This window comes from Bradyrhizobium sp. Leo114 (assembly GCF_055229415.2).
The window spans coordinates 1-48681 of sequence record NZ_JBUYEN020000049.1; the positions used below are offsets into that span (position 1 = coordinate 1).

The 48681-nt window shown below is 62.8% G+C and carries 51 protein-coding genes; 30 read left to right on the forward strand and 21 right to left on the reverse strand.

Translation table 11 applies throughout. From position 1 onward, the window contains the following. Positions 1-266: 266 nt before the first annotated feature. Complete coding sequence (locus ACZIRK_RS36855; protein ID WP_028166088.1) at positions 267-1619, reverse strand: malonyl-CoA decarboxylase; 1353 nt, start codon at positions 1617-1619, stop codon at positions 267-269. A gap of 106 nt (positions 1620-1725) precedes the next feature. Beyond that, positions 1726-2526 (reverse strand): AraC family transcriptional regulator, encoded by an 801-nt coding sequence (locus ACZIRK_RS36860; RefSeq protein ID WP_474419181.1) that lies wholly within the window; start codon positions 2524-2526, stop codon positions 1726-1728. Between the two features lie 122 nt (positions 2527-2648). Here ACZIRK_RS36860 and ACZIRK_RS36865 point away from each other — a divergent pair, with 122 nt between their 5' ends. The 6 genes from ACZIRK_RS36865 (at position 2649) to ACZIRK_RS36890 (ending at position 10009) form a co-directional block, all read left to right on the forward strand. After that, positions 2649-3827: an MFS transporter gene (locus ACZIRK_RS36865; RefSeq protein ID WP_474419182.1), complete on the forward strand. Its 1179-nt coding sequence runs from the start codon at positions 2649-2651 to the stop codon at positions 3825-3827. Positions 3828-4026: 199 nt separating this feature from the next. Continuing rightward, on the forward strand, positions 4027-5589 hold the full coding sequence (locus tag ACZIRK_RS36870) for an SUMF1/EgtB/PvdO family nonheme iron enzyme (RefSeq protein ID WP_028166091.1): 1563 nt from the start codon (positions 4027-4029) through the stop codon (positions 5587-5589). Between the two features lie 25 nt (positions 5590-5614). Next, a complete protein-coding gene (locus ACZIRK_RS36875; RefSeq protein WP_130228171.1) occupies positions 5615-6040 on the forward strand; it encodes a DUF4399 domain-containing protein in 426 nt (141 codons plus the stop codon). 153 nt (positions 6041-6193) lie between these two features. Further along, on the forward strand, positions 6194-6940 hold the full coding sequence (locus ACZIRK_RS36880) for an ABC transporter substrate-binding protein (protein ID WP_474419207.1): 747 nt from the start codon (positions 6194-6196) through the stop codon (positions 6938-6940). Positions 6941-7385: 445 nt separating this feature from the next. Next, positions 7386-8210, forward strand: a complete 825-nt coding sequence (locus ACZIRK_RS36885) for a formate/nitrite transporter family protein (RefSeq protein WP_130228170.1) — start codon at positions 7386-7388, stop codon at positions 8208-8210. Positions 8211-8269: 59 nt separating this feature from the next. Then, the gene (locus tag ACZIRK_RS36890; protein ID WP_474419208.1) at positions 8270-10009 is read left to right on the forward strand and encodes a bifunctional protein-serine/threonine kinase/phosphatase; all 1740 of its coding nucleotides are present in this window, start codon (positions 8270-8272) and stop codon (positions 10007-10009) included. Here ACZIRK_RS36890 and ACZIRK_RS36895 read toward each other — a convergent pair. Both ACZIRK_RS36895 and ACZIRK_RS36900 read right to left on the reverse strand, forming a co-directional pair. After that, positions 10006-10800 carry a substrate-binding domain-containing protein gene (locus ACZIRK_RS36895; RefSeq protein WP_474419183.1) on the reverse strand — a complete coding sequence of 265 codons (795 nt, stop codon included), beginning with the start codon at positions 10798-10800 and terminating at the stop codon, positions 10006-10008. The genes ACZIRK_RS36890 and ACZIRK_RS36895 overlap by 4 nt on opposite strands. 193 nt (positions 10801-10993) lie before the next feature. Continuing rightward, on the reverse strand, positions 10994-12214 hold the full coding sequence (locus ACZIRK_RS36900) for a polyhydroxyalkanoate depolymerase (protein WP_474419209.1): 1221 nt from the start codon (positions 12212-12214) through the stop codon (positions 10994-10996). Between the two features lie 202 nt (positions 12215-12416). On the opposite strand from ACZIRK_RS36900, the gene ACZIRK_RS36905 reads away from it, so the two are divergent. Together ACZIRK_RS36905 and ACZIRK_RS36910 are read left to right on the forward strand one after the other, a co-directional pair. Further along, positions 12417-13070: a glutathione S-transferase gene (locus ACZIRK_RS36905; protein WP_474419184.1), complete on the forward strand. Its 654-nt coding sequence runs from the start codon at positions 12417-12419 to the stop codon at positions 13068-13070. A gap of 327 nt (positions 13071-13397) precedes the next feature. Then, positions 13398-13832 carry a cupin domain-containing protein gene (locus tag ACZIRK_RS36910; protein ID WP_474419185.1) on the forward strand — a complete coding sequence of 145 codons (435 nt, stop codon included), beginning with the start codon at positions 13398-13400 and terminating at the stop codon, positions 13830-13832. A 336-nt stretch (positions 13833-14168) separates the two neighbouring features. On the opposite strand, the gene ACZIRK_RS36915 is transcribed toward ACZIRK_RS36910, so the two are convergent. Further along, a complete protein-coding gene (locus ACZIRK_RS36915; RefSeq protein WP_130228166.1) occupies positions 14169-14393 on the reverse strand; it encodes a hypothetical protein in 225 nt (74 codons plus the stop codon). Between the two features lie 174 nt (positions 14394-14567). Between ACZIRK_RS36915 and ACZIRK_RS36920 the strand changes: the two genes are divergently transcribed. Next, a complete protein-coding gene (locus tag ACZIRK_RS36920; protein ID WP_155255357.1) occupies positions 14568-14933 on the forward strand; it encodes a hypothetical protein in 366 nt (121 codons plus the stop codon). 112 nt (positions 14934-15045) lie between these two features. Here ACZIRK_RS36920 and ACZIRK_RS36925 read toward each other — a convergent pair whose 3' ends face one another. Next, positions 15046-16149 carry a mandelate racemase/muconate lactonizing enzyme family protein gene (locus ACZIRK_RS36925; RefSeq protein ID WP_474419186.1) on the reverse strand — a complete coding sequence of 368 codons (1104 nt, stop codon included), beginning with the start codon at positions 16147-16149 and terminating at the stop codon, positions 15046-15048. A 144-nt stretch (positions 16150-16293) separates the two neighbouring features. Then, entirely contained in the window at positions 16294-17523 is a 1230-nt protein-coding gene (locus ACZIRK_RS36930) for an ABC transporter substrate-binding protein (protein ID WP_456644759.1), read from the reverse strand. A gap of 244 nt (positions 17524-17767) precedes the next feature. Between ACZIRK_RS36930 and ACZIRK_RS36935 the strand changes: the two genes are divergently transcribed. The 4 genes from ACZIRK_RS36935 (at position 17768) to ACZIRK_RS36950 (ending at position 22136) form a co-directional block, all read left to right on the forward strand. Beyond that, complete coding sequence (locus ACZIRK_RS36935) at positions 17768-18607, forward strand: GyrI-like domain-containing protein (protein ID WP_464346728.1); 840 nt, start codon at positions 17768-17770, stop codon at positions 18605-18607. A gap of 231 nt (positions 18608-18838) precedes the next feature. After that, positions 18839-19765 carry an SMP-30/gluconolactonase/LRE family protein gene (locus tag ACZIRK_RS36940; RefSeq protein WP_474419187.1) on the forward strand — a complete coding sequence of 309 codons (927 nt, stop codon included), beginning with the start codon at positions 18839-18841 and terminating at the stop codon, positions 19763-19765. 106 nt (positions 19766-19871) lie between these two features. After that, positions 19872-20465, forward strand: a complete 594-nt coding sequence (locus ACZIRK_RS36945; RefSeq protein WP_474419188.1) for a GNAT family N-acetyltransferase — start codon at positions 19872-19874, stop codon at positions 20463-20465. Between the two features lie 27 nt (positions 20466-20492). Then, positions 20493-22136, forward strand: a complete 1644-nt coding sequence (locus ACZIRK_RS36950; protein ID WP_474419189.1) for a GMC family oxidoreductase — start codon at positions 20493-20495, stop codon at positions 22134-22136. A gap of 117 nt (positions 22137-22253) precedes the next feature. Here ACZIRK_RS36950 and ACZIRK_RS36955 read toward each other — a convergent pair whose 3' ends face one another. Continuing rightward, positions 22254-23756: a flavin-containing monooxygenase gene (locus ACZIRK_RS36955; RefSeq protein WP_474419190.1), complete on the reverse strand. Its 1503-nt coding sequence runs from the start codon at positions 23754-23756 to the stop codon at positions 22254-22256. 75 nt (positions 23757-23831) lie between these two features. After that, positions 23832-24674: an AAA family ATPase gene (locus ACZIRK_RS36960; RefSeq protein WP_028166112.1), complete on the reverse strand. Its 843-nt coding sequence runs from the start codon at positions 24672-24674 to the stop codon at positions 23832-23834. A 229-nt stretch (positions 24675-24903) separates the two neighbouring features. On the opposite strand from ACZIRK_RS36960, the gene ACZIRK_RS36965 reads away from it, so the two are divergent. From ACZIRK_RS36965 to sseA, 3 genes are all read left to right on the forward strand, one after another. Then, positions 24904-26079 carry a vWA domain-containing protein gene (locus tag ACZIRK_RS36965; RefSeq protein WP_028166113.1) on the forward strand — a complete coding sequence of 392 codons (1176 nt, stop codon included), beginning with the start codon at positions 24904-24906 and terminating at the stop codon, positions 26077-26079. Positions 26080-26213: 134 nt separating this feature from the next. Continuing rightward, complete coding sequence (locus ACZIRK_RS36970; RefSeq protein WP_130228157.1) at positions 26214-26624, forward strand: rhodanese-like domain-containing protein; 411 nt, start codon at positions 26214-26216, stop codon at positions 26622-26624. A 121-nt stretch (positions 26625-26745) separates the two neighbouring features. Next, positions 26746-27603 carry a 3-mercaptopyruvate sulfurtransferase gene (sseA, locus tag ACZIRK_RS36975; RefSeq protein WP_474419191.1) on the forward strand — a complete coding sequence of 286 codons (858 nt, stop codon included), beginning with the start codon at positions 26746-26748 and terminating at the stop codon, positions 27601-27603. Positions 27604-27613: 10 nt separating this feature from the next. Here sseA and ACZIRK_RS36980 read toward each other — a convergent pair whose 3' ends face one another. Beyond that, positions 27614-28390 (reverse strand): hypothetical protein, encoded by a 777-nt coding sequence (locus ACZIRK_RS36980; protein WP_474419192.1) that lies wholly within the window; start codon positions 28388-28390, stop codon positions 27614-27616. A 306-nt stretch (positions 28391-28696) separates the two neighbouring features. On the opposite strand from ACZIRK_RS36980, the gene ACZIRK_RS36985 reads away from it, so the two are divergent. Together ACZIRK_RS36985 and ACZIRK_RS36990 are read left to right on the forward strand one after the other, a co-directional pair. Beyond that, positions 28697-29908, forward strand: a complete 1212-nt coding sequence (locus ACZIRK_RS36985; RefSeq protein WP_474419210.1) for a L,D-transpeptidase — start codon at positions 28697-28699, stop codon at positions 29906-29908. 137 nt (positions 29909-30045) lie between these two features. Beyond that, on the forward strand, positions 30046-31014 hold the full coding sequence (locus tag ACZIRK_RS36990; RefSeq protein WP_474419193.1) for an NAD-dependent epimerase/dehydratase family protein: 969 nt from the start codon (positions 30046-30048) through the stop codon (positions 31012-31014). A 16-nt stretch (positions 31015-31030) separates the two neighbouring features. On the opposite strand, the gene ACZIRK_RS36995 is transcribed toward ACZIRK_RS36990, so the two are convergent. Together ACZIRK_RS36995 and ACZIRK_RS37000 are read right to left on the reverse strand one after the other, a co-directional pair. Continuing rightward, positions 31031-32341 (reverse strand): amidase, encoded by a 1311-nt coding sequence (locus tag ACZIRK_RS36995; RefSeq protein ID WP_474419194.1) that lies wholly within the window; start codon positions 32339-32341, stop codon positions 31031-31033. After that, positions 32341-33546: an ABC transporter substrate-binding protein gene (locus ACZIRK_RS37000; protein WP_474419195.1), complete on the reverse strand. Its 1206-nt coding sequence runs from the start codon at positions 33544-33546 to the stop codon at positions 32341-32343. Before ACZIRK_RS37000 ends, ACZIRK_RS36995 begins: the two co-directional genes overlap by 1 nt. A 120-nt stretch (positions 33547-33666) precedes the next feature. Here ACZIRK_RS37000 and ACZIRK_RS37005 point away from each other — a divergent pair, with 120 nt between their 5' ends. Continuing rightward, positions 33667-34644: a sugar-binding transcriptional regulator gene (locus ACZIRK_RS37005; RefSeq protein WP_474419196.1), complete on the forward strand. Its 978-nt coding sequence runs from the start codon at positions 33667-33669 to the stop codon at positions 34642-34644. Here the strand turns inward: ACZIRK_RS37005 and ACZIRK_RS37010 are convergent, their stop codons facing one another. Further along, a complete protein-coding gene (locus ACZIRK_RS37010) occupies positions 34645-35607 on the reverse strand; it encodes a D-2-hydroxyacid dehydrogenase family protein (RefSeq protein ID WP_474419197.1) in 963 nt (320 codons plus the stop codon). A gap of 217 nt (positions 35608-35824) precedes the next feature. Further along, positions 35825-36016, reverse strand: a complete 192-nt coding sequence (locus ACZIRK_RS37015) for a hypothetical protein (protein WP_028166120.1) — start codon at positions 36014-36016, stop codon at positions 35825-35827. Between the two features lie 253 nt (positions 36017-36269). On the opposite strand from ACZIRK_RS37015, the gene ettA reads away from it, so the two are divergent. The 3 genes from ettA to ACZIRK_RS37030 all read left to right on the forward strand — a co-directional run bounded on the left by ettA (position 36270) and on the right by ACZIRK_RS37030 (position 39958). Next, entirely contained in the window at positions 36270-37919 is a 1650-nt protein-coding gene (gene ettA / locus ACZIRK_RS37020; RefSeq protein ID WP_474419198.1) for an energy-dependent translational throttle protein EttA, read from the forward strand. Positions 37920-38025: 106 nt separating this feature from the next. Continuing rightward, positions 38026-38613, forward strand: a complete 588-nt coding sequence (locus ACZIRK_RS37025; protein WP_456644771.1) for a TIGR00645 family protein — start codon at positions 38026-38028, stop codon at positions 38611-38613. Between the two features lie 145 nt (positions 38614-38758). After that, complete coding sequence (locus tag ACZIRK_RS37030) at positions 38759-39958, forward strand: lytic murein transglycosylase (RefSeq protein WP_130229904.1); 1200 nt, start codon at positions 38759-38761, stop codon at positions 39956-39958. A 79-nt stretch (positions 39959-40037) separates the two neighbouring features. Here the strand turns inward: ACZIRK_RS37030 and ACZIRK_RS37035 are convergent, their stop codons facing one another. Both ACZIRK_RS37035 and ACZIRK_RS37040 read right to left on the reverse strand, forming a co-directional pair. Further along, positions 40038-40319: a hypothetical protein gene (locus ACZIRK_RS37035; RefSeq protein WP_130229897.1), complete on the reverse strand. Its 282-nt coding sequence runs from the start codon at positions 40317-40319 to the stop codon at positions 40038-40040. Between the two features lie 233 nt (positions 40320-40552). After that, entirely contained in the window at positions 40553-40876 is a 324-nt protein-coding gene (locus tag ACZIRK_RS37040) for a hypothetical protein (RefSeq protein WP_028166125.1), read from the reverse strand. A gap of 270 nt (positions 40877-41146) precedes the next feature. On the opposite strand from ACZIRK_RS37040, the gene ACZIRK_RS37045 reads away from it, so the two are divergent. Further along, positions 41147-41410, forward strand: coding sequence for a (2Fe-2S)-binding protein (locus ACZIRK_RS37045; RefSeq protein ID WP_130229896.1), 264 nt, complete (start codon positions 41147-41149; stop codon positions 41408-41410). A 134-nt stretch (positions 41411-41544) separates the two neighbouring features. Further along, positions 41545-42030 carry a bacterioferritin gene (gene bfr / locus ACZIRK_RS37050; protein WP_130229895.1) on the forward strand — a complete coding sequence of 162 codons (486 nt, stop codon included), beginning with the start codon at positions 41545-41547 and terminating at the stop codon, positions 42028-42030. Positions 42031-42087: 57 nt separating this feature from the next. Here the strand turns inward: bfr and ACZIRK_RS37055 are convergent, their stop codons facing one another. Both ACZIRK_RS37055 and ACZIRK_RS37060 read right to left on the reverse strand, forming a co-directional pair. Then, positions 42088-42693: a pyridoxamine 5'-phosphate oxidase family protein gene (locus ACZIRK_RS37055; RefSeq protein WP_474419199.1), complete on the reverse strand. Its 606-nt coding sequence runs from the start codon at positions 42691-42693 to the stop codon at positions 42088-42090. A gap of 87 nt (positions 42694-42780) precedes the next feature. Beyond that, positions 42781-43026, reverse strand: coding sequence for a DUF2188 domain-containing protein (locus ACZIRK_RS37060; protein ID WP_130582521.1), 246 nt, complete (start codon positions 43024-43026; stop codon positions 42781-42783). Positions 43027-43170: 144 nt separating this feature from the next. On the opposite strand from ACZIRK_RS37060, the gene ACZIRK_RS37065 reads away from it, so the two are divergent. After that, the gene (locus ACZIRK_RS37065) at positions 43171-43437 is read left to right on the forward strand and encodes a DUF2277 domain-containing protein (RefSeq protein WP_028166130.1); all 267 of its coding nucleotides are present in this window, start codon (positions 43171-43173) and stop codon (positions 43435-43437) included. A 37-nt stretch (positions 43438-43474) separates the two neighbouring features. Here the strand turns inward: ACZIRK_RS37065 and ACZIRK_RS37070 are convergent, their stop codons facing one another. Beyond that, on the reverse strand, positions 43475-43984 hold the full coding sequence (locus tag ACZIRK_RS37070) for a collagen-like protein (protein ID WP_474419200.1): 510 nt from the start codon (positions 43982-43984) through the stop codon (positions 43475-43477). A gap of 160 nt (positions 43985-44144) precedes the next feature. Between ACZIRK_RS37070 and ACZIRK_RS37075 the strand changes: the two genes are divergently transcribed. Continuing rightward, on the forward strand, positions 44145-44387 hold the full coding sequence (locus ACZIRK_RS37075; protein WP_474419201.1) for a hypothetical protein: 243 nt from the start codon (positions 44145-44147) through the stop codon (positions 44385-44387). 11 nt (positions 44388-44398) lie between these two features. Here the strand turns inward: ACZIRK_RS37075 and ACZIRK_RS37080 are convergent, their stop codons facing one another. Beyond that, positions 44399-44650 carry a helix-turn-helix domain-containing protein gene (locus tag ACZIRK_RS37080; RefSeq protein ID WP_028166132.1) on the reverse strand — a complete coding sequence of 84 codons (252 nt, stop codon included), beginning with the start codon at positions 44648-44650 and terminating at the stop codon, positions 44399-44401. 161 nt (positions 44651-44811) lie between these two features. Then, positions 44812-45579: an SDR family NAD(P)-dependent oxidoreductase gene (locus ACZIRK_RS37085; protein ID WP_474419202.1), complete on the reverse strand. Its 768-nt coding sequence runs from the start codon at positions 45577-45579 to the stop codon at positions 44812-44814. A 209-nt stretch (positions 45580-45788) separates the two neighbouring features. On the opposite strand from ACZIRK_RS37085, the gene ACZIRK_RS37090 reads away from it, so the two are divergent. The 4 genes from ACZIRK_RS37090 (at position 45789) to ACZIRK_RS37105 (ending at position 48456) form a co-directional block, all read left to right on the forward strand. Beyond that, the gene (locus ACZIRK_RS37090; protein ID WP_474419203.1) at positions 45789-46229 is read left to right on the forward strand and encodes a hypothetical protein; all 441 of its coding nucleotides are present in this window, start codon (positions 45789-45791) and stop codon (positions 46227-46229) included. A 768-nt stretch (positions 46230-46997) separates the two neighbouring features. Further along, on the forward strand, positions 46998-47222 hold the full coding sequence (locus ACZIRK_RS37095) for a DUF6429 family protein (protein WP_474419204.1): 225 nt from the start codon (positions 46998-47000) through the stop codon (positions 47220-47222). A gap of 232 nt (positions 47223-47454) precedes the next feature. Next, on the forward strand, positions 47455-47799 hold the full coding sequence (locus ACZIRK_RS37100; RefSeq protein ID WP_474419205.1) for a hypothetical protein: 345 nt from the start codon (positions 47455-47457) through the stop codon (positions 47797-47799). A 177-nt stretch (positions 47800-47976) separates the two neighbouring features. Continuing rightward, positions 47977-48456, forward strand: coding sequence for a DUF4262 domain-containing protein (locus ACZIRK_RS37105; RefSeq protein ID WP_474419206.1), 480 nt, complete (start codon positions 47977-47979; stop codon positions 48454-48456). The last annotated feature ends 225 nt before the right edge of the window (positions 48457-48681 follow it).

Sequence of the window (48681 nt, forward strand, 5' to 3'; positions counted from 1 at the left end):
CTTCCTCAAATCCAAAGAGTAAGGCTTGCCCATCCATGCCGGCCTCCAGCCCAGCCAGCATGGTGAATCAGAAACCGCCTGATTTGGGAATCCCAAATCGATTCAAGCTAACTTCATTCCGCTTTAGGCGGGGACGACAACGGTGCGAGGTGTGAGAGAATCGTAGGATGGGTAGAGCGAAGCGAAACCCATCATTCGCGCGGCTTGCTCGATCGCGATGGGTTTCGCCGCGCTCTACCCATCCTACGGCGCTAATGCTTCGCCCGTCACGACAGCCGCATCTCGAGCAGCCGGCGGCCTTCGCCCTTGAGCAGCTTCTTCACGGCGCTGGAAGCGATCACCTCGCCGTTGTTGGCGTAGGCTTCGTGGTTCTTCTCGATATCGTCGAGGCGATAGAGATAATTGACCATGATGCCGGCGGATTCGCGCAAGCCTTTCGGCGAGAGGTCGCCGAGCCAATTGATGCGCTCCAGCCGCGCGCCGTTGCCGAGGTGGAAGCGCGCCACCGAATCGATCAGGCGTCCCTTCGGCGTTCGCGCTTTCAGGAAATAATAGGCGGCGAGCGGCTCCAGCACGGTCCGGAGTTGCGCGGCCAGTTCGGCAATGTCGAACCAGTCGGGCTTGCCGAGCCCTTCCAGCAGCAGCCGATCCTCGTCGGAGAGCGGGGCGTCGCTCGCCTGCCTCAGCCATTGCATGAAGCCCGGCACCGGCGACAGCGTCACGAAGGTGTCGAGCTTCGGCAATTCGCGGCGCAGTTCCTCGACCACCTGCTTGATCAGGAAACTGCCGAAGGAGATGCCGCCGAGCCCGCGCTGGGTGTTGGAGATCGAATAGAACACGGCGGTGCGGGCGCGCTCGATCGGCACCGGCTCGCGCTGCTCGGCGAGCAGAGGTGCGATCGCGCCGGGGATCGTCTCGGTCAGCGCGACCTCGACGAAGATCAGCGGTTCGTCGTTCAGCGCCGGATGGAAGAACGCGTAGCAACGGCGATCGATGGGATCGATGCGGCGGCGCAAGTCGTTCCAGTCGCGGATCTCATGCACCGCCTCGTAGCGAATGATCTTCTCCAGAATATTGGCCGGTGTCGACCAGTCTATCCTGCGCAGCACGAGAAATCCCCTGTTGAACCAAGAAGAGAGCAGATGGGTGACGTCGCGGTCGAGCGACTCCAGGTCCTTGTTGCCCTTCATCAAGTTGAGCAGATCGGCGCGCATCGACACCAGTTCGCTGGTGCCGCCCGGCGCGCGGTTGAGCCGGCGGATCAGTTCCTGCCGGCGCGGCTCGGAGGCGAAATGCAAATCGCTGGCTTCACCGTCGTCGGAACCCTTGCGCCAGGCCTCGATCGCCTGCATCAGCTTGGCGCGGTCAGGCCCGAAATCCCGGGAGAGCGTCTGGAAAAACGCCAGCCGCCCCGCGGCGTCGAGATGGTGATAGCGGTCGAGCACCTCGCGCGCCATCGCAGTGCCGGAGGCTTCGCCACGGCCCGAGAGCAGCGCCTCGCACAATTCAAGAAGCTCGGAGGCGTCCTGCTTCGTTTCCAACGAATTGCCTCGCCGGAGCAGCGTACGGCCGCGCTCGGAAATCGTTGCCAGCAGGTCGGAGAAAAAGGCATTGGCCATGGGAGGGATCGAATCCGATTACACCGAAGCTTACATAGGATTTAGGTTCCTGCCGACTATACTCAAGAACACCATTTTGTCATGACTTGCCAATGGAGTCTCGCGTTCATTCCTTGCCCGCAAACTCCGTCGGCGTCTTGCCGGTCACCTGGCGGAACGCATGGGAGAACGCCGGAACGCTGGCATAGCCGAGGTCGGAGGCGATCTGCTTGATCGACACATTAGATTCTGTCGACAGTCGTTCAATCGCGGCCGCGATGCGGGCGCGCTGGCACCAGCTCTTGAAACTGAGCTGCGTCTCCGACGAGAACAGGCGCGACAAGGTTCGCGCCGACGTGCCGACCTCGCGTGCCAGCGTCTCGATTTCATATTGGGCGGTTGGATTGGCGAGGACGATGCTGGCGGCGCGCCGGCAGCGCGGTTCCTGCGGCAGCGGAATGAAGGTCGCGGAATCCTCGGCCTGGTCCAGTTCCAGCATGACCAGTTGCAGCAGAAGCGCAGTCCGCTCGTGATCGTCCCGTCTGTCGAACAGCGCCAGGATGGTCTGATGCAAGAGCGGCGATATCCGCACCACGAATTCGGCACCGAGGCTGTTGCCGCGCGCTTTGCGCTTCAGCCACGGCAATTCGAAATACAGCGTCCGCATCTGGATGTCGGCGAGCACGTCGATCGAATGCTCCATCAAGGCCGGCACCCACACCGCGCGATCCGGCGGCACCAGCCAGCGACCCTTCGGCGTCGTCACCTGCATCGTGCCTTCGGCGGCGTAGACCAGTTGCGACTCGCGGTGGATGTGGGTGTCGAGCCGCACGCCGCGCCGATAGTGACGCGCGACCAGATGCACGCCGTCGCCGGTGGCGCGCTGGCCCCGCAAGATCGCGGCAATTGGCGTTTCGGCGACAGTCATTGGCGACATCCCGTCAGGACAACTCCCTATAACCTAGTTCCGGAAGCAAGAGGATTCCCCAAAGGGACATCTAAGGGGAAATCTCAAGAGCACTTCTAAAGGGATCGAAACAGGATCAACGCATGAACAGCCCCGGCCGGGTGATCACCTACGTCAACGCCGCCCATTTCATTGACCATTATTCGATGCTGATCTTCGCCGCCGCCGTCATCGTGATGGGTCCGGCGCTCGGCATGGCCTATTCGGAATTGCTGCCATACGCCACCCCGGGCTTCATCGCCTTCGGCGCCGGCTCGCTGCTGACAGGCTGGCTCGGCGACCGCTGGAGCCGCCGCCATATGATGGTGATCTTCTTCATCGGCATCGGGCTGTCCATGATTTCGGTCGGCTTCGTGCAGACCCCGCTGCAGCTTGGTGCGGCGCTGCTGGCGATCGGCGTGTTCGCCTCGATCTACCATCCGGTCGGCACTGCCATGATCGTGTCCTATGCCGACAAGCTCGGCCGCGAGATGGGGCTGAACGGGGTCTGGGGTAATCTCGGCGTCGCCTCCTCGGCGCTGGTCACCGGCGTGATCGGCCAGTATCTCGGCTGGCGCTTTGCCTTCATCATTCCCGGCATCGTCACCGTGCTGCTCGGCATCGCCTTCGCGCTGACCGTGGTGCATGAGGATCGCAAGGGGAGCAAGCAGGCCGCAGCCCAGGCGCGCGTCGCGAAGAAGGACATGTGGCGCGTGATCCTGTCGCTCCTGATCGTGGTGATCGCGATCTCCACCACCTTCAACGCGGTGACAGTGGCGCTGCCGAAACTGTTCGCCGAACGGCTCGCCGACCTGACCAGGAGCCCGGCGCTGCTCGGCGTGATCGCAGCCTGCGTCTATGTGTTCGGCGCGATGACGCAGTACACGATCGGCAAATTGCTCGACCACCATTCGCTCAAGACGGTGGCGCTGCCGCTGTCCTTCATGCTGGCGCCGTTCCTCTATCTGGCAGCGACGCTGTCGGACCTGCCGCTGATCCTGGTGTCGATCGGCATCGTGATGGGCGCGTTCGGCCAGGTCACGGTCAACGATGCCATGGTCGGCAAATACACCAGCGAGGAATGGCGGTCGCGCGCCTATGCGGTGCGCTATTTCGTCGGCTTTACCGCGGCCGGCGCCTCGGTCGGACTGGTCGCCTGGCTTTACGAGCAGGGCGGGTTCGTCACCATGCTGCGTGCGTTCGCCGCGCTCTGTCTATTGGCGATCGCAGCGGCCATTATCCTGCCCAATGAGATCAGGACGCCGGCGCCGCAGGCGAACTGAGGCCGGGGATATTTCGTCGCGGACACGCAAGGTTGATCGTTATGTGAACTGCATCACTTCATGCGTTGCACAATATCTGGCAAACTTGTTTGGGGTAAGGAGTGTGATAGGCTCTTTATGGGTAGATCTTTAGGTTTCGGGGGCTGAGGCTAATTGCGCCTCAACGCTGTATTTGCGGTTTTTGGAGCCCAACCGATCCATGGGTGAGATTCGCGACTTCAAGTCGGGCAGGCACGAGCGGCCGCCGGGTGATCCGACGCCGCGGCGCCTTGCCGCGATCGTCGCAGGCGACATCGCCGGCTACAGCCGCCTGATGCAGCTCGATGAGGAGGGCACGCACAACCGCGTCAAGCGGATCGAGCGCGACCTGATCGAGCCGACCATCGTCGAGCATCACGGCAAGCTGGTGAAGACGACCGGCGACGGCTTCATTGCAATGTTCGACAGTCCGGTCGAAGCCGTCAGGTGCAGCATCGTGATCCAGCAGAACCTGGTCGGCCGCAACGCGGCGGTACCGAGGGACTACTGGATCGAGTACCGGATCGGCGTCAATCTCGGCGACGTCATCATCGAGCCCGACGACATCTATGGCGACGGCGTCAACGTTGCCTCGCGCCTTGAAGGGATCGCCGAGCCGGGGCAGGTCTTCATTTCCGGCGGCATCTACGAGCAGATCAAGCACAAGCTGGTGTGCGGTTACGAGTCGCTCGGCGACCGCAAGGTCAAGAACATCACCGACCCGGTGCGGGTGTATCGCGTGCTGCCGGATGCCGCGGCCTTCCAGCGGACGCGCCGGCGGCGCGAGAACGTCCTGATCTTCCTGCTCAGCATCACGCTCGCGATCATCGCCGGCGGCATCCTCTGGTCCTTGCTGATACCGCGGAGCGAAAAGCTGGCGGTGCGAACCCCGGCGCCAGCGGCATCACCGTCGCCGGCGGCATCGCCGAAGGCGGCCGAGCCGGCGCCCGCCACGAAACAGGCGGCAGCTCCCGCTGCCAGTCCCACGGCGCAACCGCAGCCGCCGCAGCCCTCCGCGAGCCCGGCGGTGACGGCGGTCGCGCCCCCGACGCCGCCCACGCCGTCCGTGCGGGAGCCCGAGATGGTCGCGCTTCAGGGCGGCAGCTTCTCGATGGGCAGCAATGACGACGCGTCGGAGCGGCCGATCCGAAGGGTGACGGTCAAGCCATTCGCCATCGCCAAATATCCGGTCACGGTCCGCGAATGGAACGCGTGCGCCGCCGCCAAGGTGTGCGGCTTCACGGCGACCGGAAAGGACGAGGCGCCGGTCACGAATGTGAGCTGGAGCGATGCCAAGCAATACGTCACCTGGCTCGCGGACGTCACGAAGAAGGCCTATCGGCTTCCGAGCGAAGCCGAATGGGAGTTTGCCGCCCGCGGCGGAACGCAGACCAGATATTGGTGGGGCGAGCAGATGCAGCCGGGCATGGCCAGTTGCAAGGATTGCGGCGACAGCGCCGCCGCCGAGCAGCCGACCAAGGTCGGTAACTTCAAGTCCAATCCGTTCGGCCTGCATGACATGGGCGGCGGGGTCGACCAGTGGGTCGAGGATTGCTGGCACAAGAATTATCAGGGTGCCCCGGCCGATGGTTCTCCCTGGCTTGGCGGAGACTGCACATCCCATGTGCTCCGCTCCGGCTCCTGGAAGAATGACACGCGTTATGTGCGACCGGCCAATCGGGATAACTACGACACCAACGTTCGATATCCGACCCATGGCTTCCGGGTCGCGCTGTCGCCTTAAAGTATTTGGATCGGGGAGGGGGGCAATGAGAGTTGCGCGTACACTTCTGATTTCTGCGGTCCTGTCGTCGCTTACGAACGTTGCGCACGCGCAGGATAAACCTGCACCGAAGGATGCGGTCCTGTATTTTGTCTGGCCGCAGAATGGCGCGACCATCAAGGGCGCATTCTGGGCCCGCTTCGGCCTGCGCAACATGGGCGTGACCCATGCCGGCGACGACTATGCGAACGCCGGTCATCACCATCTGCTGATCGACGTCAACGAGCCGCTCAATCCGAACGAGCCGATCCCATCGGACAAGTCCCACCTGCATTTCGGTGCCGGCCAGACCGAGGCGCGTATCGAGCTGCCCCCCGGCAAACATACCCTGCAGCTCGTGCTCGGCGACGCCAAGCACTATCCCTTCAAGCCGCCGGTCGTGTCGGAGAAGATCACGATCCGCGTCAGATGAATTTGTAGTGTCGGCCGGCTTGCCCAAACTGGCGGTTGCGTGCTCTCCCATCATGCGGTTTGTTGCGGCAGCCGGGCAACAGACTCGGCGGGGAGGAAGCCGATGCCCAGTCAATTGCCCCTTATCGCAGGCCTTGTTCTCGCGGTCGCCATGATGGCCGCTCCGGCCAGTGCCGACGCGCTGAAGGACGAGATCGCGCCGACCGGCAAGCTCCGCGTCGCGATTGCGATCAGTCCGGCGGGCGGTGCGTTCTGGTGCACCAAGACCGAAACCGGCTATGCCGGCGTGCCGGTCGATCTCGGCAAGGCAATGGCCACGCAGCTCGGCGTACCCGTTGAATATGTCGTGCACCAGAATTCTGGACAGATCACCGATGCGGCATCGAAGGGCACCTGGGACGTCACCTTCCTGCCCAAGGATCCAGAGCGCGAAACCAAGATGATGTTCGGCCCGATTTATGAGGTCGCGGACGCCACCTACATCGTCAGGCCGGGCTCGGCGGTGACGAATTTCGCCAGCCTCGACCAGCCGGGCGTCAAGGTCGCCGCCGTCAACAACACCACCACCATGCGGGGTGCGATCGCGCACCTGAAGAACGCCAAGGTGACGGGCTATCAGACCTATGACGAGATCTTCAATCTCCTGAAGAGCGGCGAGGTCGACGCGTTCGCACTCTCGCGCGACCAGCTCAATGCGATGGCGAAGAAGATTCCGGGCACCCGGGTGCTGGACGAAACCTTCAAGCAGACGGTGACTGCGGTCGCGGTCCCGCTGAATCATCCGCTGTCGGCGACTTTTGCGACCAAGTTCATGACGGAAGCGACTGCCAACGGCACGCTCCGCAAAGCCTATGACAATAACGGGCTGAAGGACGCGCCGATCCGGACGCAGGCCAAATAGGCGCCCAGTCCTCAGTGTGCGTGCCGTATAGGCAGCGTGCCCAAATCAGCGGCACGGCTTCACCAGGGCGGCGCAGCGACAACTGCCTAAAGCCCTGCAATTCCCGGCCGTTCTCCACCGATCGGCGAGCACCGCTGTTGGCACATCGATTGCTTTTGGATGTACCAGTCAATGACGACTGCCGTCCTTCGGATTGCCTAGGCCAGCGTTGGCTGAAGGTGCAGGGATCAAAGCGACCTTATTCGGACGCGCCGAGCAGTCGTTAAAGACGCCACCCCATATCCCTGTTCCAACTGGGCTCCGCCAACCGCAGCGTCGCAGCAGGAATTGTCTCATTCCTGTCGCGCCGTAGATCCGGCGCGCGTCCAGGACGGCCACTCATCCTTCATATCCGCGCTGCGGCCGAGCCGCGGTGTTGTTGGTTTTGCGAACAAGGGGAACTGGAATGGCCTATCTCGTGCCTTCGGAATTTGTCACCAAGATGGTGGACGCGGGTGAGTCGAAGATCTTCATGTCGACGCGCGACACGGTGATCCGTGCTTATATGGCAGGCGCGATCCTGGCGCTCGCCGCGGCCTTTGCGGTGAGCGTCAACGTATCGACCGGTGTGCCGATCGTCGGCGCGGCGCTGTTTCCGGTCGGTTTCTGCATGCTCTATCTGTTCGGCTTCGATCTTCTGACCGGCGTGTTCGTGCTGTCGCCGCTGGCCTGGATCGACAGGCGGCCGGGCGTGACGCTCGGCGGCGTGCTGCGCAACTGGGGCTTGGTGTTCATCGGGAATTTTGCCGGCGCCTTCACCGTGGCTGTGATGATGGCGATCGTCTCGACCTTCGGCTTCTCTTCGCCGCCCGACAAGGTCGGTCAGATCATCGGCACCATCGGCGAAAGCCGCACGGTCGGTTATGCCGCGCACGGCGCGGCGGGCATGCTGACGCTGTTCGTCCGCGGCATGCTCTGCAACTGGATGGTCTCTGCCGGCGTCGTCGGCGCAATGATCTCGACCACCGTCAGCGGCAAAGTGATCGCGATGTGGATGCCGATCATGCTGTTCTTCTTCATGACCTTCGAGCATTCGGTCGTGAACATGTTCCTGTTCCCTTCGGGGCTGCTGCTCGGCGGCAAGTTCACGATCATGGATTATCTGATCTGGAATGAGATTCCGACCGTGCTCGGCAACCTCGTCGGCGGTCTCGCCTTCACCGGGCTGACGCTCTACGCCACCCATGTGAAGACAGCGCCGAAGCGCGAGCGCCAGCGCCTCGCGGCTTGATCTGATCGCGCATATGGGTCTCTCCTTTGCGGAGAGACCCATTGCCTCTTCACCTCGCGATGTCGCGCCATTTGAAAATATCGGTCGGGCAATGTTCCGATAAAGGCCGCAAGGAAACCAATCAGGATTTCCATGGCATCCTGATTCCGAGCGAGCCGCTGCTCGGCCTGAAGGGCATCGCGATCGTGCTCGCCGATGGGATCAGCTCGAGCAGCGTCAGCCGCATCGCAAGCGAGTCGGCCGTCAAGGGGTTCTTGACCGACTATTACTGCACCTCCGAATCCTGGTCGGTGAAGACCTCGGCGCAGCGCGTGCTGGAAGCCACTAATTCATGGTTGCATGCGCAGACCCGGCGCAGCCAGAACCCTTACGAAAAGGACAAGGGCTATGTCTGCACGCTGAGCGCCATGGTGATCAAGTCGACCACCGCGCATATCTTCCACGTCGGCGACTGCCGGATCTATCGTCTCGCCGGCAACAGCCTTGAGCAACTGACCACCGACCACCGCGTGGTCTTGTCCTCGGTGCAGAGCTATCTCGGCCGTGCCTTGGGCGTTAATCCACAGGTCGAGATCGACTACCAGTCGTTCAGGGTCGAGCCGGGCGACATGTTCCTGTTGGCGACCGACGGCATCTATGAGCATGTCGCACCGCGCCAGTTGGCAAAGATGATCGTCGACGGCGCCGATGACCTCGACAAGGCGGCGAAGGCCATCGTCGAGCAGGCCTATGAGCGCGGTAGCCAGGACAATCTCACCGTCCAGATCGTGCGTATCGACGAACTGCCGGAGAGCAGCGCCAGCGAGGCGTTCGGCCAATCGAGCGAGTTGCCGTTGCCGCCGCTCTTGGAAGCCAGGATGGCGTTCGACGGCTACACCATCGTGCGCGAGCTGCATGGCAGCAGCCGCAGCCACATCTACCTCGCCGTTGATGACGACACCGGCACCACGGTGACAATCAAGATTCCGTCGATCGATCTGCGCGACGATCCCGCCTATCTGAAGCGGTTCATGATGGAGGAATGGGTCGCCAAGCGCATCGACAGCCCGCATGTGCTGAAGCCCTGGACGCCACCGCGCACGCGCAATTATCTCTACGTCGTGACCGAATTCATCGACGGGCAGACGCTTCGGCAATGGATGATCGACAATCCGAGCCCGCAGCTTGAGACGGTCCGCGGCATTGTCGAGCAAATCGCCAAGGGCATCCGCGCCTTCCACCGCAAGGAGATGCTGCACCAGGACATCAGGCCCGACAACATCATGATCGACAAGACCGGCACGGTGAAGATCATCGATTTCGGATCGACCAGGATCACCGGCGTAGTCGAGGCGGCGCCCTTGGACGGCCGCAACGAGATTCTCGGCACCCAGCAATACACTGCCCCGGAATATTTCCTGGGCGAGCCTGGCACGCCGCGCTCGGATCTGTACTCGCTCGGGGTCATCACCTATCACATGCTGACGGGACGTCTGCCTTATGGCGCCCGGGTCGCCCGCGCGAGGACCCGATCGGACTTCAACAAGCTCATCTACGGCCCGGCCACGCACATCCGTCCGGACATCCCGATCTGGGTCGATCGAGCAATGGAGCGGGCCGTGCATCCCAATCCATACAAGCGATATGACAGTCTGTCGGAGTTCTTGTTCGACCTCCGCAATCCCAACGCAAAATATCTCACGACGTCATCAACCCCGTTGATCGAGCGCAATCCACTATTGTTCTGGAAATGTACGACGCTCGTGCTGGCGTTCGCCCTGGTTCTCCTCTTGGCCTACGGGGCGCATCGCTTTCATTAGTGCGTGGTGCCGGAGGGGATCGGGTCCAGTCCGCTCTTGATCAGCTCAGCGCGGGCGTCGGGCGATGCGAGGAAGTGGATCAAAGCGCGTCCTGCGTCGGGCCCTTTGGAGGCGCTGGCGATCCCGGCGGAAAACACCGTGATCTTCTGCAGCTCATCCGGCAGCGGCCCGACGATATCGATGCCGGAAACGGGCTTCAGCTCGCTGATCTGCTGCAAGCCGATCTCGGCTTCGCCCTTGGCCACGATCTCGCCGACGGGCGTGGCCGGAATCTTTCTTGCTTTGTCCTTCATCGCTTCGGCAATGCCGAGCTTCTGGAACATGTCGGTCGATACGTAGACGCCGCTGGCGCTGTCGGAATAGGCGATCGACTTTGCCGCGAGCAGCGCGCGCTTCACGGCATCCGCCGAGCTGATGTCCGGCTTTAGCGCGCCTGATTTCACCGCGATTCCGATCGGCGACTTGACGAGTTCGACGCGGCTGTCGGCTATCACCTTGCCTTGCGCGGCGAGGTCATTGAGGGCGTAGCCGACCATGATGAGCACGTCGGCGGGCTCGCCGCGCTCGAGCCGCACCGGAATCGCGTTGACGGTGGTTCCCATCGACGGTCCATAGGCGGTCGACACCTTGTGGCCGGTCCTGCGCTCGAATTCGGGCACCAGGGCCTTGTAGGCGGCGGTCAGCCCGCCCGAGATCATTACGTGGATTTCGGCGGCGGATGCGGAGGCGGTGAGGAAGAGGGCGGCGGCGAGGGCAAGTGCGAGCGCGCGAAAAGTCGCGAAGGGCCGCATGGTCGTTTTTCTCCCGGGACAATTTTCTAGGTGCTCGTCGCGTTGGGCAGACTATTGCGTGCGGGGGCGAGTGGCTAGGGCCTCCACCCGTCATTGCGAGCGGAGCGAAGCAATCCATGTCGCCGCTTGCGGAAGCATGGATTGCTTTGTCGCTATGCTCCTCGCAATGACGGAAAGAGAAGCGCTCGCCTTGTCACGAATTCACGTGCACGAAGTCGCGCAACAGCGGATAGATCTCGTTGTTCCAGCGCTTGCCGCTGAACACACCGTAATGGCCGACGCCGGCCTGCATGTGGTGCACCTTGCGATAGCCGCGCACGCCGGTGCAGAGGTCCTGCGCGGCGAGCGTCTGGCCGATCGAGCAGATGTCGTCGCGCTCGCCTTCGACCGTCATCAGGCCCATGCGCCTGATCGCAGCGGGATTCACCGGCCGACCCCGGTGCATTAGCTTGCCCTGAGGTAGCAGGTGTTCCTGGAACACGTCGCGCACGGTCTCGATGTAGAATTCCGCCGGCAGATCCATCACCGCGAAATATTCATCGTAGAAAGTCTTGATGACGTTTGCCTTGTCCTTCTCGCCCTTGGCAAGATGATTGGCGAGGTCCATGTGCTGCTTGATATGGCGCTCGAGGTTCATGGAGACGAAGGCGGTGAGCTGCACGAAGCCCGGATAGACCTTTCGGAACGCGCCCCGGCACTGGATCGGGACATAGTTGATGAGGTTGTCCTCGAACCACTTTATCGGCTTGCTCTTGGCAAATTCGTTGACCTTGGTCGGCTGGATGCGCGTGTCGATCGGCCCGGCCATCAAGGTCAGCGATGCAGGGCGCGCGGGGTGATTGTCCTCCGACATGATCGCCGCCGCCGCCAGCGCCGACACTGAAGGCTGGCAGATCGCGACCATGTGCGCGCGCGGGCCGAGCTTGTCGAGGAAGGTGATGAGATGGTCCGTGTAATCCTCGAGCCCGAAACGACCTTGGTCGAGCGGAATGTCGCGCGGATTGTGCCAGTCGGTGATGTAGACGTCGTGATCCTGCAGCAGCGTCATGACCGTGCTGCGCAATAGCGTCGCGAAGTGACCGGACATCGGCGCTACCAAGAGCAGGCGCGGGTGCTCGGGTCCATCGACCTTCTTGAAGTGCAGGAGCGATCCGAACGGCGCGGCGTAGGCAACTTCCTCCCGCACCTCCAATTCGCGATTGCCCACCCTCACGCTGCCGATGCCATAGTCGGGGCGGGTGTAGGTCAGGGTGGAGCGCGAGATCAGTTCGAGTGCGGCCGCGAGCCGGCCAAACAACCGGTCCGACGCGCCCTGCGGCACCAGATTAAGATATCTAAGTGCCGCCGCCGCCCCCGTGCGCCATGGTGCCGTCAGGTCCATGTGATTCTGGTAGGCTTGGTACATCATTGACATTGACATCGTACGCAACCGCCCCTTGCCCCGCGTTGCTATGCAATATCGAAGCCAAAGCGGAGTCGAACCGCCCTCGAAATTGGCACGTGGCTTGCTGCTTGGGATATTCGGCGCCCAGGCGATGAGCAGGGGCGATATCCGCAAGGATAGGCTGGAGGCTTTGGGTCCCTGCGGTCGAGGTTGAGGCGTGAAGGAAGGCTCTATGGCAACGACACTGACCATCAGCAGCAAGAACTATTCATCATGGTCGCTGCGTGGCTGGCTGCTGGCGAAATTCGCGAGGCTGGAATTCGAGGAGGTGATCACAGCTCCGGACGACGCCTCGGCCCGCGCGGAACTCCTGCTGCTCTCGTCGTCGATCCTGGTGCCCTGCCTGCGCCACGAGGGCGCTACCGTCTGGGACACGCTGGCGATCGCCGAGTATCTCAACGAGGTCATGCCGAATGCCGGCCTGTTGCCGGAAGACCGCATACAGCGGGCACATTGCCGCTCGATCTGCGGTGAAATCCACTCCGGCTTCACGACGCTGCGGGCATCGCTGCCGGTCAATCTGAAAGGCCATTTCCCGGGCTTCAAGATCTGGTCGCGCGCGCAGGCCGATATCGACCGGATCTGCAGCATCTGGCGCGACTGCCTCGCGGAGTCCGGCGGGCCGTTCCTGTTCGGTGAGCGCCGCACCATGGCGGACGCGATGTATGCGCCGGTCGTCACCCGCTTCATCACCTATGACGTCAAGCTCGAGCCGATGCTGGCGGCGTATGCCGCGACCATCATGTCGATGCCGGAGATGCGGGAGTGGGTCGAGGCAGCCAAGGCTGAGCCCGCCGACGTCGAGGAGCTGGAGGTCGAATATTAGGCAGTGCTGCCTGCCGGCTGCGCGTTCAGCGGGCTCAAGCACGGTGCAAGTACTGCCTAAAGCTCGTGCCACGGCAGCCGCGCGCGAGTAGCGGCAGGCGAGCGGTGGTTGCGCCGCGAAAAATCGCTCGACTCAAATCCAGGCTTGGTTCCAAGCGCTTCGTCCGCTTGGCGACAGCGATCTGCAGGAATCGCTGCGCCGCAGCGCGACTGGCGCGGATTTCGCATGGCACGAACCAAGCTGTGAACGCGACGATGCGACGCTGCCGAAAATTTGGACGCCTTGCGTAGCCGCGGGTCTCGCGATCGAGAACGTTGGAGGCTTCAAATGAACCAGCATGCCGTTGTCAGCAAGTTCTCTCATGTCAAGCCAGGCGATACCGACTTCAAGGGCGGCGGCCTGCGCGACTTCTTCCTCTACCGCGATCTCGGCATAGCCGATGCCACCGGCGGCCAGGTGATCTGCCATCTGGTCAAGGCGAATCCCGATTGCCCGCCCGAGGATGGCACCGGCTGGCATCGCCATGATTGCGATTTCCAGATCGTGATCATGATGAAGGGCTGGGCGCGCTTCATGTACGAGGACAAGCCGACGCTGGTGCAGGCCGGAGACGTCGTGCACCAGCGGCCCGGTATCGTGCACTACCTCTTCGACTACTCACCGGACATGGAATATCTGGAGATCGTGAGCCCGGCGGACTTCAAGACCGTCGACATGCCGCCGGCCACCGACAAGGTGCCGCCGGTGACGCCTTGGAAGTAACTGATTGGGAGTCACCGATCATGTCGTCTCCGGAGGAATTAACTCTTGTGGTTGGCCGTTGGCTGCGGCCGCTGGTTGTTCTCCTGCATGTGGTGCGCCTGCTCGGACTGGCACCGACATCTAGCCGTGAACAACGGCGTACGGCACTCCATCACTGATTCGGACGCGCTTCGTTCCACGGGTGTTCCGAACCTTAAGGCGGCGAATTTTCCCGTCGCATTTTGATACAAGCAAATGCGAGAGGGATGATGCTTCATCCCACTCGCAGGTTTTGCTTCAGCGTGAGCTTCGCGTCGCTCGCGAAGCGGAAGCCGATAGCGACTCTTCTGTGATCTCCTAAGCCACACCTCTTTGCTTGACGCGAGGAAAGCGCCAGGCAATCACGGTCGCCTCGACCGTTCCGCCGGATTCGTCATTGAGCCAATGACCGTCGGTAAAGCGACAGGCGAACGGCAACTGATATGTGCCGCTCTGATCTTCGCAAAGCACTTCGACGATCTCGTTCGGCGGAGGTTCGCCGTTGCCATCGAATTGTGCCAGTCGCTTTTCGCGCGTTGCCATCTGATTATTCTCCACTTCCGATGCGTGGAAACGTTTGAGTTCCCAAAAGCCCCCCGCACCCCGCAATAAGCGGAGGACAGCGCCGGAATGCGGTTACAGTGTGGTATCTCTGACGATGTCGTCGTGCTTTGCGCACATTGCCGTGAGCGCGTGGAGGACTTAATGAACGTTAAGATGATGATCGCCTCGCTCATGATGCTCGTATCCAGCGCGTTGGCATTTAACAAAGTTAATGCTCAGGACGTTCCAGGCATCGAGATCTGTACCGTCGAGAAGACCTGGGAGCGGCGCACGAGCTGCCTGCAGAGCAATGTCGACTTCCTCCAGAAGACGATCACGAAGCTTGTGACCGATCACCAGCAGAAGCTCGATGCGGCCAATCGCCAGATTGAATACCTCAAGAGTGCATCCGCGACCTTGCAGAAGCGCGTGGATGATCTGCTGGCCGCGCAGAAGAAGATGGACGAGGACTTGAAGAAGAAGGCCGACGTGCCGCCGGCAAAGGACGCTGCGCCGGCGGCGAAAGAAGGCGGCAAGTGATGTGTGTCCGTCATTGCGAGCGCGAGCGAAGCAATCCATCTCACCGCTCGCGGAGACATGGATTGCTTCGTCGCTAGCGCTCCTCGCAATGACGCCTGGGGTGAGAAGCCCCCTACGACACGCGGTACTGCTCCATCACGTCTCTGTCGGGCTCATAGCCGAGGCCGGGCCCTTGCGGCACCTCGACGCTGCCGCTTGCATCGACATCGGCGCCGCCGCGCCAGAGGCAGGCCGGCCGTTTCATGTAGAAGGCTTCGATGAAGCCGTCGTGGCGTATCGACATCAGGTGCAGGGTCGCCAGGAAGCCCGGTCCGAAATAGGGCGAGTGTGGAACGATCTTGATGCCGAGTTCGTCGGCGAGCGTCGCAACTCTCAGGAACTCGGTGATGCCGCCGACCTTGGTTACCGAGGGTTGCGCATGGCTGACGGCGCCCGCCGTCATCATCTGGCGGAACTGGTGCACGGTGCAGGCATTCTCCCCGGCCGCGATGTCGAGGCCGCCCTTGGCGCGCACGTCGGCGAGCGTGGCAAAATCCTCCGGCGGCCAGACCGGCTCCTCGAGGAACATCGGACTTGCCGCCTGGCAGTCTCGCGCGAAAGCAATCGCGCTCGGGCCGTCCAGCGGGCAATTCATGTCGACCATCAGCGGGACGTTGCTGCCAATCGCGTTGCGTGCGGCGAACACCGCGGGCGTCGTGGTCTCGTGCAGCTTGATCGCGCCGTAGCCGCGACGGAGCGCGGCCTCGCATTCGCCGGCGATATGTTCCGGCGTGCCGATACGCATCAGGCTCGCATAGGCCGGGATCCTCGCGCGTGTGGCCTCGCCGATCAGCCGATGCAGCGGCACGCCCTTGATCTTGCCGGCAAGGTCCCACAGCGCGATGTCGAACCCCGAGATCGCGAACATCGTGATGCCGTAGCGGCCGAACAGATGCAGGTTGCGCTGGATCTGCTCCATCACGGCGGGAATGCCGGATGCATCAGGCACGTCGAGGCCACGCGCCTGCGGCGCGATCATCTCCTCGATTGCGGTGCGGGTCGTCTGTGGACAGACATAGGCGAAGGCGTCGCCCCAGCCCGTGAGGCCGCTATCGGTCGAGACTTCGACCAGCACCATGTCAAGCGCTGCGATCGCCGACGCGCCTTGCCGGAAGCTCGCGGGGCCGGCGTCATAGGGGATGCGGATGTGGTGTGCGCGGATATCAGTGATTTTCATAAGGTGCCTCCAAAGGTGGATGCCGAGTGCTCCGTCATGGCCGGGCTCGTCCCGGCCATCCACGCCCTTCGCCGTTAAGTGCCCAACGTGGATGCCCGGGACAAGCCCGGGCATGACGGGTTCGATGGTGTCTTAGGTTGAGCGTTAAGAGCCCTTCTCGCCGCTCATGACGGGGCCGAACCGCTCCCAGCTCTCGCCCTTGAAGCGCGTCATCTGGAGTTGCTCGATTGGCGCGAAGTCGTTCGGTCCGGTCTTGATGCGGGTGCCCGGCAGGTAGATGCCGATCTGGAAATCGAGATTGGCCGCCTGCTTCATGACATTCTCGCGGGTGAGGTTGTCGCCGCATTGGCGCAGCACCTGCTCGAGCCCCTTGGCGACGCCATAGCCAAACACGGTCGCGGCATCGTCGAGATCGCCTTCAGGATACCATTTGCCCATGAACGCCCGCCACTCATTCATCGCGGGATCGTTCTTCCATTCGGCGTCCTTGGGATCCTTCAGATAGTTGGTGGACAGCACGCCCTGGCTGGCCTCATAGCCGGCCGGTTTCATGACGCCGCCGATCGAAACGGACACGTTGGTCAGGAACTGCACCGGGTGCCAGTCCAGCTCGGCGATCTTCTTGATCGCTTGGGCTGCGAATTTCGGCGTCGCGATGTTGACGAAGATGTCGGGATTGGCGCCCTTGAGCTGGACCACCTGGGAATCCACCGTGGGCGAACTGGTCTCATAGGAGGCCTCCACGATGATCAGCTTGCCAGCCTGATCGCCGAGGCCCTCGCGCAACCCGATCACGTAATCCTTTCCGAAATCGTCGTTCTGGTAGAGCACGCCGATCGTCTTGCCCGGATAGTTCTGCAGGATGTACTTGCCGTAGATCCGCGCTTCGACCTGGTAGCTGGGCTGCCAGCCCATGGTCCACGGAAAATTCTTCGGGTCGTTCCACTTGGCTGCGCCGGTGGAGACGAAGAGCTGCGGCACTTTCTTCGTGTTCATGTATTTCTGGATCGCGGTATTGCCCGGCGTGCCCAGCGGGTTGAAGATCAGCAGCACCTCGTCGTTCTCGACGAGCTTGCGTGCCTGCTCCACCGTCTTTGGCGGGCTATAGGCGTCGTCATAACTGACGAAGTTGATCTTGCGGCCATTGATGCCGCCTTCCGCATTGAGCTTCTTGAAATAGGCCGCTTCGGTCTTGCCGATTGTGGCGTAAGCGGAGGCCGGGCCGGAGTAGGGCATGATGTTGCCGATCTTGATCTCGGTGTCGGTGGCACCGGGGTCGTATTTCTTTTGTGCGCTGGCGGTTCCCGCGAGCGCGACAGCCAGAAGTGTCGCAAGCAGCGTGGATTGGGCATAGTTCAAGAGCCGGTAGTGCATCTTTGTCCTCCCTGACAGTTCGCCGCGGCTCTTGCAGTCTTGATTATGGGCAGCTTGATGTGAGCCGTCGGATCGATGCGTCAGCGAGTATGCACGATTGGCTATGCCTTGCCAGCGACGGGGCGGGTTGCAATTTCCGTGGGACGGAACGACGCTTTGATTGCTGCGGGACAGCAAGGACTGTCAAACGGTGCACGGCGCGATCACGCATGATGGACGCGTTTCGAGGGAAGGCCCGACAGCCATGAATCCAGCCCAGAAGGCGCTCTGGTACATCGAGAGCCATCTTGGTCAGCCGCTGACGCTCGACGAGATCGCCGGCATCGCCGGTGTCTCGCGCTTCCACCTGGTGCGCGCGTTTGCGGCGGCGACGGGGTTTCCGGTGATGCGTTACGTGCGCGCCCGCCGTCTCAGCGAGGCGGCTCGCGCGCTTGCGGGCGGCGCGCCGGACATTCTCAGCCTTGCGCTGGATGCGGACTACGGCTCCCACGAAGCGTTCACTCGCGCGTTTCGCGACCATTTCGGCGTCACGCCTGAAACGGTTCGCGCCACGACGTGCCTCAGCAAGCTGAAGCTACAGGAGCCGATCATGATGGATTCAACCGCGCTCGATCATCTCAGCCCGCCACGCATTGCAACCGGAAAGGCGTTCCTCGTCGCCGGCGTCGGCGAACGCTACAATCACGCCAATTGCGACGGCGCCGGCATTCCGAACCAGTGGCAGCGATTTCACCAGACGGTCGGCAATATTCCCGGCCGCATTGGCAACGTCGCCTATGGCGTCTGCTGCAACGGCGATGACGCCGGCAATTTCGATTATATCGCCGGCGTCGAGGTCGCCGACTTCTCCGACTTGCCGCGCGAGTTCAGCCGGGTGCGCATCCCCGAGCAGAGATATGCGGTCTTCACCCATGGCGAGCACATCTCCACGATCCGGCGAACCGTGAACACGATCTGGAATCACTGGCTGCCGCAGTCCGGTATGAAGGCGGCCGATGCGCCGAACTTCGAGCGCTATGACGAGAACTTCGATCCTATGACCGGCAATGGCGGCCTCGAGATCTGGGTACCTGTGAAGGAGTGATGGACTTGTAGGATGGGTAGAGCGAAGCGAAACCCATCAATGCGCCAGATGCGATGGGGCAAGATGATGGGTTTCGCTTCGCTCTACCCATCCTACGGCAGCTCGCAAGGCTGCCCTGCTCCGCGCTTGCTTGGCAAGCAGGAGCGTCTTTGCCATAACTTCACGCCAACAATACGTTGCGTGGGGCGGTCCAAAAATCCCCCTGCAGCCACAAGCAGCCGGGAGGATTTCATGGCCAATATCCGTGTTCTCGCCACCGATCTTGAATTTCCGGAAGGGCCGGTGGTGATGCCGGACGGATCGGTGGTGCTGGTCGAAATCCGCGGGAAACGGTTGACGCGGGTCTATCCGGACGGGCGCAAGGAAGTGGTGGCGCAGATTCCCGGCGGCCCCAATGGCGCGGCGCTCGGCCCCGACGGCAAGATGTACATCTGCAATAATGGCGGCTTCAGTTGGATCCCGACGCGCAACATGATCATGCCGGGGCCGCAGCCGGAAGACTATATCGGTGGCTCGATCCAGCGCGTCGATCTGCAGTCGGGCAAGGTCGAGACCGTCGTCGATAAATGCGGCGAGCATGCCTTAAGGGGACCGAACGACCTTGTCTTCGACAAGCACGGCGGACTCTGGTTCTCCGATCTCGGCAAGCGCCGCGCCCGCGAGATGGATGTCGGCGCGTTCTACTACATCAAGCCCGGCATGAAGGAGATCGTCGAGGGCGTGCATGGTCTGCTGCCGGCCAACGGCATCGGCCTGTCGCCGGACGAGAACACGGTCTACATCGCCGAGACCCCCACGGCACGGCTGTGGGCCTACGATCTCTCCGAGCCGGGCACCGTCAAGCCGCGCGACGTGATCTATCGCGGCGAACGCGGCAAGCCGATTGCGGGGCTCGGCGGCTACCAGATGTTCGACTCGCTTGCGGTGGAAGCGAGCGGAAATGTCTGCGTGGCGACGCTGGTCTCGGGCTGCATCTCCGTGATCGCGCCTGATGGTACCCTGGTCGAGCAGGTGCCGACCGGCGACCGCGTCACCACCAACATTGCCTTCGGCGGACCCGAGCTGAAGACCGCCTACATGACGCTGTCAGGGAAGGGCGACCTGGTCGCGATGGATTGGGCGCGGCCTGGCCTGCCGCTGAATTTTTTGAATAAATAGTGCTAAGGCGTCATTGCGAGCGAAGCGAAGCAATCCATGGCGCCGCGTACGGACAGATGGATTGCTTTGTCGCTGTCGCTCCTCGCAATGACGGAAAGGATACCGGATGCCCTGGCTTGAACCTATCACCCTTCGCGGCGCGCATGCGCGGCTGGAGCCACTGTCGCCGGATCACGCCGATGGTCTCGTTGAGGCCGTGAAGGACGGCGAGCTCTGGAAGCTCTGGTACACTTTCATCCCTCGGCCTGAAGACATGCGCAAAGAGATCGACCGCAGGCTTGGCCTGCAGGCGGCCGGATCGATGCTGCCGTTCACGGTGTTCGATGCCTCCGGCACCATCTCGGGCATGACCACCTACATGAATGTCGATGCGCTCAACCGGCGCGTCGAGATCGGTTCGACCTGGTACGCGAAGCGCGTGCAGCGCAGCGCGGTCAATACGCAGTGCAAATTGCTGTTACTGACGCATGCTTTTGAGACGCTCGATTGCATTGCGGTGGAGTTCCGCACGCATTTTTTCAATCACCAGAGCCGCCGCGGCATCGAGCGGCTCGGCGCCAAGCTGGACGGCGTCCTGCGCAGCCACCAGATTGCACCAAACGGCACGTTGCGCGACACCGTGGTCTACAGCATTATCGCCAGTGAATGGCCGACGGTGAAGGCGCACCTCACCTATCAACTCAACGAAAAGCCGCGGTAGCCGCTCTGCCGCGCCAGAAACGAGACGATGGAAACGTTCGATTATGTGATCATCGGCGCGGGCTCCGCCGGTAGCGTTCTTACCAACCGCTTGAGCGAGGATGCCGGCACTACGGTGTGCGTGCTCGAAGCAGGCCCGAAGGATTGGCACCCCTATATCCATCTGCCGGCCGGCTTCATCAAGACGTTCCACATGAAGAGCGTCAACTGGGCCTACCAGCAGGAGCCGGGCCCTTGGACCGGCGGCCGCAGCATCTATGCGCCGCGCGGCAAGACGCTCGGCGGCTCGTCCTCGATCAACGGCCATATCTACAACCGCGGCCAGCGCCAGGACTTCGACACCTGGGCGCAGCTCGGCAACCGCGGCTGGGGCTATCCGGACGTGTTGCCATATTTCAAGCGGATGGAACGTCGTGTCGGCGAGTGCGACGAGACCTATCGCGGCCGCGACGGCAGCCTCTCGGTCACCACCATGGACTGGCAGGATCCGCTCTGCGAGGCCTTCATGGAGGGGGCGGTCAGCCTCGGCATTCCGCGCAATCCTGACTACAACGGCGCGATCCAGGAAGGCGTGTCCTACTGTCAGCGCACCATCCAGAACGGCCTGCGCATGAGCGCGGCGAAAGCGTTCCTGCATCCGGCGCGGAAGCGGCCGAACGTCAACGTGCGCACGCATGCGCATGTCACCAACATCATCTTCGAGGGCAAGCGCGCGGTCGGCGTGCGTTACTTGCGGGGAGGGCGGGGCGGCGAGCCGGTCGAGGTGCGAGCCAGCAAGGAAGTGATCCTCTCCGGCGGCGCCTACAACTCGCCGCAGGTCCTGCAATTGTCCGGCGTCGGCTCGCCGGAGCTGTTGCAGTCGCACGGCATCGAGGTGCGCCACGCATTGCCCGGTGTCGGCGAGGGATTGCAGGACCATTACGCGCCGCGTTCCGTCGCGCGCGTGAAGAACATCCGGACCATCAACGAGCTTCGGCGGGGCCTCAGCCTGTGGGTCGAGGCGTTGAAATGGGCGACGACACGGCGCGGCCTGCTGTCGCTGTCGCCGACCATGGTCTATTGCTTCTGGCATTCGGGCGAGACCACGGAGAGTTCGGATCTCCAGCTCACCTTCACGCCGGCGAGCTACAAGGAAGGTGTGCAGGGCCAGCTCGAGGATCAGCCCGGCATGACGGTCGCCTCCTGGCAGCAGCGGCCGGAGAGCCGCGGCTTTGTCCGCATCCGCTCGTCTGATCCGTTCGCGCCGCCGATCATCCAGACCAACTATCTCGTCGAAGAGCTTGATCGCCGCGTCGTGGTCGCCGGCATGAAGCTGGCGCGCCGCCTGTTGAAGTCGGCGCCGCTTGCGCCTTACTACGACTACGAGGATTTCCCCGGACCGAACGTGCAGACCGACGACGAATTCCTCGCGGCTGCGACCGAGCGCGGCACGACGACCTTCCATCCCGGCTGCACTTGCCGGATGGGTCCGGCGGATGCCAGATGGGCCGTGGTCGACGACCAGCTCCGCGTCCACGGACTGCAGGGCCTGCGCGTGGTCGACGCCTCCATCATGCCGCGCATGATCTCCGCCAATCTCAACGCCTCGACGATGATGATCGCCGACAAGGCCTCCGACATGATCCGCGGCAAGCAGGCGGCGGCCGCCGTGGCCCTGGCGGAATACGCCTGATGCTGTTTCTCCTCATCCTGAGGAGCGCGCAGCGCGTCTCGAAGGATGAGGCAACAGGCGGGGCCTCATGGTTCGAGACGGCGCTTGCGCGCCTCCTCACCATGAGGGGAAAGTCCTTCACTCGTACACGAACGCCTTGTCCGTCAGATCGATCGTCGGAAACTCGTCCTTCTCGGCCCAGTAGTCCTGGTTGTGCTGCCATTCCGGCTTTTCGCCGCGCTTGGGCAACAGGTGCATGCCGCGCAGCATGTAGCCGGGGTTGAAGTTTTCTTCGTCGATCCACGGCAGGATCGGCATGTTGTGGTCCTCCGGCCGCAGCGCCGGCGTGACCTTCTTCGCACCGGTTTCCTTCATGTGCGTGAGCAGGCGGCAGACGAAGTCGGCGACGAGGTCGACGCGCAGGGTCCAGCTCGCGCGGAAATAGCCGAACACCCAGACGAGGTTGGGCACGCCCGTGAACATCATGCCGCGATAGGTCACGGTATCGGCGAAATCGAGCGGCTTGCCGTCGAGCTCGAACTCGATATCGCCGGTGGCGCACAGATTGAAGCCTGTCGCGGTGACGATGATGTCAGCCTCTAACTCCTTGCCGGACTTCAGCAGGATGCCCTTCTCGGTGAAGCGTTCGATCTCGTCGGTGACGACGGATGCCTTGCCGGCCTTGATGCCCTGGAACAGGTCGCCGTCAGGGATGAAGGCGATGCGCTGCCGCCACGGGCGATAGCGCGGCGTGAAGTGGGTCGCGATGTCATAATCCTTGCCGAGATACGCCTCCACCGCCGACAGCAAATCCTTCTTGGCCTCTTCAGGTTTCTCGAAGGTCTTGCGGGTGAAGGCATCCTGGTCGAACAGGATCTTGCGGCGGGTGATCTCGTGAATCCATTTCTCGTCGACCTGCAACTGCCGCAGTTGCTCAGCGATCTCGATTGCGTTGCGGCCGGTGCGGAAATAAGTCGGCGAGCGCTGCAGCATGGTCACATGGCCGGCGTCCTTGGCCATCGCCGGGATCAGCGTCGCGGCGGTGGCGCCGGAGCCGATCACGACGACGCGCTTGCCCTTGTAGTCGAGATCCTCGGGCCATTTCTGCGGATGCACGATCGGGCCCTTGAACTTGGCCATGTCCTTCCACTCCGGCGTATAGCCCTCGGCGTGGCGGTAGTAGCCCTGGCACATCCAGAAGAAATTGGTGGTGAAGCGGAAGTGCTCGCCGGTGTCGGTCCGCGTGGCGTCGATGGTCCACAGATTGGTCTCGCTCGACCATTTCGCCGACGTGATGGTGTGGCGATAGCGGATGTGGCGGGCGAGGTCGTTCTCCTCGATCACCTCGCCCATATATTTCAGGATCTCTGCGGCGGTTGCGATCGGCGCGCTGGTCCAGGGCTTGAAGCGATAGCCGAAGGTGTGCAGGTCGCTGTCGGAGCGGATGCCCGGATAACGATGCGTGCTCCAGGTGCCGCCAAAAGTCTTCTGCGTCTCCAGCACGACGAAGCTGGTCCCGGGGCATTGCGTGGTCAGGTGGTAGGCGGCTCCGACTCCGGAAATTCCGGCGCCCACGATCAGGACGTCGAAATGCTCAGACGTGACGGGCTCGGCAGCGCGAATCTGCGTTTGGACGTTCATCTTCCCTGCTCTTTGTTGTTTTGTTGGTATAGGCACGAAGCGCCGGGGGCTCCCGGCGCTTCGGAAATCGTCACGTCAGACTTCGCGGCGGCTCAGGAACGCCAGCCGCTCGAACAGGTGCACGTCCTGTTCGTTCTTGAGCAGTGCGCCATGTAGCGGCGGGATCAGCTTGCGCGGATCGCGCTCCCGCAGCATTTCCGGCGTGATGTCCTCGTTCAGCAGCAGCTTCAGCCAGTCGAGCAATTCGGAGGTCGAAGGCTTCTTCTTCAGGCCCGGCACTTCCCGCACCTCGAAGAAGATGCGCAACGCCTCTTCCACCAGGCGCCTCTTGATGCCGGGGAAATGCACGTCGACGATCTTTTCCATCGTGTCCGCATCGGGGAACTTGATGTAGTGGAAGAAGCAGCGGCGCAGGAAGGCGTCCGGCAACTCCTTCTCGTTGTTGGAAGTGATCATCACGATCGGGCGCAGCTTGGCCTTGATGCTCTCGCCGGTCTCGTAGACGAAAAACTCCATGCGATCGAGCTCGAGCAGCAGATCGTTGGGGAATTCGATATCGGCCTTATCGATCTCGTCGATCAAGAGCACCGGGCGCTTCTCGTTGGTGAAGGCTTCCCACAATTTGCCGCGCTTGATGTAGTTCTTGATATCCGAGACGCGCGCGTCGCCGAGTTGGCTGTCGCGCAATCGCGACACCGCATCATATTCGTAGAGGCCCTGCTGCGCCTTGGTGGTGGACTTGATATGCCAGGTCAGAAGCGGTGCATCGAGCGCCTTGGCGACTTCCTCGGCCAGCACCGTCTTGCCGGTGCCGGGCTCGCCCTTCACCAGAAGCGGGCGCTCCAGCACGATGGCGGCGTTGACAGCGACTTTGAGGTCATCGGTGGCGACATAATCCTTGGTACCGGTGAATTTCATACTACCCCGTCAGAATGAGTTTCAATTTGATACTAATGGAAAAACCAAGCAGGTCTAGCGTGGATTCCAGCGTCTGAACGCAACTGAGGTCATCGCTACCGCCTCGAATTTAGGCGGGCCGTTTCCGCCTTGCGGAATGACGCTCACACCTTCGTGGCGAACCCGTAATGCTGTCCTAAAGACCCCGTGTGCCCTTGACGGCGCGACCCCGGCGGGCAATCTATGGAACATGTTCCTGCAATTCTTCACATCGCTGCGCGATGCCCAGGTCCCTGTGACCTTGCGTGAATATCTGACGCTGATGGAGGCGCTCGACGCCGACCTCGCCGAGCAGAGCGTCGAGAATTTCTACTATTTGTCGCGCTCGGCGCTGGTGAAGGACGAGCGCAACCTCGACAAGTTCGACCGCGTCTTCGGAACCGTTTTCAAGGGCCTCGAGAGCCTGCTCGATGCCATGGACAAGGCTGAGATCCCCGAGGAGTGGCTGAAGAAGCTCGCGGAAAAATACCTCACCGAGGAAGAGAAGAAGCAGATCGAAGCCATGGGCTGGGACAAGCTCATGGAGACGTTGCGCAAGCGGCTTGAGGAACAGAAGGGCCGGCACCAGGGCGGCAACAAATGGATCGGCACCGCCGGTACGTCGCCGTTCGGCGCTCATGGTTACAATCCCGAAGGCATCCGCATCGGCCAGGAGAAGAACCGCAACAACCGCGCCGTGAAGGTGTGGGACAAGCGCGAGTTCAAGGATCTCGACGGCAATGTCGAGCTCGGCATCCGCAACATCAAGGTCGCGCTGCGACGCTTGCGCAAGTTCGCCCGCACCGGCGCCCCCGACGAACTCGATCTCGACACCACGATCAAGGAAACCGCCAACCACGGCTATCTCGACGTGCACATGCGCCCCGAGCGGCGCAACGCGGTGAAGGTGCTGGTGTTCTTCGATATCGGCGGCTCGATGGATTCGCATATCGAGCAGGTCGAGGAATTGTTCTCGGCCGCGAAAAGCGAATTCAAGCACATGGAATATTTCTACTTCCACAACTGCCTCTATGAGGGCGTCTGGAAGCAGAACAAGCGGCGCTTCACCGATCGCACCCCAACCTGGGACGTGCTGCACAAGTACCCGCACGACTACAAGGTGGTGTTCGTCGGCGACGCCTCCATGTCGCCTTACGAGATCATGGTCCCCGGCGGCTCGGTCGAGCACGTGAACGAGGAGGCCGGTTCGATCTGGCTCGATCGCATCATCCGCACCTATCCGCACGCGGTGTGGCTCAACCCGGTGGCGCAGAAGCACTGGGACTATTCGGAATCGACCACCATCATCCGCCGCATCTTCTCCGAGCGCATGTACCCGATCACGATCGAAGGTCTGGAGAATGCGATGAAGGAACTGGTACGATAGCTCCCGTCATTCCGGGGCGTCCGAAGGACGAGCCCGGAATCCATTTAGCCACTTGCGCCGGCGGAGGAATAGATTCCGGGTTCGATGCTTACGCATCGCCCCGGAATGACAAACAACAACCAAGGGAGAGCCCCATGCCCCAGACCATTCACCGCGGCATCAAGCAGATGATGGACGAAGCCAATGCCGAGATCGAGACCGTCAGCGCCGCCGATGCGATCAAGATCCTCCCGAACGACGATGTCGTGATCGTCGACATCCGCGATCCCCGCGAGATTGAGCGCGACGGCAAGATCCCGGGCGCCTTCTCGTGCACCCGCGGCATGCTCGAGTTCTGGATCGATCCGGCGAGCCCCTACGCCAAGCCGATCTTCCAAGAGGACAAGAAGTTCATCTTCCATTGCGCCGGCGGCATGCGCTCGGCCCTGGCTGCGAAGACCGCGCAGGACATGGGGCTGAAGCCGGTCGCCCATATGGGCGGCGGTTTCGCCGCCTGGCGCGACGCCGGCGGCCCGATCGAGAAGTGGGAGCCGAAGAAGACATAAGCTCGTCACACGCGGGCTTGACCCGCGTGTCCATCCTGACAAAAGGGCCATCCTCCCGAAGAGGATGGATTGCCGGGTCAAGCCCAGCAATGACGATTTGCGAAGTGCCGGAGATCCTTCCATGACCACCACCGAAGACCCGCTCGTCTCCACCGACTGGCTTGCCGCCCACCTCGGCGATCCCAAGGTCAAGGTGATCGACGCCTCCTACAAGATGCCGGGTGTGGTGCCGTTGCCGGCCGACGATTTCATCGCCGCCCACATTCCCGGTGCAGTGTTCTTCGATGTCAATGCGATCGCCGACAAGAACGACCCGCGCCCGCATATGTATCCGGCCGCCGAGCAGTTCGCGCAGGACGTCTCCGCGCTCGGCATCTCCTCGGGCGACACGGTGGTTGCCTATGATGCTGGCGGCTGGGTTGCCGCGCCGCGGGCGTGGTGGATGTTCCTGTCGTTCGGTCATCCGAACGTGAAGGTGCTCGACGGCGGCTTGCAGAAGTGGAAGGCCGAGGGGCGGCCGACGGAAACCGGGCCCGTCACGCCGAAGCCTGGAAAATTCCAGGCCAGGTTCGATCCGAGCTTCGTGCGCAGCAAGGAGCAATTGCTCGGTAATATCGAGACCAGGAAGGAGCAAGTGATCGACGCGAGGCCGCGCCCGCGGTTCGAGGGCACCGTCGTCGAACCCTGGCCCGGCCGCCGCTCCGGCCACATCCCTGGCAGCCGCAATGTTCCCTATGCCGATCTATTCGATGCCAAGACTGGGGCGATGAAGCCGCTCGATGAGTTGCGCAAGGCATTTGCGTTCGCCGGCGTCGATACGGCAAAGGCGATCGTCACCAGTTGCGGCTCTGGCGTGTCGGCGCTGGTGCTGACGCTCGCGCTCTATCGCCTCGGCGTGCGCGGCAGTGCGCTCTATGACGGTTCCTGGGCCGAATGGGGATTGCAGGACGGGCCGCCGATCGCGACGGGACCTGCGTGATTGCAGACGATCAGCGCGTGGGGCGCACGAACACCGGCTGGCCGAACGGATCGAAAGTCTGCTGCTGCGGGATGACCTGCGGCGCCAGGCGTTGCTGCTGCGCCGCGAGGCGCCGGCGCTCCCTGGCACGCTCCGCCCGTGCACGCTTCTTGGCCGCGGTTTGATCCGGCTTCGCATCCGCGCTCTTTGCTGATGTCGTTTGCTCGACGGTGACCGCGGGGCCGCCCAGCGTGGCGATCTTGGCCGCCGCCGGACTCGCTTCCGCTGAGGTCGGCGCCTCGGGTGCGGCCGGCGTGGCGTCGTTCGCGGGCGGGACCACTGCGACCGCCGCAGGCTTGGCCTCTTCGGCGGGCGCAGGAGTTTCCGGCTGGGCTGCCGTCGTCGGCGCCTGGGGTTCCGGAGCATCTGCTAGAGGCGGTTCGACCGGCGGCGTCTCGGTTGAGGCAGCCTCCTCGGGCTTCACGGCGGCCATCTGCTCGAGCTCGGCCGGCGCGGGAGCATCGGCGGTTGGTACGGTCGGAGCAGGGGACGTCTCGGCGCTGTCCGGCGCCTTCTCTGTTGTCTCTGCTGCGGGCGCCTCGACGCGCAGCATGGCGAGCGTCGGCGGCTTCGCTTGAACTTGTGTTTGGGCTTGCGCGAAGACGGGCTCCGGCGGGCTGCGTCGCGCCGGGATGCTCGCGACTTCCTCATGGGCGGCCCGGAGCAGCGCGGCAGCGCCAAGTCCGAAGATCAGGACCGACGTCGACAGCACGATTGCCGCGAACAGGAAACGAAGGCCGGGAAGCATGGCGCGGTTCCGTCTTTGCCGAAGTGTTCTGTTGAGCCAGAGGAAACGCGGTGATCACAGGGAAGCCGCTCGCGGGCAGCGAATCAGGCCGATTCGAGGATATCGCAACCAATGTCAAAGCAATGACGCCCGTAGTCCCCCGGAATAACTTTTCCCTGACGGTGAGGCATCTTTGCCGCAGCGATCACTGCCCAATCACAAAATGACCGATTCGGCCCGGATTTCGCGGAATTGTCTTGAATGCGCCGCTATCTTCCTTCAAGTGCCGTTAACGGTCCGGTGTGGCTTGGGGACTATACAAGAGCGATGATGATCAACCGCATTCTGACGATTTGTGCTGCCGCAGCGCTCGGCGCGGCAGGAACTTCGGTTGCGCAGGCGCAGCAGGGCTACCCCGCAGGGCCTGGTCCGGTCTATTCCGCTCCTCAGGGCTCGTATCCGCCGCCGCCCCCCGGCTACGTGCGCGACGACCGCCGGCCGTCGGATTTCGATGTCTTTGAGGAGGACGACGAGGCGCCGAACGGCCAGAGTTCGGCGTCGCTGTCGCCGTCCGGACCAGTGCTTTCGCCCAACGATCCTCGGTATGGCCGCCCGATGGGCGCGCCCCCGCCGGTCTATTCGGATCGGACCGTGCCGACCGGCCCGGTCATGTCGCCGGATGATCCGCGCTATGGCCGGCCGGCAGGCCCGCCGGCGGTGATCTATGCCGATCGTCCCCAAGGGCCGGCGCAGAGTTACAACTATCCCGATGATCGCGCCATGCGTCCGCCGGAGTCGGTGGGCGCCGCGGGTGGTGCGCCCGCCGTTACCGGCGCCGTGTCGCAGCAGCCCCAGGTCGGCAGCGACGGCAGGCCGATGACGGTCGCGGCGCTGCCGCCAGAGGAGCAGCCGGAGGCCGCTCCCGTGCAATTGCCGCCGAACCTGCGCCGCCAGGAGGTCTCGTTCGCGACCAAGGAGCCGCCAGGCACCATCGTGGTCGATACGTCGAACACCTACCTCTATTACATCCTGGGCGGCGGCCGCGCGATGCGCTACGGCGTTCGCGTCGGCCGCGATGGCTTCACCTGGACCGGCGTGCAGAAGATCAGCCGCAAGGCGGAGTGGCCGGACTGGTATCCGCCCACCGAGATGATCGAGCGTCAACCCTATCTGCCGCGCTTCATGGCCGGCGGCCCCGGCAATCCGCTCGGCGCGCGCGCGATGTATCTCGGCTCGACCGTGTACCGCATCCACGGCACCAACCAGCCCTCGACGATCGGCAAGTTCGTCTCTTCCGGCTGCATCGGCATGCTGAATGAGGACGTCTCCGACCTCTTCGAGCGCGTGAAGGTCGGCACCCGCGTCGTGGTGCTGCCGGGTGGTCCGCCGCCTGGAACCGCCACCGCCTCCGCTGCGCCGTCGCCCGGCGGGCCCGTTGCGGCCGCCCCAGCGCCAACCCAGGCGCAGGCCGCCGCACCGCTGCCGGGCACCCAGCCGACCACGGTGCCGCCGCTGCCGGCCCCGGTCACGATCCGCTAGGGCGATTACAGTCCAACATCAAAAGGCGCGCGAACAGCGCGCCTTTTTTGTTTTGCGCTTCTGTCAAATTCCCGCGCTTGAATTCGTGTTCGGCTGGATTACGTGCCAGAGGGCTGCAACCGACGTGGGACAATGCCATGCGCATCCTTGTTGCAGGCGCCACCGGCGCTATTGGCCGACAACTCGTTCCCGCCCTGATCCGGGCCGGCCATTCGGTGATCGGCACGACGCGAACAGCAGCGAAAGCCGAGGCGATCGGGCAGATGGGCGTCGAGCCCGTCATCGTCGATGGCCTCGATGCAGAGGCTGTCCGCGCGGCGGTCATTGCGAAGCAGCCCGAGGTGATCGTCCACGAGATGACCGACCTCGCCGATGTTACCGATCTCCGCCATTTCGATCGCGCCTTCGCTGTCACCAACCGGCTGCGCACGCTCGGCACCGATTGCCTGCTGGCGGCCGCGCGCGAAGCCGGTGTCAGGCGTTTCGTCGCGCAAAGCTTCTGTGGCTGGACCTATGGCCGAACCGGTGCACCTGTCAAAACCGAGGCCGATCCGCTCGATCCCGATCCGCCGCAGGAACTTCGACGCACGCTGGAAGCGATCCAGCATCTGGAGCGCGCCGTCACCGGCTCGGATCAGCCGGAAGGAGTCGTGCTCCGATACGGATCGTTCTACGGTCCCGACACCGGCATACTGTCGCGGGCGATGATCGATCAATTGCGGCGCCGCCGCGTGCCGATGATCGGCGATGGTGGCGGCTGGTGGTCTTTCATTCATGTCGCCGACGCTGCATCCGCCACCGTTGCCGCCATCGAGCGCGGCGAGGCCGGCAATATCTACAACATCGTTGACGATGAGCCCGCGGAAGTCAGCGAATGGCTGCCGGCGCTTGCGGCGATCGTCGGCGCTAAGCCGCCATTCCATGTGCCCATCTGGCTCGGCCGATTGCTCGCCGGCGAACATGTGGTGGCGATGATGACCGAGGTGCGGGCGGGCTCGAACGTCAAAGCCAGGCGCGAACTCGGCTGGCACCCGGCGCATCCGTCCTGGCGCACCGGCTGTGCCGAAATCGTCGGGCACTCCAGTGGCCACAGCGCTGCCGCTTGAGCTGGTGATGCGACGCTCAGACGTCCGCCTCATCAGCGCTTTCGCGAGTTGCATTCTCGAGCCAACCGGCGATGCGCAACAAGTCACGATCGCGCCCGCGAACGCCGATGAGCTGGACGCCGATTGGAAGTCCCTGATGGCCTCTGAGCAGTGGCAGCGAAACGGTCGGCAGACCGCAGAGGCTCCATGGCATCGACATGACACCGGAGCCCGGCCCATCTTCCAGCCGGGTCGCCTCGCCCGGCGCCGACAGGGTGATCAACAGATCATGTTGGATGAACATACGCGAGGCCAGTTCAACGAGACGGTCGGCCTGCGCATCGAACGTAAGGTAGCTTGCCGCGCTGATGGTGTGGCCGGCTTCGATGCCCCGCTGCAGCGGCGCGCAATAGCGGCGGATGGTCTCAGTCGGCTCAGAGCCGAAACGATAGGCGAGATGCGCGTTGAGCAGCCCGAAGGTGACATCGAGCGCGTGATCGAATTCAAGTGGGAGTTCGACCTCGACGGTCGCGGTCGGCAGTGACTGGATGAATGTCTCGAATGCTTTCCCCGCGTTGTCGTCGATCAGCTTCCAGCCTGGCCCCTTGACCACGCCAAGACGGGGCGCGGAGGCCGCAGGCTGGACAGCCGCTAACGCGGGATCGAACGCGCCGGCGAAAAGGCACAAGTCTCCGATCGAGCGGGCCAACAGGCCGAGATGCGCCATGCGCGGCACCAGCACGTTCGATCCCGCCATTGAGGTGAAACCCAAAGAGGGTTTGAACGCGAACGCGCCGCAAAACGAGGCGGGGAGGGTGGTCGAAGCGGTGTGTTGCGTGCCAAGCGCCAGCGGCACCATGTGGTCGACGACGGCGGCGGCAGAACCCGCCGACGACACGCCCGGCGAGCGCGACAGGTCCTGAGGATTGCGGGTCGGGCTCGGATGGTACATCCCGAATTCGGATGTCGCGGTCTTGCCGACAATGATTGCACCGGCGCGGCGCAGCGCCGCCACCGCATCCGCATCGGCGTTTGGCCGCCGGCCGCGAAGCGTCTCGCTGCCATATTCGGACGGCATGTCGGCGGTGTCGAATACGTCTTTCACCCCGATCGGCAGGCCGTGCAGTGCGCCGAGCGGCCCACCTGATGCGCGGTGCTCGTCGGCACGCCGCGCCTCTTCGCGCGCCCGCTCCGCATCGAGGAAAGCCCACGCCCTGACGTCGGGCTCACGCGCGGCGATCCGGTCCAGGCAGGCATTCATCAAATCGAGCGCGCTTGTCTCGCCCCGCTTGATCCTGTCGGCCAGCATGCTGGCCGACAGGTGGTTTGGAAGCACAGAGCCGGTCATCATCGAACCGAGGCTGTGATGCTGCAGCCCGATTCGGCGGCCGGGCGGAACGCGGTCGCGGCGGGAACGGTGGCGATCCGCTCGTAATAATCCCAGGGCTGCCGGCTCGCCGCCGGCGATTTCACGCGATAGGCGCCGAGATCATAGGCGAGGCGGCCGTTCTGCTGCACGACAGCCTGCCGCCCGAACCGATCGACCGGAAGCTGGCGCATCTCGGCATTGACGATCGCGGCATCGTCGCTTTTGGCGCTTCTCGCGGCCTTCAGGAAATGCAGCACGCCGGAATAGACGCCGGCTTGTTCGCGGGTCGGCATTCGGCCGTGTTCCTTGAAGAAGCGCTGCGCGAAGTCGCGGGTGCCGTCGCTGTCATCCCAATAGAATCCCGTGGTGATGATCAGCCCCTGCGCCGCTTCGAGGCCGAGGCTGTGGACATCGGTGACGAAAGCGTGGAGCGCTGCGATCTTCTGCGTGCGCATGATGTCGAACTGGCCGGCCTGTTTGATCGCATTGACGGTGTCGGCGCCGGCGCTCGCAAGCGCGACGACCTGCGCGTTCGAGCTCTGGGCACGCAACAGCAGGGAGGCGAAATCGGCGGTGTTGAGCGGATGGCGCGCGCTACCGAGCACCTTGCCGCCGCGCTCCTGCACCACGGCGCTGGCGTCTTTCTCCAGGTCGTGGCCGAACGCGTAGTCGGCGGTGAGGAAGAACCAGGACTTCTGCCCCTGCTCGGTCAGCGCCGCAGCCGTGCCGCGCGCCAGTGCGTAAGTATCGTCGGTCCAATGGGTCACGTAGGGCGAGCAGCGTCCGCCGGTGATCTCGACGCTAGCGGCACCCGATACCAGGAGCGACCGCTTCTTCTCGGTCGCGATCGTCATCAGCGCGAACACCGCGCCCGAATGGGGCAGGTCGACAACGGCGTCGACGCCTTGCCGGTCAAACCACTCGCGTGCGATGGCTGAGGCGACATCCGGCTTATTCTGATGATCAGCGGTGATGATCTCGATCGGGACCCCGTCGATCGAGCCGCCAAAATCGGCAACGGCCATTCGCGCGGCCTTGATCGAGCCCGGCCCGCCGACATCGGAGACTACACCGCTTTGATCGCCCATGACCCCGATGACGACCTTGTTGTCCGAGAACTGAGAGAAGGCCGGCGACGTGAGTATTGAGCTAAGTGCAATTGAAATCAGGATTTTCCGGTACATTTCGCTGCTCCGCGTGAGGTGCGGCGGAGCCTAACAACCTGCTGCTACACATATGTGACAACGTTGGTACATATGTGTATGTGATTATTAGCTAGTGACGAAGATTCGATGAGGAACAGCGTGACCAGACAGGCGACGGAAATCGAAACGTTCGGGCCGGAAGTGGAGAACGGGGACGCGTTGGTCGCCCGCATCTGCTGGCACTACTACAAGGAGGGGCAGACCCAGGACGTCATCGCGCAGCACCTGAAAATCACGCGGAAGCGGGTCAACCAGATCCTCGGAGAGGCGCGGGAGCGCGGCGTCGTCCAGATCTCAATTGCCAGTCCCTTCGGTCCTTGCAGCGAACTTGAGGCCCGCCTCGCTGCACGTTTCAAGCTGCGAGGCGCCATCGTCGTGCCCGCGCCGATTGGCGACACTGACGTCCGCAACCTCGTCGGCGCCGCCGCCGGTCACTACATCTCCGAGCACCTGCCGCCTGCCGGGACGCTTGGCATCACCTGGGGCGGCACCATCAACATGGCCGCGCAAAATCTGCGGCGCCGTTCCGGCGACGGCTGCCGTGTCGTCCTGTTGTGCGGCGGGCTTGCCGAAAGCACGGCGATCAATCCTTACGACAACGCGGCGATGATGGCGCGCGCGTTGGGTGCGACATGCTACTACGTGACCGCGCCGATGTTCGCGGCAACGGCACAGCTTCGCGATGCGCTGGCCTCTAGCGAGCCGGTGCGCTCCGTTCTCGCAATGGTAGCAGGGCTGGACATCGCCCTGTTCAGCGCCATTGATCTGTCCGAACAATCGAAAGCGCTGGAATATGGCGTGATATCGCGCGAGACGTGGCAATCGCTGCGCGACGCCGGCGCGGTCGGAGATATCTGCGGCCACTATCTCGACAAGGACGGCAACGCGGTGACGCATCCCCTGACCCGGCGCGTGATCCATCCGCCGATGAGCGATCTGAAGGCGGTACGCGAGCGCATCCTTGCCGCTGGCGGTCTTCAGAAGCTCCCGATCATCAGCGCGGCGATCCGCGCCGGGCTGGCCGACATTCTGATCACGGATGAACGGGTTGCGACCGCCCTTTGCGAAGAACGGTGATCAAGCCAGTCGGCGCGGAGGTTCGCTGCCCTTGGTCCAGGCATCGATACACTCGACCATCTGGCCGTAGTGGATGCCGAGGCTCTCCTGGGTCGCGTAGCCGAGATGCGGGGTGAGCACGAGGTTGTCGAGCCTGCGGAACGGATGGTCGACCGGCAGCGGCTCGACCGAGAACACGTCGATGCCCGCGCCCGCGATCTTCTTTTGCGTGAGAACCTCCAGCAGCGCGTTCTCGTCGACGATCGGCCCGCGCGCGGTGTTGACAAGATAGGCTGTCGGCTTCATCCGCGCGAGATCGGCGGCACCCACCAGGCCGCGCGAGCGCTCGCTCAGCACCACATGGATGGTGACGATGTCGGCGGTCGCAAACAATTCCTCCTTGCTGGCATAGCCGACCCCGGCCTCCTTGCATTTCTCGGCCGTCAGGTTGGGGCTCCAGGCGATGACGTTCATGCCGAACGCCTGCGCGAGCTTCGCCACCCGACTGCCGAGCTTGCCGAGCCCCACCACGCCGAGCGTGCGGCCCTCGATCTCGACGCCGGCAAAGGTCTGCCAGGGCTCGCCTGCATGCATCCGCGCGTTTTCCCGGCCGATGCCGCGGGTGAGTTCCAGGATCAGGCCGAGCGTCAGCGCCGCGGTCGGGTCGCGGCTGTATTGCGTGCCGCACAGTACAACTTTGTGATTCTTGGCGGCGTCCACATCGATCGCGGCATTGCGCATGCCTGATGTCAGCAGGAGTTTCAGCTTGGGCAGCGCCGCGAACAGCGTGCGCGGAAATGCGGTGCGCTCGCGCATCGCGCAGATGATCTCGAAATCGGCAAGCGCGCTCGCGGCAGCCGCCTCGCTCGCAAACGGCTCCCTGAACACCGTGACGTCGACGCGGTCCTTGATCTCTGACCAGTCGGCGATCGAAAGTGACAGGTCGAAATAGTCGTCGAGGATTGCACAGCGCAGCCGCGTCATCGATGAACCCGTTCATGGCGAAAGGACGGCGAGAATACCGTCAGGGGAGATCGTTATGGTTGCGCGCAATCGTTGGGTCGCGCAAGCGGAGTTCAGGGAACGCCGGCTTCAAATATCCGACAGGCTCAGAGCATGATCCGGAAAAGTGGAAACCGGTTTTCCGAAAAGATCATGCTCAAACAAAGAGATGAGATCATGATCCGATCGCCTCATCGGATCATGATCGCAACCGGCTTCTGTGCTTGGCGCGCCAGGCCGGCCCGGGTCCGCGCATATAGTGCAGTTCCGGCCGGTAGGGGTTGAATGCCCTGGCGAAGAACTGGCGCCAGAAGGTGCGGAATTCGGCGACAATCTTCGTAAGGCCAGTGCGGCTGGCCGCCGGGGCGGGCAGGGACGTGCTTGTTGCCATGACACAGCCCTCATGTTGGTCATGCGCGGCTTTCTCGCGCAAAATGCCGTTTTCGATGCTGAAAACGAGATTTCGCCCGATTCATTAAAAGATGGTTTCAATTGTCGTCATCTTGCGCACACATGGTTTCGATCCCGTATTCATCGGGGTGAACGGATGGAAAACGCGCGGTGTGCGGTTGCGCTTTGAGGGCCCGGCGGCTACATCGGCGGCAGCAAAATTTCCATAAATCCTGCCGATTCCAGGGGACTCAATGGCCCGCCAGTTCGTCTATTTCATGCAAGGTCTGACCAAGAGCTACCCGACCCGCAAGGTGCTCGATAACGTCCACCTGAGCTTCTATCCGGACGCCAAGATCGGCGTGCTCGGCGTCAACGGCGCCGGTAAATCGACGCTGCTCAAGATCATGGCCGGCATCGACAAGGACTATACCGGCGAGGCCTGGGTCGCCGAGGGCGCCCGCGTCGGTTATCTCGAGCAGGAACCGCAGCTCGATCCCAAGCTGAGCGTCCGCGAGAACGTGATGCAGGGCGTCGCCAAGCAGAAGGCGATCCTCGACCGCTACAACGAACTGGCGGTGAACTACTCGGACGAGACCGCCGACGAGATGACCAAGCTGCAGGACGAGATCGAGGCCCAGGGCCTCTGGGATCTCGACAGCAAGGTCGACCAGGCGATGGACGCGCTGCGCTGCCCGCCCGACGACGCCGACGTCACAAAGCTCTCCGGCGGCGAGCGCCGCCGCGTCGCGCTGTGCCGGCTCTTGCTCGACCAGCCCGAACTGCTGCTGCTGGACGAACCGACCAACCATCTCGACGCCGAGTCCGTATCCTGGCTCGAAGGCCATCTGCGGCAATATCCCGGCGCGATCCTGATCGTCACCCACGACCGCTACTTCCTCGACAACGTCACGGGCTGGATTCTCGAGCTCGATCGCGGCCGCGGCATTCCCTATGAGGGCAACTATTCCTCTTGGCTGGTGCAAAAGCAGAAGCGGCTCGAGCAGGAGGGCCGCGAGGACGCGGCGCATCAGAAGACACTGGCGCGCGAGCAGGAGTGGATCGCGTCCTCGCCGAAGGCGCGCCAGGCCAAGTCCAAGGCGCGCTACCAGCGCTACGAGGAACTGCTCAAGAAGGCGAGCGAGAAGCAGACCCAGACCGCGCAGATCGTCATCCCCGTGGCCGAGCGGCTCGGCCAGAACGTCGTCGACTTCGAGGGCCTGACGAAATCGTTCGGCGACCGCATGCTGATCGACAATCTCACCTTCAAGCTGCCGCCCGGCGGCATCGTCGGCGTGATCGGTGCGAACGGCGCCGGCAAGACCACGCTGTTCCGCATGATCACCGGGCAGGAGAAGCCGGATCAGGGTACGATCACGGTCGGGGAGTCCGTCCATCTCGGCTATGTCGACCAGTCGCGCGACGCGCTCGACGGCAGCAAGACCGTGTGGGAGGAGATTTCCGGCAACAACGAACTGATCCTGCTCGGCAAGCGCGAGGTGAATTCGCGCGGCTATTGCTCGGCCTTCAACTTCAAGGGCGCTGACCAGCAGAAGAAGGTCGGTGCGCTCTCAGGCGGTGAACGCAATCGCGTGCATCTCGCCAAGATGCTGAAGTCGGGCGCGAATGTGCTGCTGCTCGACGAGCCCACCAACGACCTTGACGTCGACACGCTGCGCGCGCTCGAAGAGGCGCTGGAGGATTTCGCCGGCTGCGCCGTGATCATCAGCCACGACCGCTGGTTCCTCGACCGCATCGCCACGCACATCCTCGCCTTCGAAGGCGACAGCCATGTCGAATGGTTCGAAGGCAATTTCCAGGATTACGAAAAGGACAAGATGCGGCGCCTTGGCCAGGATTCGATCATCCCGCATCGCGTGAAGTACAAGAAGCTGACGCGGTGACGGCACTTTAGCGACGACTGCTGCGGCCAGTTGTCGCTTCCCACCACGATGAGATTGCGTAGATATAGCGCTCCGCAATCCCCGATACTGCTGCGAGCAATTCATAATGTCTGCCACCTCCGACGCCCCCGCGCCGCCGAAGATCGCTTCGCTGCGCCCGGTTCCCATGTTGATCTTCGGATCGCGCTGGCTGCAATTGCCGCTTTATGTCGGGCTGATCATCGCCCAGGGCGTCTATGTGGTGCTGTTCATCAAGGAACTGTGGCACCTGTTCGCCCACGCCTTCGATTTCAGCGAGCAGCAGATCATGCTGGCGGTGCTCGGCCTGATCGACGTCGTCATGATCTCGAACCTTTTGGTGATGGTGATCGTCGGCGGTTACGAGACCTTCGTCTCGCGCCTCAACCTGCGGGGACATCCCGACGAGCCGGAATGGCTGAGCCACGTCAACGCCAGCGTGCTCAAGATCAAGCTGGCGATGGCGATCATCGGCATCTCCTCGATCCACCTGCTGCGGACCTTCATCGAAGCCGGCGCACTCTCCTCGGGCAAGACCAACTACACCGAGACTGGCGTGATGTGGCAGACCATCATCCACACCGTCTTCATCCTGTCCGCGATCGGCATAGCCCTCGTCGACAAGCTGTCGAATGCGTCGATCGAAGGCGCCAAGCAGTCGGCCGGACATCATTAAGGGTGCGGCGCTTGCGAGGTCGTGCTAGGTTCATGGACGGGGCGCGGCTGATGTCCGCCTCGAAAACGGGACAGCACTTCGATTGGACCGCTGAGTGAACAAGCCGCTCGACTTGCCATTCCTCCGCACGCTCGCCTTCGGCTTTCTGTTCTTGGTGTTACCAACGGCCTCGCCGGCCCACGCCGCCGATGCCGCCTTCAGCCAATTCATCGCCTCACTCTGGCCGGAGGCGCAGGCCGCCGGCGTGTCGCGCGCGACGTTCGATCGTGAGACGCGCGGGCTCGAGCCTGACTACAAGCTGCCGGATCTGATCTTGCCGGGCCGCCCCGCGACCGGCGCGCCGTCGCAGGCTGAATTCGTCCAGGTGCCGGCGGACTACGTCAAGGAGGCTTCCATCGCGCGGCTTGCGGCCGAAGGGCAGCGGCTGATGCAGAAATATCGTGCTGACCTCAACGAGATCGAAAATCGCTTCGGCGTGCCGGCAACCGTGGTGCTCGCGATCTGGGGCCGCGAGACCGATTATGGCCGCTATAAGCTGCCCTACGACACGCTGCGCGTGGTGGCGACACAGGCCTATGTCGGCCGCCGCAAGGACCAGTACCGCACGGAGTTCATTCTTGCGCTGAAGATCCTCGGCGAGGGTGCGGTGACACGCCAGGAAATGCGCTCATCCTGGGCTGGTGCCACCGGGTTCACGCAGTTCCTGCCGTCCGAATATTACAAGCACGGCGTCGATCTCGACGGCGACGGCCGCATCGACATCTGGCACTCGGTGCCTGATGCGCTCGCGTCCGCCGCCCAGCAACTCGTCAACAAGGGCTGGCAGAAGGGCGTGCGCTGGGCCTACGAGGTGAAGGCGCCGCCCAATGTCGATTGCACGATGGGCGTGCCGGAAGTGACGAAGCCGATCGGTGATTGGCTGCGCGCGGGCTTTGAGCCGGTGCGCGGACAGAAGCTCAATGCGACCGAGCAGGCGCAGCCCGCCTCGCTGTTGCAGCCCGAGGGCATCTATGGCCCCGCATTCCTGACCACGAAGAACTACTTCGTCATCAAGGAATACAATTTCTCCGATCTCTACGTGCTGTTCGTCGGCCATCTCGCTGACCGCATGACGAGCCCGCAGCCGTTCGCCACGCCCTGGTCGGCGACGACGCAATTGCGCACCGCCGATGTCGAGGCGATGCAGCGCCATCTCACGCGGATCGGTCTCTACAAGGACAAGCTCGACGGCAAGGCCGGGATGCAGACCCGTGCCGCGCTCGGCACCTACCAGAAATCGGCAGGCCTGAAGGTCGATTGCTGGCCGAGCGAAGCGGTGCTGCGCGCGATGACGGCGGCGAGATAGGCCCTACGCTCGACAAACAAAAACCCGGCCGCAAAGGGCCGGGTTTTGAATTTGGTGGGTCTTTACCCGCCGGGTCAGCTTAGTCGCAAACCTGAACGCGACGGAAACGCCAGCCGTAGCCGTCCCAGAAGCGCTCGCGAATCATGCGGCACGGAGCTTCTTCAACGTAGACCGGCGCCGGTGCGACATAGACCGGAGCCGGACGGCTCGCAGCAATCGCGCCACCGAGCAGGGCGCCGCCAATCAGGCCACCGGCCACGCCGGCTGCGATCTGGCCGTCTCCGGCCTTGGCGGCCGGCGCGACAGCCAGCGAACCGGCAATCGTTGCGACCGCGACGAAGGCAGCTAATGTCTTCTTCATGTCTTGGGCTCTCCTGGATGGCGCCTTCAGCCGACGCCGGGTTTAACGATGACTCGCACGCTGGTTTCGAAATCCCGTCTCGCAAAAAGAGCGCACAACAGTCAATCGAAAGTAAACGTCAGCGCGCTAATGGCCTGAAAAAAACGGTTTTTTCTGGCCATTCGCCGTTCAGCTTCCGGAAAAGCGGTGGTTTTCCGGCATCCTGTGCGAGATTTAATGAAGGTGAATGCGCGTTAATAGCAGACGCGCACGTTGCGCACCCGCCAGCCATAGCCGTCCCAGAAGCGCTGGCGCTGCCAGGCGCAGGGCGGCCCGTACTCGTAGGGGTCGGCGACGTAATAGCCGGGGCCAGGAGCGTAGGAATACCCGGGACCGTAGGAGTAACCGGGACCGTAGTACCCGTTCTGCGAAGCGATCGCCCCGCCGATCAGGGCTCCACCGATAAGTCCGGCCGCGACGCCCGCGGCAACGCCGCGCTGCGCATGCGCCGGAGGAGGTGCCGCCACGAGCGCGCCAGCCAATGCAATGGCGGCAAATCCGAGCAATGTCTTCCTCATGGCCTCACCTTTCTTCAAGTCATCCACTTTGGGGCACTGGTCCTGACCAGAGTTCCACATTTCCCCGTAACGATCAATGAACGCCGCAGCGGATCGCCCGAGAAGTGATGACCGGCGTGCCGTGCGATGACGCGGATCACACTTAGATTCATTCCAATTTACCTCCGTCATCAGTTTGGAATTGCTTCAAATTCCCGTTTTTCCTTTTGCGTCGCTTGCTCGCCTTCAATATCTCTTAGGTCAGCATCACCGACCGGACCCGCCTTTTCGATGATCGTTTGTTCCTGCAACGTCCTCAGCGACCATGACGTCCGCAATGCGGTGAGCGTCAGCGGGTCGTTGCCGCGGAATGCCAAGCAGCTTTATGGCTGCCTCGGCTGCAGTGCCGAATGCGGGCGCTGCGCCCGTACCATCAAGACCATCATCGACGAGGCGCTTGGCCCATGTGCCAAGGCCTGCTGTGCCGGCTGCCCGCACAGCCATGAGGCCGTCGACGACGTCGCCAAGACAGAGTTCGCGTTGGCCGCCTGCTGAGCCGCCGGGATTTCCCCAGATCTCTTCGCAGATGCCCTCCCAGAGGAGGGTTGCTCTTGTTCATAATCTGATTTAGAAGCGTTCTAAAGTTGGAATCGGGCCCGCTTTGGGCCTTTAAACATTTGGAGTGGACTATGCAGGGCGACCCTAAGGTCATCGAATATCTCAACAAGGGCCTGCGCAGCGAACTCACGGCGATCAACCAGTACTGGCTTCACTATCGCATCCTGAACAACTGGGGCCTCCTGGAGATGGCCAAGGTCTGGCGCAAGGAATCGATCGAGGAGATGCACCACGCCGACCGCTTCACGGACCGCATTTTGTTCCTCGACGGCTTCCCCAACATGCAGGTGCTCGATCCCTTGCGGATCGGTCAGAACGTCCAGGAGATCATCGAGTGCGATCTCGCCGCCGAGGTCGGTGCTCGCTTGCTCTACCAGGAGGCCGCCACCTATTGCCACGGCGTCAAGGACTATGTGAGCCGCGACCTGTTCGAGGACCTGATGAAGGACGAGGAGCACCACATCGATTTCCTCGAGACCCAGCTCGATCTGATCAAGCGTATCGGCCTTGAGCTCTACACCCAGAAGCACGTCGGCCACCTCGAGAGCGAGCACTGAGGACTGCCGGGGCTTTCCACCCTCCTCTGAAAGAGGAGGGTGACACGCGCCATCGTATCAGAGCTGCGTCTTGTAGCGCTCTTCCACCACCGCCTGGCTTTCGGGCTCGCCGAGCGTGGTCTGGTCGTGGATCACTTGGCTGATGCTCGGAAATACCTTGCGCTCGACGCGCGTGTCCGCCGACCACAGTTTCGAGCGCATCAAGGCCTTGCCGCAGTGGAAATAGGCTTCCGTCACGTCGATGCGAAGCACCGCGCGCGGCGGCTTGCCGAATTCCACCATCGAGGCCAATAGCTCCGGATCAGCCGAGAGGCGTCCCTTGCCGCCGACACGCAGCGTCTCGTCGATCCCCGGCACGAAGAAGATAAGCTGCACGAAGCCTGAGCCCGCGACGATGTTCCGGAAGCTGTCGATGCGGTTGTTGCCGGAGCGGTCCGGCATCAACAACAGGTTTGGCGAGGCGACGCTGACGAAGCCCGGATTGCCGCCGCGCGGCGAGGCATCGACGCTGCCGTCGGAGCCGGAGGTCGCCAGCACGCAGAACGGCGACATGCCGATGAACTTCCTCGCATGCACATCGATCTCCGGCCGCGCCTTCGCGATCACGCGCGCAGTCGGTTTTTGATAGATCGAGGCGAGGTCGGCAGCGGCAAGGTCGGTCACGGTCGGTCCTCCGGATGTCGTATTTGTGACAAGCGTATCATCGCGAAATTCCGCCGTCATCCCGCGCTGAAAGAGGCATGCTCATTCTCAGCCGCGGTCCTCGACATCAGTCTCGGGGCGGTCGCTGCCGGCGGCGGTCTCGGTGTGCCATTGCCCGTCAGGGGTTTCATACTCGATCGCCTCGGTGCGGCCCGGCACGCGCTGCTCTGCCGCCACACGCCGGGCGGCGGCCAGCGCAGCGGCATGGGTCGCGAACGGTTCGGAAAACACACCGTCTACGGTGTAGGCCCAGCCGCCGTCATGCTCGACGATCTTGTAGATCACATGGCTCATCGGGAACTCGCTTCATGGTTGACACTGGAAGGGTGAAGCCACCGGCGCTTTCATGACAGAATAGGCGATGATGTCGGAATTTCCATCGACCAATCGTCCTTAGGGCAGGCAACGGGCCCGGGCCGCCGGTGACAGGAGCAAAGCATGTGCCGTAATATCAAGACGCTGTTCAATTTCGAGCCGCCTGCGACCGAGGACGAGATCCACGCTTCCGCACTGCAATTCGTGCGCAAACTGTCCGGCTTCAACAAGCCGTCGCAGGCCAATGAAGCCGCCTTCGATCGCGCGGTCGCCGAGGTCTCAGACGCCGCACGCCGGCTTCTCGTCTCGCTACACACCACGGCACCGGCGCGCGACCGCGAGATCGAGGCGGAGAAGGCCAAGGAGCGCTCGCGCCTGCGGTTCGGGTGAGCTGCGGCGGGCGTGACCTGCGCGATCGACGCGCGGCCTATTTCTTGTCCTTGTGCTTCTTCTTTTTCTTGTCCTTGCGATCCTCGTCATCCTCATCGGGATCCTCGAGGCTGTCGGGCTGCTCGGCCACGGCCGCAGCCAATGCTTCGCGCTCGGCCGCCTCCTGCTCGCGCTGGCGGCGGTAGTCCTCCCAGGCGTCGAAGATCATGTGAAGCCACGGCATCACCTGTTCGATCGACGGCAATTGCCCGGGCGGGCCCGGCTCGCCGCGCGGACCGGCAGGTCCCTGCGGTCCGGCGGGACCTTGCAGGCCGGGCGCTCCCTGCGGACCCGGTTCACCGCGCTTGCCTTGCGCACCAGGTTTCCCTTGCGCACCAGGTTTGCCCTGCGCTCCCGGCTTGCCTTGCGGGCCGGGCTTGCCGCGCGCGCCATCGGGGCCGCGCCGGCCGGGATGTCCCTGCGGTCCCGGCCGCCCTTGTTCGCCGGGCCGGCCGCGTGGGCCCGGCGCGCCCGCTGCTCCGCGCCGGCTGGAAGCATCATCGGCCACTGCTGCACTCCGAAATAAAATTGCGCCCGCGCGTTTTTTAGCGGCGTTTGACGACCGCTTCAATTCCGCGAGCCGCCATTGCCGCATTGATCAACATCAATGATGCGATCGCGCGGCATGGCATCCTCGGGCGTGTGGCTGGCGGGACGGGAGCGAAGCCATGAACGCAGGCTGGAAGATCTTCTTGCTCTCGCTGGTCCTGTTCGCGATTGCCTTGGGCGCCGAACAGCTCCTTGTGCCCGACGTCGTGCCGATCGCCTATGCCGAGGAGCCGCAGCCGCTGTTGCTGGTGGAGACCGCTTTCGTGCTGCGAGCGATCGTGCTGATCGCGGGAAGCGTAGCGGTGATCTCGTTCGTCATCACGCTCGGCGCCTGGGTGAGAAGCACGCGATCGCACACTTGAGGCAATTCCGACTAATCGTTCGGCGCGGGCACCTCGATGCCGTCGGCCGAATAGCTCCTGATCTTGTTGCGCAGCGTGCGCACGGAAACGCCGAGCACGCGCGCGGCGCGCGTGCGGTTGCCATTGCAGCGGATCAGGGTTTGCAGCACCAGCTCGCGCTCGACCTCGCCGACGGTGGCTCCGATCAGGAGCGGCACGATTTCGTTGGGGGCCAGTGAGGACGCCGGAATCTCCGGCAGGGGCTGCGTGGACACATAGGACATGACACCTCCCGAGCAACGCCCGTTCGCAACATCGCGAATCGGAAACATCGAGAACGAACAAACCCCTTGCCCGCGCGAGACGGTGGCCGCAGATGGTTAACAAACGATTAACGCGATCGCCACCATCCACATTTGCGCGTGGGTTCTCGCATGCGCCATGCTCACACCGTCCGGTAGCCGCCATCCACCATCACGATCGATCCCGTGACATAGGCCGAGAGGTCGGAGGCGAGGAAGATCGCCGGTCCCACGATATCCTCCGCCTTGCCGGCGCGGCCGAGCGGCGTGTGCGCGATGAAGCTCTTCACGAGCTCCGGATTGCTCGCACGCGTCTGGGCGTTCAGCGGCGTCTCGATGAAGCCGGGGCCGATCGCGTTGACGCGCACGCCTTCCTTGCCGAGCTCGGCGGCGAGCGCGCGGGTGAAGCCGAGCACGCCGTGCTTTGAGGCCGTGTAGGCGGGCGAGCTCGGCGTGCGCACATGCACGAAGGACTGGATCGATCCGATATTGACGATGCGTCCTTGCGCCGCACGGATCTGCGGCAGGAACGCATGCGTCACGTTGAAGACGCCGGTGAGGTTGATCGCGATGATGTCTTCCCAATCCTTGATGACAGCCTCGTCCGCGCCGAGCATGCCGTTGCGTCGCGTAATCCCGGCATTGTTGACGAGGATCGTGACCTGTCCGATCTTGCCGGAAATCTCTTTTGCAAGCGCGATGCAATCCTCGCGCCTGGTGACGTCGAGCGCAAAGCTGTCGGCCTTCCCGCCGGCGTCGCGGATCTCCCTCGCCACTTCCGCCGCCGGGCTCTCGTTGACATCGAGCAGCACGACGCGAGCGCCTTCGCGCGCATAGCCGGCCGCGATCGCGCGGCCGATACCGGAGCCTCCGCCGGTGATGACGGCGATATGATTTTCGAGAAGGGCCATAGATGTTTCCTCTTGCTTGTTGTTGGACGCCGTGGAGAGGCTAATCCATTTTGTAGGGAGGGCAAAGCCAACGGGTCGCGCGAACGCGCCCCGTTGGCTTTGTCCACCCTACAGATTCTCGCTCCATCCTGCATCCGCGCTACACTTCGCAATGTGCGAATCGATCTGTCGCCATTGATGCTTTCCAAGAAAATCCCGGAGACCTTGATATGAAACTGCCATCCGCCTTTCGCGCCGCGCTCCTCGCGCTGTCCGCTTTCGCCGGCGCCATTCTCTCCTCGGCTGCCCATGCCGACAGCGGCACTGTCTCGCTCACGATCTACAAGGCAGGCTGGATCATCGGCGGCTCCGGCGGTGGCGGCGTGTTGAATTTTCACGGGCGCAGATATCCGCTGTCGGTCGGCGGCCTCGACTACGGCCTGGTGTTCGGCGGCTCGAAGACGGTGCTGCGCGGCCGCGTCAGCAACATCAATCGTCCCTCCGATGTCGCCGGTGTCTACGGCGCAGCCGGCGCCGGCCTTGCGATCGGCGGCGGCGCCCGCGCCATCGTGCTCACCAACCAGAAGGGCGCCGTGCTCGAACTCGCCGGCCACCAGGTCGGATTGATGGCGAATGCCGATTTGAGCGGGCTCGCGATCACGATGAAGTAGCGAGGCGCGGAGAGCCGTTTGCCCCTCATCCTGAGGAGCGGCGTCTTCGCCGCGTCTCGAAGGATGAGGCCCCGGCGGTGGCCTCGCCCTTCGAGACGGTCGCTCCGCGACCTCCTCAGGGTGCGGGGATGGATTGGAGCGCGTCGCTCTCCTTTGTCATTGTGAGTTCTGATTCAAATTTCAAACAGCGGAGGAGATGTGAGTCCGCGTTCTCGCGGCGCTTTGCGTCCGAGCTTTGCATCTCGTTTCACCCTCTCAATCATCAGAGGGCGCAGGGAAAGCCGGGTGCCGGTTGCACCCATGGGTCCCGTGCAACAAAAAGCACGGGGGTAGGACCACAGGTTCAACCGAAGCATTCCGGCTTTCCCTGCGCGATGGTGTTACGGTTTATTTCGTGCTCTCCCCGGTGACCGGGCTTTCTTGCCACCGTCACCCGCGGCAGCTCGTGCTGCTCGCGAGCTTAGCGCCAGCGTCGGGGCGCCAGGACCACACGACTTCGCCGTCCGTGATGCGTATGCTCGTCAGTCACGCACCTCACGTCCACCGCATCTCACTGCAACGTTCGTGACGATCGCGAGCCGCCCCTCATCCGCCGTGAGACGCGCGGAGTTAAATCACTGATTTGCCCGACGGCGAAAGCGGAATATTTTTCGCTGATAGTCTGGACAGGCTTTTGGTGATTTGCCCGTCGGGTTATCTTGTCGCAGTCGTTGCAGTCAGTGAAGCCGTTCACGACAGCAACACCAGCTTGGCTCCACGAGGTTTACGATGCCGCTCAACACCGACAAGATCGACGATGCAGCGCTGGCGCTGCTCTATCTGACCCTGCACGACGACTATCGGGCATGGAAGGGTTTCGATTGGGATGTGCTCGGCCGGCTCCACGAGAAAGGCATGATCCATGATCCCGTGGGCAAGACCAAGTCCGTCGTGTTCACTCAGGAAGGACGTGATCGGGCAAAGCAGCTCTTCGAGACGATGTTCAAGGAATGAAGGACTTCGCCGCGCTCTCGTAGGGTGGGTTAGCGCAGCGTAACCCACCGAGCCTGCGGGAAGAAAGATGGTGGGTTACGCTGCGCTAACTCACCCTACGGTTCCTCCGCCTTCAAGGCTCGTCCGGCTTCTGCAATGGCTCGCGTGTTACGGAGCTTGTTAACAATTATAAATTGTATTATGGTGCTGCATTCAATTGATCATTGTTTGTTTGTACGAAGAGGAGTTTCCCATGCAAGAGCCTCAATTGAAAGAATTTGAAGGCCTGTCTCGCTCGTCATCTTGCCGCTTGATAGATTTTGATGAGGCGCAGGTTGTTCCCGGCATTGTCCCGAAGACATTCATTCTCATCGTCAGGGGCACCAAGCCCTGGGTGACGATGAAGGTGGATTTGTATCCCCTGATTTATATCAAGCAGCCGGTTTATTGGGGCATTGAGGTGATCGGATGCCAGAGCGGCATCGGGCTTCCCACCAAGGCGCCCTACGAGATTGCGCTGGACATTACGCACACGCTCGGCACCAAGGGAATCGAGGTTGTCGGTGCCGCACACGCGAAGCAGATCAACGTGCCGTAGCGGGCAAAGCGCGCCCCGACTTGGAGAAGAATCCGGCGCGCAGCGCATCGCGCTGGTCGTGTCCGATGTAGCGTAGGCAAAGCGCAGTGTGCCCACCATTGCGAGCGGAGTCTTTGATGGTGGCACGACGCGATAGACGCGCCTTCACCTTACAGCTCCTCTCAACGAGAGATGCCGATGCTTGATGACTTCAAATGGCCTGACATCGAAGGCGAGGCGGACAAGGCGATCATTCGCAATATTCGCAAGCACGGATGCCATATCGTGGGCATCCGGGACGGTAATCCGGAATATGCGTTCTCGGTTGGCCTGTTCCTCAACTATGGCCACGCCGAGGTGGTGATCTTCGGCCTGCGGGCCTCCGACTCTGCCTCGATCATCAATGATATTCGCGACCGGGCGGCTGCAGGACGGAGCTGCGCCGCCGGGGATATCTGCGATGATATCCTGACGGACCGCCAAGTCGCATTCGCAGAGGTGCCGCTGCAGGCGTATGACGCGTATCTGGGAACGGCGATTTGGTTCTATCGCAAATGCCGGCGCCCGTTTCCATGCCTGCAGATCGTGTGGCCAGATCGCGAGGGATACTTCCCCTGGCAGACCGGACATGACGCCGCCTTGAAGCAGTATCAGCCCGTGTTGAAGTCTTTCTCGTGAGGTGCGAAGTGCCCGCGTAGGGTGGCAAAGCAAGCGTGCCCACCGTTGCAGGTGGAGTGCTTAATGGTGGGCACGGCGCGATAGACGCGCCTTTGCCTACCCTTCTGTAACGGGCCTTGCTCAGTCAATCCCTTTTTGCGTCATCCGCTCGCCGGGGTCTCGCTTCTGTACGGGGTCGGTGCAAGACCGCCACCTGATGGGGTTGGAGAGGATCGGTCGGCCAAT

Coding starts and splice junctions, on each gene's coding strand:
- ACZIRK_RS36855 (WP_028166088.1), bottom strand. CDS start 1,619: ATGGCCAATGCCTTTTTCTCCGACCTGCTGGCAACGATTTCCGAGCGC.
- ACZIRK_RS36860 (WP_474419181.1), bottom strand. CDS start 2,526: ATGACTGTCGCCGAAACGCCAATTGCCGCGATCTTGCGGGGCCAGCGC.
- ACZIRK_RS36865 (WP_474419182.1), top strand. CDS start 2,649: ATGAACAGCCCCGGCCGGGTGATCACCTACGTCAACGCCGCCCATTTC.
- ACZIRK_RS36870 (WP_028166091.1), top strand. CDS start 4,027: ATGGGTGAGATTCGCGACTTCAAGTCGGGCAGGCACGAGCGGCCGCCG.
- ACZIRK_RS36875 (WP_130228171.1), top strand. CDS start 5,615: ATGAGAGTTGCGCGTACACTTCTGATTTCTGCGGTCCTGTCGTCGCTT.
- ACZIRK_RS36880 (WP_474419207.1), top strand. CDS start 6,194: ATGGCCGCTCCGGCCAGTGCCGACGCGCTGAAGGACGAGATCGCGCCG.
- ACZIRK_RS36885 (WP_130228170.1), top strand. CDS start 7,386: ATGGCCTATCTCGTGCCTTCGGAATTTGTCACCAAGATGGTGGACGCG.
- ACZIRK_RS36890 (WP_474419208.1), top strand. CDS start 8,270: ATGTCGCGCCATTTGAAAATATCGGTCGGGCAATGTTCCGATAAAGGC.
- ACZIRK_RS36895 (WP_474419183.1), bottom strand. CDS start 10,800: ATGCGGCCCTTCGCGACTTTTCGCGCGCTCGCACTTGCCCTCGCCGCC.
- ACZIRK_RS36900 (WP_474419209.1), bottom strand. CDS start 12,214: ATGTCAATGATGTACCAAGCCTACCAGAATCACATGGACCTGACGGCA.
- ACZIRK_RS36905 (WP_474419184.1), top strand. CDS start 12,417: ATGGCAACGACACTGACCATCAGCAGCAAGAACTATTCATCATGGTCG.
- ACZIRK_RS36910 (WP_474419185.1), top strand. CDS start 13,398: ATGAACCAGCATGCCGTTGTCAGCAAGTTCTCTCATGTCAAGCCAGGC.
- ACZIRK_RS36915 (WP_130228166.1), bottom strand. CDS start 14,393: ATGGCAACGCGCGAAAAGCGACTGGCACAATTCGATGGCAACGGCGAA.
- ACZIRK_RS36920 (WP_155255357.1), top strand. CDS start 14,568: ATGATGATCGCCTCGCTCATGATGCTCGTATCCAGCGCGTTGGCATTT.
- ACZIRK_RS36925 (WP_474419186.1), bottom strand. CDS start 16,149: ATGAAAATCACTGATATCCGCGCACACCACATCCGCATCCCCTATGAC.
- ACZIRK_RS36930 (WP_456644759.1), bottom strand. CDS start 17,523: ATGCACTACCGGCTCTTGAACTATGCCCAATCCACGCTGCTTGCGACA.
- ACZIRK_RS36935 (WP_464346728.1), top strand. CDS start 17,768: ATGAATCCAGCCCAGAAGGCGCTCTGGTACATCGAGAGCCATCTTGGT.
- ACZIRK_RS36940 (WP_474419187.1), top strand. CDS start 18,839: ATGGCCAATATCCGTGTTCTCGCCACCGATCTTGAATTTCCGGAAGGG.
- ACZIRK_RS36945 (WP_474419188.1), top strand. CDS start 19,872: ATGCCCTGGCTTGAACCTATCACCCTTCGCGGCGCGCATGCGCGGCTG.
- ACZIRK_RS36950 (WP_474419189.1), top strand. CDS start 20,493: ATGGAAACGTTCGATTATGTGATCATCGGCGCGGGCTCCGCCGGTAGC.
- ACZIRK_RS36955 (WP_474419190.1), bottom strand. CDS start 23,756: ATGAACGTCCAAACGCAGATTCGCGCTGCCGAGCCCGTCACGTCTGAG.
- ACZIRK_RS36960 (WP_028166112.1), bottom strand. CDS start 24,674: ATGAAATTCACCGGTACCAAGGATTATGTCGCCACCGATGACCTCAAA.
- ACZIRK_RS36965 (WP_028166113.1), top strand. CDS start 24,904: ATGTTCCTGCAATTCTTCACATCGCTGCGCGATGCCCAGGTCCCTGTG.
- ACZIRK_RS36970 (WP_130228157.1), top strand. CDS start 26,214: ATGCCCCAGACCATTCACCGCGGCATCAAGCAGATGATGGACGAAGCC.
- sseA (WP_474419191.1), top strand. CDS start 26,746: ATGACCACCACCGAAGACCCGCTCGTCTCCACCGACTGGCTTGCCGCC.
- ACZIRK_RS36980 (WP_474419192.1), bottom strand. CDS start 28,390: ATGCTTCCCGGCCTTCGTTTCCTGTTCGCGGCAATCGTGCTGTCGACG.
- ACZIRK_RS36985 (WP_474419210.1), top strand. CDS start 28,697: ATGATGATCAACCGCATTCTGACGATTTGTGCTGCCGCAGCGCTCGGC.
- ACZIRK_RS36990 (WP_474419193.1), top strand. CDS start 30,046: ATGCGCATCCTTGTTGCAGGCGCCACCGGCGCTATTGGCCGACAACTC.
- ACZIRK_RS36995 (WP_474419194.1), bottom strand. CDS start 32,341: ATGACCGGCTCTGTGCTTCCAAACCACCTGTCGGCCAGCATGCTGGCC.
- ACZIRK_RS37000 (WP_474419195.1), bottom strand. CDS start 33,546: ATGTACCGGAAAATCCTGATTTCAATTGCACTTAGCTCAATACTCACG.
- ACZIRK_RS37010 (WP_474419197.1), bottom strand. CDS start 35,607: ATGACGCGGCTGCGCTGTGCAATCCTCGACGACTATTTCGACCTGTCA.
- ACZIRK_RS37015 (WP_028166120.1), bottom strand. CDS start 36,016: ATGGCAACAAGCACGTCCCTGCCCGCCCCGGCGGCCAGCCGCACTGGC.
- ettA (WP_474419198.1), top strand. CDS start 36,270: ATGGCCCGCCAGTTCGTCTATTTCATGCAAGGTCTGACCAAGAGCTAC.
- ACZIRK_RS37025 (WP_456644771.1), top strand. CDS start 38,026: ATGTCTGCCACCTCCGACGCCCCCGCGCCGCCGAAGATCGCTTCGCTG.
- ACZIRK_RS37035 (WP_130229897.1), bottom strand. CDS start 40,319: ATGAAGAAGACATTAGCTGCCTTCGTCGCGGTCGCAACGATTGCCGGT.
- ACZIRK_RS37040 (WP_028166125.1), bottom strand. CDS start 40,876: ATGAGGAAGACATTGCTCGGATTTGCCGCCATTGCATTGGCTGGCGCG.
- ACZIRK_RS37045 (WP_130229896.1), top strand. CDS start 41,147: ATGATCGTTTGTTCCTGCAACGTCCTCAGCGACCATGACGTCCGCAAT.
- bfr (WP_130229895.1), top strand. CDS start 41,545: ATGCAGGGCGACCCTAAGGTCATCGAATATCTCAACAAGGGCCTGCGC.
- ACZIRK_RS37060 (WP_130582521.1), bottom strand. CDS start 43,026: ATGAGCCATGTGATCTACAAGATCGTCGAGCATGACGGCGGCTGGGCC.
- ACZIRK_RS37065 (WP_028166130.1), top strand. CDS start 43,171: ATGTGCCGTAATATCAAGACGCTGTTCAATTTCGAGCCGCCTGCGACC.
- ACZIRK_RS37075 (WP_474419201.1), top strand. CDS start 44,145: ATGAACGCAGGCTGGAAGATCTTCTTGCTCTCGCTGGTCCTGTTCGCG.
- ACZIRK_RS37080 (WP_028166132.1), bottom strand. CDS start 44,650: ATGTCCTATGTGTCCACGCAGCCCCTGCCGGAGATTCCGGCGTCCTCA.
- ACZIRK_RS37085 (WP_474419202.1), bottom strand. CDS start 45,579: ATGGCCCTTCTCGAAAATCATATCGCCGTCATCACCGGCGGAGGCTCC.
- ACZIRK_RS37090 (WP_474419203.1), top strand. CDS start 45,789: ATGAAACTGCCATCCGCCTTTCGCGCCGCGCTCCTCGCGCTGTCCGCT.
- ACZIRK_RS37095 (WP_474419204.1), top strand. CDS start 46,998: ATGCCGCTCAACACCGACAAGATCGACGATGCAGCGCTGGCGCTGCTC.
- ACZIRK_RS37100 (WP_474419205.1), top strand. CDS start 47,455: ATGCAAGAGCCTCAATTGAAAGAATTTGAAGGCCTGTCTCGCTCGTCA.
- ACZIRK_RS37105 (WP_474419206.1), top strand. CDS start 47,977: ATGCTTGATGACTTCAAATGGCCTGACATCGAAGGCGAGGCGGACAAG.